This is a genomic window from Chloroflexota bacterium (genome assembly GCA_026710945.1).
In the GTDB taxonomy this organism is placed as follows: domain Bacteria; phylum Chloroflexota; class UBA11872; order VXOZ01; family VXOZ01; genus VXOZ01.
In genome coordinates, this window is the sequence record JAPOQA010000003.1 from 1 (window position 1) to 55345 (window position 55345).

Consider the following 55345-nt stretch of genomic DNA (forward strand, 5'->3'; position numbering starts at 1 on the left):
AAAGGGGAAAAGTCGGCGCCGCCCTGCAGCGAAAGCACCTTGGTGATCGCAGCAGTGAGCGTGGTCTTGCCATGATCGATATGGCCGATCGTGCCAATATTCACGTGCGGCTTCGTTCGTTCAAATCGCTCCTTCGCCATCGTTTCCTTCCTCAACCCTTATGAAACTTCACTCAATACATTACTTAACTGACAGCGGTCAGGGACTGTGCGCCTGCCTAATCTCTCAAAAATCTGCACTGGGATTAACTCACTCATTCCCCAGTGCGGGAGCTTCCCCCAACCGTATCTCCGCATTCTATGCGGGAGATTTCCGCAACCCTGCGGGAGCCCACAACCGGGATTGAACCGGTGACCTCGATCTTACCAAGATCGCGCTCTACCGACTGAGCTATGTGGGCAATGCGCTACTCGCAGACCTTGGACTTCTCTTAACTCTACCTCAGCGGTCAAGGCTCACCGGCATTTCCTGGGGCGGCACATCGGCTTTGCCCGCGCCGGACCGTCGGCGTGGCATCGCAATCTAGGCCTTGGAGATAGAGAAGGCACGGTAACAGTTTGCCGTGCCGTTTCCTGCCTTCCCCGCTTGTTTACCCTTATCCACGTTTGCAGCCTGTTCCCGCTTGCTCGCCGGCGCAGAAGTCGTTGCCAACATCTCTCCGGCACAGTCCTTGGCGGCTTGCAACCTGCTACGCGGATGGGACCTTACCGTAAACCCCACACCTCTCTAAGCCTAGTACTAGTCGCAAAGGCAACATCAATGATAACAGACCCCTGCTTGCCTGTCACGCATTTCATGGCAAAGAATCAATACCAGTACAACGGAAAGTGAGCTACAAAATACGGAAACGAGCGAGGCGAAACTCTCTGCTTTTCCTGCGAAAGCGAGAATCAATCTTCTCACCACGTGTACGAATCCCCATTCACCAGAGGAGACCTTTGCATGACCCCACTTTCAAGCAGGGGCACTCCCTCTCCCGTCGAGGGAGAGGGGACATCCGCGCTGTGGCGAGGGTTATGCAAAGGTCTCCAGAGGGAGAGCTCGCAGCCTGTTGCCGTATTCTGCCGCGCTAGGACAGTGTACCCATTCACGGGCCGACGGCCACGCTCTCAGTGTAGCTGGTTTGACGCGAGGCCCTCCTCCCGCCGCCGGACCGCAGCAAAAGGAGAGCCCAGCTACCATCCAATTGTGTCTACGAGAAGCAAGCGTTATCCAAGTTCACCGTCCACGATGGTATCCATTGCGGCCGTCGCCTCTTCCACGCTCGCCTCGCCTGACCAGATCTGGCCGAGGTAGGTGCCGTACGCCGGGCCGTAGATGGCAATCATGTTCGGATTCTTGGGCAAACCGCGCAGGTAGGTGAGGAAGTTCAGCACATTGTCGATGCCGTCGGGCTGGCCGTCCGCATTGCGGTATTCGTTTTCCGCAACCGGCGTGTACACCGGCACCGAGAGCGATACCGCCAACATGGCTAAGGCGCCCTGGCGGCCGGTAACGTGCCGGAGCAGCGCCCATGCCGCGTCTTTGGCGCTGCTGTCGCTGTAGACGGCTTGCGCGTAGCTGCCGGCAAAGGTCGTCCTGCCAGCCGGCCCCGCCGGAATGCCGACCACGTCCCACGCAAACGACACGCGGTCGCCGCGATAGCGGGACATAGCCGCGCCGGTGGTGACGATCAGGGGCGATACGCCGCCGCTGAAGAGGTCGTCCTGCACCTCGCCGGGCCGCGGCGTGACCTGGTGCACGTGGAAGAGGTCGGAGACCCACTGGAGGCCGGCCCGGGTCTCGGGTGACGACATGGTGGACTTGGTGGGATTCTCTTCGTCGTCGTACGTGCTGCCGCCTGCCATCCAGATCCACGGCGTGATGGGATTGAAGCCGCGGGGTATCGAGGCTAGGGCGAACTGCTTCTGCGAGCCGGCGCCGGTGGTCTGCCGGCGCACGAACGTCATGAAATCGTCCCACGTCCACGAATCCTGCGGGTACTCCTCGCCGAGCTTGTCCATCAGGTCCTTGTTATAGACGGCGATCAGGCTGTTTACGTAGTGGGGAATGGCGATGAGGTTACCTTGAAAGCGATGCGCTTCTATGGCCAGGGAAGCGTACTCGGTCATGTCCACCTGGTCGCGGGCGACCAGGCTGTCGAGTTCCGCCGCCAATCCGGCCTGACCGATGTTCCCCAGCCAGATCGGACTGCAGTTGAAGATGCCGATGTCCCGCTCGCCGGCCGCCAGGCCCGTACGCACTTTCTCGATGCAATCCTGCTGGTTGCCGGGCACGATGACGTATTCGGCCTGAAACTGTTCGTTCTGCTCGTTGAAGCTGTCTACGAGTCCCTGCTGCACGGGATCGAAGCTGCCGCCGCCGTAGGACGCGGTGAACCACTTCGCCACCTGGACTTCGGGCTCTTTGGGCTCTTCCTTAGCAGGTGCGGCCTTCTCTTCCATTTTGGCTTCCGTCTCTGCGGCGGGTGTGGCGACTGTGCCGCAAGCTGCCAGCGGCAGCAGGGCGCCGGCGCCAACCAACCCCGACAGGATGCGCCGTCGGCTGAGGGTAAGCGATATTGCTTTCATCCGAAGACTCCCTTCTGTGAATCAACAGTGGCGAAATGCATGTGACAGGAGCACTCGCCTGTCCTAGGTGCACTTGGGATGCCAGGCCGCGCGGGATCTCTAAAAGGATTAGGCCGATGGGGTAGGAGAGCCTGTGTCAGAACGACCGTGCAGGCGGGACGCTCTCCCTCTCGCGCAGCACAAGCATCGCAGCACAAACCAATGCAGTCATGCCTCCTTTCTGCGAGTATGCCGGATCGACTCCAATGTACTCACCAACTCGGAGAGGCAATACGATTGACTTGTAGTCTAACGCACGCTTGCTTTCTTGTCTAGATGTGTATCGCTACAATTTGGGACACGAAAGGTAACGTGGAATTACCCAGTGACGAAGCTGGGGTCTGCGTTACTCGCGCAGAGCTACCATTTCACTGGGCGTGAGGGCAGGTGTCATACCTGGATACAGAACTCCTACGTTGGCTTGGCGCAAGTCACCGGGTATAGTTTTCTTCAGCGGAGCTACGCGTACCAAGAGGAGCATGGCGGTGAGCGGCATGGCGGGCGTTGATCCCACGCAGAGCGGCGCGGAGTTTTCGGCGTGTGGGCGCTACCGCTACAAGCTCTGGCGGGTGTGGGACCACACGCACCCGGTGATCTTGTTTATCATGCTGAACCCGTCCACGGCTGATGCTACGAACGATGACCCCACCATACGACGCTGCATTGGCTTTGCCCGCGATTGGGGCTACGGCGGGGTGCGGGTGGGGAACCTGTTCGCGTGGCGCACGCCCTACCCGAGCGCGCTGCGCGTCGCCCCCGATCCCGTGGGACAAGATAACGATGGCGCCCTATTCAGTCTGGCCGAAGGAGCGGCGCTGATCGTCGCTGCATGGGGCATGCACGGCGCTGGGGGCGGGCGTGGGCAGGTCGTTCGCGAACGCTTTTCGGACTGCCTCCACGCGCTCGGCATGACGAAATCGGGGGAGCCGGCCCATCCGCTCCGTCTGCGGCGCACCTGCAGGCCCTTCCTGCTGGAGAACTGAGATTGCTTGGGGGCTGGGCGCTGTTGCACCTATAGGGGTGACCGGCTCTCTTCAGTGTCGATGCATGGGCGGAGCGAAACGGCGCAGCGTGTCGGCAGGGCTGGGTGAAAAATACGACGCAACTTGGCAAAAGCGAGCGGGCTCTGGCGAGAGTGCGGAGCGCGGTAGTGAGTACCCAATCGCGCTGTTTGGGCTTCGCGAAGTCCTTGTCAAAGCGCGGGAAGTATCTCAAGGAGCGCAAACAGAAGTGTATGAAACTCTCTAAACTCCTTCGCGCCATGCCGGAGGCGCGGATTGTCTCCGGTGCGCAAGACCCGGCCATCACTCAGCTCTGCCACGATTCTCGGGAGGCGGAGGCCGGTGCGCTCTTCATCGCGCTGCAGGGATTGCACCGGGATGGACACGACTACGCCGCGGCTGCCGTGGCGAATGGCGCGACCGCGGTGCTTGTCACACGACCACAGTCTCTGCCGGAGCACGTCACCCAGGTGCTGGTGCCCGACACGTGGGTGGCAATCGGGCAGGCGGCTGCGGTCTTCTGCGGCAACCCCTCCCAGGAACTCTGCGTCATCGGCGTCACCGGCACCGACGGCAAGAGCACGACAACCACCCTCATCGGTCACATCCTGCGGGCGTGCGGGCATCCGACGGGCGTCATCACCACGGTGGCCTTTCACGACAGCCGGCAGGAGTATCCCAACGAGACGCGCCTCACTACCCAGCACGCTTCCGACCTCCAGCGCATGCTGCGCACAGTCCGCAACCAAGGTGGCACGCATGCAGTCGTCGAAGCCAGTTCCCACGGGCTGGCACTGCACAAGCTGGACGCAATTGAGATTGATGCCGCCGTGTTGACGAACCTCAGTCATGAGCACCTGGACTTTCATAAGACTCTGGAAGCATACCGCGAGGCGAAGGGTCTGCTCTTCCAGCGGGTGAAGGCGCGGGCGTCAAAGCCGTTTCCCCAGGTGAGTGTGCTCAACGCCGACGATGCGCACTTTTCATATTTCGCCTCAATCAAACCGCCCGGCGTGCGGACGTATGGCCTCGCAAAGCACGCGGACGTGCGCGCCATAGACGTAACGCTCGGCGCAGACCACACCGCATTTACAGTGGTCACGCCGGAGGGACAAACGCCAGTGCATGCGCCGCTGGTCTGCCACTTCAACGTGGCCAACACGCTGGCAGCGTTGGCCCTCGTTAGCGGTCTGGGCGTGCCCCTCGATGCGGCTGCGGCGGCGGTTGGCTCGTTTCCGGGGGTGCCCGGTCGCATGCAGGTGATTAGTGCCGGCCAGCCGTTCGCCGTAATTGTTGACTACGCCCATACGCCCAATAGCCTGCGGCTCGTGCTCGATGCCTTGCGCAGCGTAACGCCGGGACGGCTGGTGGTCGTCTTTGGCAGCGCGGGCGAGCGCGACGTGGAGAAGCGGGCGCTCATGGGCGAGGTCGCGGCGGAACATGCCGACTACTTTGTAATCACCAGCGAGGACCCCCGCAGCGAGGACCCGGACGCTATCTGCCGACAAATCGAAGAAGGCGCCTTGGAGGCCGGCTGTGTCTACGGCCGCGACTACAGCATCAGCGTCGACCGCACCCAAGCCTTCCGCATTGCCTTCAAGCAGGCGCGGCCGGGCGATACCGTGCTCCTAGCTGGCAAAGGCCACGAGCACTCCATCATCTGGGGCGCAGAGTCACTGCCCTGGGACGAGGCCCGCATTGCCAGTGAGACCCTGGCGGATATGTTTGCCTAGCGCCGTTTTCACATAAACGAGCGTGGTCGCAGGCAACACGACTTCACCGATGACCTTGGACAGAGTGCAGCAATCTCCTGATGCCACCTATGGGGCGTACTTACTATTGCTTTATCCCCGTTTATGCTATTGCCAATATGTTCTGGTTAGAGTAGGATGATTGACATGATGCTGCTTCGTTAAGAGAGAGGAGGGTTGACAACTAGAGGTATTGCCTTTGTGTTGCGAATACCCAGTGTCGGCTGGATGGAGCCTTTTCATGCAGGCGAAGCGGCAGAACGCCGCGTCGCAAAGGAGAAGAAGTCATGCGTTTTCATACAACCAGACGTAGATTCCTCGGGGGCTCGGCAGCAACTTTCGGGGCCGTTGCCCTGGCCGCGTGCGGCCAGGTAGCGACGACGGGCGAAATGATGGAGGAAGCACCGGCTGAGGCGGAGGAAGAAGCAAAGGCCGAAGAGGCGCCCGTAGCCGAGCAAGTAACCATTCAATTCATGTGGCCGCCCTATTCACCGGCCAAGGAGCGCTGGTACGAGCGCTTGGTGGACGCCTACGAAGAGAAAAACCCCAATGTATCAATCTCCACCATTCTCGATACCGCGCTCAACGATCGCATCGGCACGAACGCCGCCGCCGGTGGCGGCTTGCTTGACGTGACCTGGCACGGCTGGGGTTGGGCCCGTTGGGGTGAAGAAGGCGTCTTCCTGCCGCTGGAGCCGTACGTCAAGGCGTCGGGCCTCAACCTTGACGACTATTATAAGGCCGCCATCGACGGTGTCACCTGGAACGGCACGCTGCATGCGCTGCCCCTGGGCATTCTGACGCCGGTGATGGCGCTTAATCTCGATGCGTTCGCGGCAGCGGGCATCGAGGTACCGTCTGACGACTGGACCTTCGGGGACATGATTGATATCGGCGCCAAGCTCACCGATGCCGCCAACGGCAAGTGGGGCGTGTCGACGCGGTTCTGGTACTGGTCGACCTGGTACGTCTCCTATGGCCGCGATCAGGGTTCCGTGAACAATGAGTGGCAGACCATGAGCTGGGACGCGGCAGTCCGCACCGAGCTGATTAGGACGCGGGGAGACCTGTTCCACAAGCACCAGATCGAAGCCTATGGCGACGATGCCAAAGAAGAGACGATCTTCGATCACTTCAAGAACCAGAAGGTTGCCATCTACTCGGGCTACAACTGGCTGGTGCCCAGCTTCCGTACCGACGCGCAGTTCAATTGGACGTTGCATCCCATCCCGTTTATCGATTTCGAGGGCGAACCGACGCGTAACGGCGCGCTCTACACCGAGGAAATCGCCCTCGTGGAAGGCAGCAAGGTGCTCGACCACGGGTGGGACTTCGCCTCGTGGATCTGCGGGCCGGAACAACTGGATACGGCAGCCCGCAACGGCGACACGACGCCGACGATCAAGTCTATAGCCGAGAGCGACGCGTTCATCAATCTGGACCTGCCGCCCGGAGAGAGAATCGTCGAGTATCTGCGGGCCATGGAAACCGCCATTCCGTTCTTGCTCCATCCAATTGGCGGCGATCTCGCCGGACCTCTGTGGAAGAACGCCGGCCTGGCGACGCAGGCGAATCCGGAGCTTACGCCGGAGGAGGCTTCCCGCACGGCCCAAGGCGAGGCCCAAGCCATCCTGGACGAGTACAACGCAAGCAGGCAGTAGGTAAGCCTTTCAGTGCGTAGGGGCACGACATGTCGTGCCCCTACGCGTGTTTCAGGGGGGAGTCGGCGCTCCGAACCATTGCCAGAGGGATCTTGCGGGACTGCGGCTCATATCCCCTCTCCCTGAGGAGACCGTTGCGTAACCCTTGCCGCAGCGAGGCAGTCCCCTGTCACTTGACGAGCGAGGCAGTCCCCTCTCACTTGACGAGCGGGGCAGTCCCCTCTCACTTGACGGGAGAGGGTTAGGGTGAGGGTGAATCTGCTCTGATCCCCAGTTGTCTTTGATCTAGTATATATTGACTGTACATGCCATACGATTAGAATAGCAAGGTATCCCCTCTCCCCAAGGAGAGGGTGCGCCTCCTTGCCATCGGGACCTAGCTATGCAAGGGTCTTCTTGACTGAGAGGGCTAGGGAGAGGGAAAAACATCGGGCAAGATCAACTTGAAAGGTTAGTAGCATGGGCACGCTCGGTGTAACACCCGACGATGCGGAGTCCATCCGCCAAGAGCAGGTAGCGGAAATTGACCGCTACTACGCCGCGCTGGTGTATGCGGCTGCGAATAGACGCGAGCGCGCGTGGCAGCGGGACTTTAGTTCGCCTGACGCCTATCGCCGCTCGATAGCGCCGAACCGTGCACGGTTTCTCCAGCTCATGGGCGGCGCGCCGCAAGGTGCCGCGCTGCTGGAGCCGCGGCAGCAAGACCTGCCGGAGCGTCCCGGCATTGCGGCAAGGCGCGTCTGGATTCCGGTTGATGCAGGCGTCCACGCGTACGGCGTTTTGCTGGTGCCCGCACAGCCGGCCGGACCGAAACCCGCCGTAATCGCCCAGCACGGCTTCTCCGGCTCACCGGAAGCCACCTGCGGCTACTACGAGTTGGAGGAGACTGCCTATCTGCGGTCCTTTGGGCTGCGGCTGGCCGAAAAGGGCTACGTTGTCTTCGCTCCGTTGGTGATGAACAATACGCCCGACCGGTCGCGCACAAACCGCAAGGCCACGCTCATTGCCCAACAGCTCTTGGGCCTGGAAGTGGGCAAGATGATGCGCGTGGTGGACTTTCTGCAGACCTTGCCGGAGGTGGACAACGACCGCATCGGCTACATGGGCATCTCCCAGGGCGGCATGATGGCGCTGTGGGCGGCGGCCGCCGACGAGCGGGTCGCCGCCTGCGTCTGCTCCGGCTACTTCACCAACCGTACACCCAAGATGATCGACCCTTCGCCCCACTACACGTCCTTCATCCAAACCGGCGATGACGACAAATTCTTCTGGGGCCAGTTGAACGAGTTTTCCGATTCCGACATCGCGTCGCTCATCTGCCCGCGACCCTTCTTCGTGGAGGCGGGCACGGAAGACCGCGTCTTCTGGCTGGAGCACGTGAAGGAAGAGTTTTCTCAAGTCCAGTCAATTTACGCGCAGCTAGGCATCCCGGAACGCGTCGAACTTGGCATCTTTGCAGGTCCCCACGTGATTCATGGGGTGGAGTCGTTCGCTTTCCTCGACCGCTGGCTGCAGAATTAATCCGCGAACTATGCGCCCCGTGAATATCGACGTGTGCTTCGAACAAGGGGAGACTTGCCGTTCGCACTGAGCCTGTCGAAGTGCCGTTACGGTTTTCACGGCAACCGTAACGTTTTGTGATTACTGGCGCGTGTTCGCAACACAGCGGTTGGGCAGAATTACCGTTCGCACTGAGCTTGTCGAAGTGCTCTTCGCGGGTAGGCACGCGGGCCGTGAATTGTCTCAGCGAATTGGCCCACTGCCCTGCCCACAAAGAAGTGTAAGCTACCTATTGGGGTAAGTTTGAAGTTGTATTCGGTAGCGCCCTTTACATCGTTGGCACTACCACAGAAGAGATGGACGTGATGGCAACCGCTTCCGCTACGCAAAAAAATGTCCTAAACGACGATCAAGTCGCCTTCTACCACCGCCACGGCTATCTCATACTTGAAAATGTGCTAGCGGCGGCTGAGCTACAGGAATTGCGGGCAGCAACGGAGGGCTTGCAGGAGGAGCGCATCCGCCGGGGCGGCAACGACAGCATTGTTGCTATCATGGACTTTGCCCTGCTCGATGACGCCTTCATGCGCGCCGCGCACCACCCGCACATGCTGGCCGCCGTGACGCAGCTCATTGGCGAAAACCTGCGCCTGCAACACTGCAAGCTGAACTGGAAGCCGCCCACCAAGGGCACCGGAGAAGTGGACTGGCATCAGGACTTTCCCTTCCTGCCCCACACCAACTACGATCTGCTGGCGTGCATGATCCTGATGGACGATTCTTCACCGAAAAACGGCTGCATGCGCGTGATTCCAGGCAGCCATCTGCGGGGGCCGGTGGACCATTTCACCGCGGACGGGACATTCGCGAGGCACTGCACCGATCCGGCAGATTATGCAGATGACCTCGCCCGAGGCAACGTGGTCGATCTGGTCGCCCCGGCCGGTTCGATTACGATCCATCACAGTTGCATCGTGCACGCTTCCTATCCGAACAACAGCGATACGCCCCGCCGGGGCCTGATCTACCAGATTGCCGCGGGTGACAGCGTCCAACTCGGCGGCCAACTCTACAAGGTCTGGCCGCTATGGCTGCAAGGCGAGGACCCGCTGCGCGCCCGCATGGAGGACGGCACGGTCTTTCGCCTCAGTAGACCCCTAACCAACGTCGGCGGCCTGGAACCGAGCGACCAATAGGCTGTGTGGTCTCTCCGTGTCATTCCTGTAAATGTCAGGTAATTCGTTGACAGATTTGAGAACAAAAGCAACCTTTCGCAGTGTTAGACATGACTAGTACACATGTCATTCCGAACGAAGCGCAGCGAAGAGTCGCTCTTAGCGCGGAATCTAGTGCGTAGATTCGGCTTGTTCTCCAAATGCTGAGCCAGAAGAGAGAAAGGGTGTTGCGAAAGCGCCTATCACCCGTTTGAGTTGGGTTCCGCTGATTCAGGAGAAGATGGATTCTCAACAGTCATTCCGGCGAACGCCGGAATCCAGGGTGCGCGCGACGAAGATAGATTCCGTGCCCCCGCGCGCGGCGAACTTTCGCGGGAATGACGGATGATGCGCCCCTCGTGTAACCCTGTTGCATTCCGCAATTGCCTGCTTCTTACAGCATACAAATGACGGAGGTTCGTCGTGCTATTTTCATGGTAGTGACGGAACCGGGACAAAGGCTTGTCACCCGCTCCTTGGGTCAAGCTGTAGCGTGGGGGCTTGTCCCCCGCTCTTGGTACGGTGGGCCCAAGGCACAGTGCGGCTCAATTCTCTCCCGAATTCGGATTCCGGCAAGCTGAGCTTGGTACTGCAAACTAGGATTTGGCCCTTTGCTGTCTGTGACACGCGGCACACCGTATTGAACGTGATACAGTATCAACACAATCTAACCCGGAAACCGCAAAGTCACCGATCGCTTCTATCAAAGAGATAAAAGGAGCAGAAGACCCATGGCGACGTCTCCCACAACCCAGGAAAAGATCCTCAGCGACGACCAGGTTGCCTTCTATCAACGGCATGGCTACCTAGTACTGGAAAACGTGCTCTCGGCGGCGGAATTGCAGGGGCTACAGGCCGCTTCGGAGCGTCTGCAAGAGGAGCGCGCCCGCCTGGCCGGCGACGACAGCTTGGCCGTCATTCAAAACGTGGCGCTCTTTGACGACGCCTTCATGATGGCCGCGAAGCATCCGACGATGCTGGGCGCGGTCACACAGCTCATCGGCGAGAACCTACGTCTGCAGCATTGCAAGCTCAACTGGAAGCCGCCCACCAAAGGCAAAGGCGAGGTGGGCTGGCACCAGGACTTCCCCTTCTTCCCCCACACAAACTACGACCTGCTCGCGTGCATGTTTCTCCTGGACGACGCCGTGCCGGAGAACGGCTGCATGCGCATGATTCCCGGCAGCCACCTGCGCGGTCCGGTGGACCACTACGACGCTGAGAGCGGCAGGTTTAGGGGCCGTTGCACCGAACCCAGCGAGTACCAGGACGACGTGGCGCGCGGCAACGTGGTTGATCTCGTCGTGCCGGCCGGTTCGATGACGATCCACCATTGCTGCATGCTGCACGCCTCCTATCCCAACCACAGCGACACGCCGCGCAGGGGCTTGGTCTACCAAATCGCCGCCGGCGATAGCATCCAACTCGGTGGCAACCTGCACAAGGTGTGGCCCATCTGGCTCCAGGGCGAAAACCCGCTGCAGGCCCGCATCGGCAACCACACCGTCTACCGGCTCAGCCAGCAGATTACCAACGTCGGCGGCCTGGAACCCAGCGCCGACTGGCAGAAGGTCACCCAGGACTAGACTGAATACTGACACCCCTTGTCTGCATTGGATATTGTAGAACAAGGTATTCATTCCCTCCCTATTTATTGGCATTGTCCAGCATTCCCACTAAGACCAAATCGCACTTCAGTAGTGTGTAAATCTTGCTAGATTTCACATGAAATTGGAGATTAGAATGGCTAAGAAAAACAATCGAACCGTATCTCGTCGCACTGATGGTACTTGGCAGAACAAGAAGAACGGCACCACAAGACCAAGCAGTGTTCATCCAACTCAGAAGGATGCTTTGGACGCGGCAAGAGAGATGCTGCATAATCAAGGCGGTGGAGAATTAATGACCATGGGCCTTGACGGAAAGATACGGAGTAAGGACACCATTGCCCAGTGATCCAAATCCACCGCGAGACACGGAGCACTAGATCGAGTTCCGAGTACACAAGGGAGACTTGGAAGTAGCGAGCTTCCTTGAATGTCAGATTTTAATGCCGGCTCTCTCTTGGAGCGAGTACATCTCTGTTGCTGCATTTGACATCGGTCAAACGTACCGATAAAATGAAATTGCGGCCACTCTAATTGCCGCACATCAAACTATCCCGTAATGGGACAAAGGGGGGTAAATTACCCCCCTGTTTTTTTTGATAAGCGAGAACGTCAATATGGCTCTTAGGACAGCCATCTTTATTGATGGCGCAAATTTCAGGGGCAATCTCCGGGACTTTGGGTTTACTTCTGAGCTCTCAAACGGGCGTGTCTATAGACTTGAAGAGCGTCATTTCAATTGGGATGAGTTCTTCTCTGGCGTACTTGATAAGTTCAATGCCGAGACTGGCTGGGAACACCAGCTAATTCGTGTTCATTGGTATTCCGCGGCGAGCATTTCGCCATGGCCGCGAAAGTATGAATTTTCACTGTCTCAGAAGGTCGTTACGGGACACTCTAGTATTAAGGGTCTTACCACGGACGTCGTTTTGGAAAAAGCTAGAGACTGGTATGCCAAAGAGAGGAGTTATTTTGAGCGCCTAAGGGAGGACACCTTCGAAAGAATACAACGTGAAATAAACTTTCTCGAGTTTAGATATGTAGGGCAATACAAGGTTCTCCCCTTGAAAGCATCTAGCATACAAGAAAGGTCTGGCGAGATACAGTATAGAGGAACACGAGTGGGCGAGAAGGGGGTGGACTTAGGAATAGCCGTGGACATGATTGCGAAAATGCCCTACTACGATGTTGCCATTCTTGTGAGTGGAGATGCAGACTTCCTACCGGTGGTCGGGTATTTGAAGGACCACCTCAAGTACGTATATCAATTCTCTATAGCGAAGGGGGTTCCCCCTTCAATTCGTTACCTTTCTCCCTATCTAAAGGGAAAAGTCGATTGCTTCGAATCCTACAATGAGCTGGAACTACTCGATAAGTTTCTCTTGCGAGAGAAAGGAATACCACACGACATATTGGTGGCAATCGACAATCGAATCACTCAACTTTCGGATGGAATTTATCAGCCAACCATGTTGGTGCCCGATCGTTGAGCCGGTCACATTCTCAACCCACCCACGCTCACCGCTCTGCCGTGTTTGGCAGTCCCATACGCCGCTTCTACCAACACTAAGGCCCGCGCGCCGTCTTCCCAGTGGCGCTCCGTGCGTGCTTGCTGGGAATCGGATAATCCGGCTAAGGCTGGAACAGCATTTGGCAAGCCGCAAGCGACGACCCCGCCGCGATGGGCCGCCCTAATGCTGCGGGTAAATGCTCCGCATCTGCCAGGCGTCGAGGGAGCGGAGATGGGCGGGGCTGCCCTGGGCGCGCAGGGAGACGCCGGTGCTGTCGCCCCGTCCGGGGTAGACGCGGACCGCCACACATTGCTTGCCGTTCGCGAAGACCTCTACCACGCTGCGGTCGACGAATACCCGCAGCCTGAGCGGTTCATCAGGGTCGAGCCGGATAAGCGCCGTTTCAGGAGCGCGGGAGAGTGCGCCCGGCAGGGTTGACGCGTAGGAAGAGTCGAGGGTCAGCAGGCTTTCGTAGCGATCGACCGGTCTCGGACTCTTGTAGCCGCGGATGGCAACCTGGCCGGTGTGGTGGACCGCGCCGGGTTGGACGGAAGGGTTCTGTACCTTGAAGCCGCGGTCCATGTAGAAGGCGATGCGCGTGTACTCCTCCCGGCCCGGGGAACGGAGGACGTTCAACTCGACCATCGGCGCCGCGCCGGGATCAAGCTCGATCGCCAGCTCCAGCGCGCTGCCCTCGATCCCCGCCAGCACCACTTCCTCGTTGGCGGGGAGCTCCGTCGGGCCGACGTGCCTGTGGTCATGCCTGAGGGACTCGATGTCGCCGGCGGGCTCGACACGCACGTCGTCGTCTCCCGCCAGGGTGAGACGCCGGGGGAGGGTCATGATCTGGTTCCAGCCCGCGGTGGGGTACCCGGGGTTCATGTTGAACAGCACGATGATGCCGCCCTGTCCGTCGGGCGTTGCGGATGGGGCGTGGACGCCTGACGGGACAGTCGCACCGAAATTGAAGAGGCCGTGGGAGGTGACGACCAGCTTATCGCGGTCCTCATCGTAGTCGCCGAGCAGGTACTGACCGCCGCTCATGTGGCTGAAGAAGAGGAGCATATGGCGGTCGCCGATGGGCCAAAAGTAGGGGCAGGCGCCGTCGTCGCCCGCCAACGTGAACCTGTCACCTTCGGTGAGGGGGTGCAGGTACTCCCAGGTCTCCAGGTCATGCGAGCGGAATAGAAAGTCGGCGGCAATGCGTTGGTCGCCGGGGCCGTCGGTCAGCGCGCCGCCGGAGAGGGAGTAGTAAACCCCGTCGCGCTGCCAGATACAGGGGTCGTAGACCGTGTACTCCCGGGGCGAGCCGTCGTGATCCGGAATGGGGATGACCGCCTGGCCCGTGACCTTCTCCCAGTTGAGGAGGAGCGGATCGCTGGAGACGGCGACCATGTTGCCGACCTGTGTCCCGTGGAAGATGGCTATGACCCGGTCGTCTTCGACAAGGGTCCCGCCGGAGAAGCAGCTCTCCTCCGGGTCGGGGTAGATGGCGTACGGCAGGTCGCGCCAGTGGATGAGGTCGTCGCTGACGGCGTGCCCCCAGTGGGGCCGGGGGTCTTCCGGTGGGTAGCCCTGGTAGAAGAGGTGCCAGCGTCCCTGCCAGAAGCAGAGCCCGTTGGGGTCGTTCAGTCTGTTCTCGGGACTGACGAAGTGATACAGCGGGCGGTGGGGGTCGCCCGCCAGCGCCTGGCGGGATGCAGCCATCCGCCGCACCAGCGGGTTGTCACGAAGCTGGGCTTCCTGAGCGTCGAGAGTGTCGGCGAAAGTGTACCTGGGAGCGCGGGATGCGCGGTCGGATGTAGTCATGGCGTTTCCTTGTGCTCGCTTGGAGCCAGGGTAGCTTCGAAACCCCAGAACCGACGGCGTTCATCTTCCTGAATTGAGGCCTGTCGCCAACCCAGCCGCCCTCTGCCTCGTCCATGTACACTCGGACCGCGGATTAGCCGCTGGCCTTCGCGTAGTCCTTAGAACGCCGTCAACTGGGCGGGCACAGACAGGCCCATGTTGTGCCAGTCGCTGGATACCCTGGGGAGTAGGGCCGCCGGTGTAAGCGGCTCTAGGTGCTTCTTCTTAATGCTGTCATCCTCTGCGATAGTTCGTCTCGCGGTCGTGTCGTCCGATGCTTCGTCGCCTTCAAACTGCGTCGTTTGCTCCAGGCCCAACCGCGGCCTGAAGTCTGAGTCCCAAGGCGCGCACCACCTTCAGCACGGTGGCGAATTCCGGGTTGCCGTTGGCTGAAAGAGATTTGTACAAGCTCTCCCTGCCCAGCCCCGTGTCCTGTGCCACTACCGCCATTCGCTGGGCGCGGGCGATGTCGCCAAGGGTCGCCATGATCAGGCTCAGATCACCATCTTCCAGCGCGACATTCAGATATGCCGCCATGTCCTCCTCGGTCTCCAGATGCTCCACCGGGTCCCACGGCCTTGTCTGCGTCTTTGCCATAGCTGCCTCCTAGAGTCCACTGGCGAGTTCCAGCGCCCTTCGTATGTCCCGTTCTTGGCTGTCCTTGTCCCCTCCGGCCAGAAGAACGACAAGGGCCTCACCTCTTTGCACAAAGTACACCCGGTAGCCGGGTCCGTAGTCGATCCGTATCTCGGAAACTCCCGCTCCCACCGGCCTTACGTCGCCGGAGTTGCCCAGGGACAGCCGCCGGATGCGGCTGTCGATTCTCGTTCTGGCTTGCCTATCCCTTAGCCGTCTGAACCAGTGGGCGTAGTCCTCGGTTTGGCGAATCTCCACCATCACCATATTGTAGGCCACAGGATACTAGCGACACAAGGTGCCTTCTGCAGGGTCATTGGCCACTACTCTGATCTGACACGAGCACTCACACGATCACTCTCCTGCCGTGCTCTGCGGACTCGTACGCCGCTTCCACCAGTTCCAACGCCCGCACGCCGTCTTCCCAATCGGGCTTGGCGGGCGCGCCCGCAACAATCCCTTCCAAGAACGCCCGCAACTGAATCTCAAACGGGTCGCCGCCCGCCAGGGCCACCGGCTCCCAGCCGGTCATGGGGTCGGCCTGGAGTTGGGTGGGATCGTAGCGGAAGCCGGGCGTGTCGGCCTGGAGCTGCTGGTGCATGGCGTTGAAGCTGAAGATCAGGCTGCCGTCTTCACCGTCGATCTCGAAATACGGCACCTCTTCGTGCTTGCGCCGCGCCCAGGAAACGAACACGTCGCCCAGCGCACCGTTGGCAAAGCGCATTTGCACCGTGGCCGCGTCTTCCACCTCTGCGGAAAAGCGCTCGCCGTCCGGCGTTTCGCGTTCCGCGTAGACCGTGGTCATATCGCACGACACGCGCTCGATAGGGCCGATCATCCACCCGAGCAGATCGAAGAAGTGCGCCATCATGTCGTGCACGATGCCGCCGCCGGCCTCGGCTCTCTGATAAAACCACGCGGGGCGGTTCTCCACCCGCTGCGGTACAAAGTAGCCGAAGACCCCGCGCACGTGGATGATGCGGCCGAGCGCGCCGGAGGCGATGATCTCCTTGGCTTTGGCCGGTCCACCTTGGAAGCGCATGTTCTGCACGATGCCGTGGCAGACGCCGGCCTGCCGCGCCGCGCGCAGGAGATAGCGGCCTTCTGCGGCTGTGTTTGTCAAGGGCTTATCAGTGTATACGTGCTTGCCGTTTTGAATGGCCTGCAAGAGCGGCGTGAAGTGCAAGCGGTTGACAAGGCAGTTGTCTATCACGGAGAGCTCAGGGTCGTCGATGAAGCTCTCCAAGTCGTTGCTCGTCTTGGCCGCGCCGCACGCCTCCGCGAGAGGCGCGACTTTCGCCGGATCCCGTCCGTAGAGGGCGACGGCAACGTTGTGCCGTTCGCCAGCGACGACGAGGCCCTTCTCTTGTATCGAACGCAGTGCCGTGCTGTGCAGTTGCGCCATGCGTCCGGTGCCGAGTACCCCGACAGTTAGGTCCATTGGTGTGTATGCCTCCGGTTTTCAGGGAAGACGGTGTTGCAGCTCGTCTTCCGTAACACGTTCTCTCGCGCGTGCTGCCCGCGTTTGCGTGACCTTAGTATAACGAAGATGTGCGCAGGCCTTAGCCAGCTACAATGCGCGCGGCTGCCGCAGCGCCAAGACAGGTTTGCTATAGTTGCAGAAGAGGTCGGGCGGTCGTCCGCTTGCTGCCGTGCGAGACGTTGGCGTGACCCGGTTCACGGATGGGCAGTCCTTTTCAGTTGAGGATCCCTGCCTATAAGGCTCGGGACATGAATTCGGCGCCTCGGTTTGGCGGCGACGACTCGGCGTTGCGACGACTTGATGTGGCGGTAGTCAGACACCCTTTCCCTTGATGGGAGCGGGTTGGAGCCTGCCCCGTACTTGATACGGGGGTGAGGTGATTCCAGCCGAAGTCAGCCCGCTGCCGCCTGCATGACGAGTTTCCCGGGGAGTTCCGCATTGAGAAGCACGAAACTCGCCGCCGGCACGAATACAAGACATTGAATCAACTAGTGTAGGAGCAGCTATGACGCTGTGGTTCTGGATTGGCGTAGCGTTTGTTTCTTGGGGTCTGGCGTCGTTCTTCGGTAAGATGGTTGCGCCGTATTTTGGCGCGCCCTATCTGGTCTGGGTGCGGAGCATTATCACCGTTTTCATGCTCTTGCCGCTGGTGTGGGCCCAGCGCCATAACTCGATCACGATTACGCCAACCTGGCAAACCTGGGTGCTCGTCGTCCTTGTCACGGGGTTTACGGCCAGCGCCGTCATCGGATTTTACAATGGCTTGCGCCTGGGCGACGCTTCGCTCGTGACGCCTGCCAGCGGCACGTATCCCGTGCTGACGGCGATACTGGCCGTGGTCTTCCTCGGCGAACAGCTTTCGGTCACGCGCGCGCTCGGCATCTTATTCGCTGTGATCGGTATTTTCTTCTTGACGCGTTAGCGCCATCACTAAGCAGATTATGATTACGCTTGGCCTCCGCGCCGGTTTCCTCTCCCTCAGGAGACCTTTGCATAGCCCCAATTTCAAGCAGGGGCACTCCCTCTCCTGGGGGAGAGGGTTGGGGTGAGGGGAAACGAAACGGCAGAGCGAAACCGTAGCGCGGGGGCTTGTCCCCCGCCTCTTGATGCAGAAGATAGTGGCAACCCAAGGCAATGTGCGTGGGCGCGGAGTGTTGGATGGCTAGTTAGTCCTCTTGGCCCGGTCCTGCGGGCAAGCCCGTAAGGGAAATGAGCGAAAGGCATTTCTGCCTGAAGTATAATCGTGGTCACGACACCAACCACTGTGCATAAGGGGAACGGAGTTCTATGAAGCTGGCAAATAAAGTAGCAGTCATCACCGGCGCCGGGTCCGGCATCGGGTACGAAATGGCAACGCTCTTCGCCCGGGAAGGCGCCACCATCATGGGCGCGGACGTGGACGCAGACGGCTTAGCCACCACCGCCGCAGCAGTTGAAACAATCGGCCGCCCCATGCGCACATTCGTGGCCGACGTGACCGATCCCACCGCCGTGGAACACCTGATGGCCGAGACCGTGGAAGCCTTCGGCAGCATCGATATCCTCTGCAACAACGCCGGCATCGGCCACGTGGGCAGCGTGCTGGAGGTCACCCCCGAGGAGTGGGACCGCGTGATGGCCGTGAACGTGCGCGGCGTCTGGCTGGGGTGCAAGTACGCCGTGCCCTACATGCTGGCCCAGGGCGGCGGCATCATCGTGAATACGGCGTCGGTGGCGGGGCAGGTCGGCCTGCCCAAGCGCGCCGTCTACAGCGCGTCCAAAGGCGCGGTGATCGCCCTGACGAAACAGGTCGCCATCGAGTACGTGGCTGAGAACATCCGCGTGAACTGCGTCTGCCCGGGCACCGTGGAAACGCCGTGGGTCCAACGCCTCCTGGCAATCGAGGACGATCCGGCCGCCGCGATGGAAAACCTGCGCCTGCGCCAACCCATGGGCCGCCTGGGCCAACCCGACGAGGTCGCCAAAGCCGCCCTCTACCTCGCCTCCGACGCCGCGGAGTTTATTACCGGCACGGAGTTAGTGATAGACGGCGGCCTCACGGCGCGGTAGCAACCTCGTGCGCTGGTCCCGAAAGAGAGGTTCCGTACGTTTGCCGGTTGAGTGTTACCTAAGTCGCTAAATCAAACGGCAAGTCGCTGATATCACGCAGCCTCCGACCGGTAACGAGTGTCCTCAATAGGTCCGCATCGGAATCATTGTCAGAGGCGGCAGCCGTCAATTCTCTTAGGGCAAAGTGGTAAACGCAGTCGATATCGCCTGTGCCATATGCCAGCGACGCGATGCGACTGGGTAGCGGTTCTCCCACTACAACGACAATGTGAGGCGTCTTGCCCTTACGGTTGCGAACGAGGTTCAAGCCTTCAGTGCGTGCATTCTGCGAGCGGTCGCTGCGAATTGTCCACTTACAGGAAACACTCGCATGCATAATATCTGCTTGGGAATTCGCTTGCCGTAGAGGAGTATGGCTTGCCGTTCCATCATCGTTCACCAAGACTTCCTTCTTGTTGATCTCAGAGTCGGCGACCGGCTTTCTGCAAACAACAATGTCAGGTGTAACGATATAGTCCCCAAAGATGATTCGCAGTTCCTCATGCTCATCGACTACACGTCGCACATCAGACAGATGCAAGTATTGCTCGTAGTCTCGTATGTTTCCTCCCAATGAGAAATCCCATTTGCCCGGACGCAAGTGAGAGAGTAGACCAAACGCATCACGCAAGAAGTCTTTTGTCGCCGCCTCGAACTGATGTCCCGCTGTCTGTCCTGCCAGCTTCTTCTTCCCAGTCCGCATGCCTATGTTCTTGACGATGCCCTTGCCAAGCCTGACGCTTGCAGCACTGCTGCTGTCGGCATTGTTGGGAGTGCCATCTGCTTTCTGTCGCAAAACGTCACGACAAATGCGACGATGGTAGCCTTGCCGAAGGTCTTCAATTCTACCAAGCATTACGACTTCACCAAGCCGATGACGTATTCGTCATGCATACGTGCCTCGATCTGCGAGCTTTGCTGGTTGCCCCAACGCGCCGGCATCATGCGCTTGTCGCGGTCGAGGCGGCGCACGCCGATACCCGCCAGATCAAAGCCGGCGCTTTCACCTATGGACGCCAATCCCTTGTGCGTTTGTACATCGATGCCTCTAAGATTTGAGGTGGCGACCACGATCACTGCCGCTCCACCCCGCTTCAGGACCCGTTTCATCTCGGCGATCACGGTAGCCATCTCGCCAAAATAGCGGCGCAGAGTCTGCGCTTTCCTGGCATCGCGCTCTGCGAGAGTTGCGATCGTCTCTTGGCATTGGTCGGGCAAGTTTTGGTACTCCTTATCGGACAACGCATCGTGTCCAAGGTATTGCGCCCGGATCCTGCTAAGTTCAGTGATATTCCAACCGAACCATACCAACGAGAATTTGTGCGCGCGCATGTAGTCGATCGCGTTGTTGGCGTATGGCGGCGAGGTAATAATCAAGTCTATGCTCTCCGGCGGCAGGCCGGTGTCTGCCGCACTGGCCGCGCGAACTTCCGCTTGACAGTTCCTCTCGCTCGAATCCATTGCGCCATTCACACTTAGATGAGACGACTCTTCGGTTTCATGGGGCATCCCGTTGCCTATAGCAGCTACATTGCGTTCCAGCCGTTTGGCGAACTCTACGAATGCCGAGGCCGGCGCCTTCTTCATGTCCCTGTGGGGACGCGTATGTGCCAGATCGCGCGCCAGGGAAACACCACCGGACTTGGCAATGATGGTCGAAGAGAACACCACGCTGAGAAAGTCTCGAATACTGCCTTGCGGCAACGCTTCAATGCGTTTCAGGAGGGAGAACAATTCAATCTGGTGCTGCGGCAGAAACCAGTAGTCGATGAAGTCCGCGGTCTTCCCGTCAAAGCGCAACTGAAAGTCCTGTCGCAGTCTATGACCGTCTTGCCAGCAGTCCCTCTGCGCCGCGCTCAAGACCGTCAGTCCCTCTTCCAAGGCCGCTGACGGGTCGATGGGTGTCAGCTTTGCCACCGCGATCATGCGAGCGAGTGGGTCTATATCGCAGCCGATAGCTCGTCTTCCTAGTCGCACGGCTTCTACAAGCGTGGTACCCGAGCCGAGCATGGGATCGAGAATCACATCTCCTGGGGCCGAGAGTTGTTCGATGAGGAATCTGGGCAACTGAGGTGGAAACTTCGCTGGAAAAGGATGCCAGGCGTGAGGACCATAGCTCCCGTTGGTGCCGTGAAAGTCCAAATCGGCACGCAACGCTGCCCGCAATGCATCAAAGCAAGTACTAGTACTCATGTTTTGTCTGCCGAGCATCCTTGCCATCCGAGAAGACGCAGGCAAAGTTTGAAACTGGCGTTAGTCAGCACAGTCCACTCCAACGAATACAGACAACCTATGTGTCCCTCTTGAGAGGGTATGTGACAAATAGTTGCGGAGGGAGTGGATGCGCCTTGGCCAAGGCTATATCCCTACCAGGGACACTGCTTTACGCAAGAGTTTCCACAAGTCCGACCAATTATGGCGTCTTCACTATAGAAAGGAAGACAGGCGCCGGTCAAGTGCGGTTCACCTATGGCTCCAGCATAGGATGTTATGGAATTCAGCTGTCAACACTATCCGCTATCAGATGAATTTGCGGCAGTTAAGACTTTCGCCGCCACATTCATCACCGGCATCGAACTCGTCATCGACGGCGGCCTCACGGCAAGGTAGCGATGCCGCTCAGCTTCCCACTATGCAAAGCCCCTTGGGGTGCCTTTTTGGAAGGAAGTTCTATCTATCATTTCTACAAAAGCGCAATAACTAGGTTATTCAGCTTGTGGAAATAACTCGGTGTAGTGCGTATGGCTGTACCTACTGTCAATTTTCCCGATCCGCATCTGGGCTAGAATCGATGAATTGTTAGATACATCAAGAATTGCCGCAATTTGCTTACGCTTTCGGGATGGAAACTGTGCCTAAAGCCTTATGCCATGCCTTAGTGTTGTTTCGCCCCAAGACCTTGATCGCCAAGAGTACATTTACCACTCCCAAATGAACACGACCGCTCATCACTTTGAATAGTCCAGAACGAGCCCTCACGATCTCCTCCGACTCTCGAGATAGGCCGATGCCATTATGCAAGAGTTCACTGCCAATCTTGTTGAGATCTACGCTGATTTGTAGGAGACAGTCCTTCCCATTGGAGCCCACTTCCCACCGGCGAATTGTTCCTCGGGCACTCTCCACCAAGTTTCTTGACTTTCCAGTGAAGCTTTTCCCAATCTGAGACTCCATGTACTTAATGTATTTTGCCGAGAATTCAGAATCGATTGCAGCAGCTAGTGCGAATTCTGACCGTTCTTGAAGGGGCCTCATAAGTGAGGCAGCCGCAGTCCAACGTCCTGCTGCGGCCTCTTCGCGGATTGCGAGACCGAACTCATGGACATCTCGCGTCACGTAATCAAGAAATTCACCCTGTCTCGACTCTGGCCAAGTGGTGGCGCGAATGAGCTGGCAAAGTGCTTCAAGAAGCTGATCGATGTACGCAAAGTCTGTGCTTGCAGACCCTGGCGACAGTTTCGATTCTGGAAACTGAATGTTCAATTTGAATGAGTAATCAAAGACTTTATCCATAGGGCATTCCTGTGGCTATTCCCACGATGTTTCGTCCAAACCTTCATGGGTTTATATGTAGATTGACCTTATCTTGAAAAACAAACGTCAAGAGACTAAAGTAATTCCCTTTTGAACGACTCTACCCATCTGCGCTGGTGGTGGGGCAGGCCGTTGAGGCGGACTGCCAAATCTATGGCGACGTGGATGGCGTCGTGGGTGCTGCGGACATTGGCGGCGGTGTCGATGTTGATCGCGCCGTCGGAGCGGGTGATGGTGCGGAAGTGCTGACCGATGGCGGTGGTATTGGCGGGATTGCGGTTGTTGGCCCAGACCTCCAGGCGCGACTCCGTCTTGACCGTCATGTCTGCGCTGGCCTTGACCTCATTCATGAGATGAAGCCGCAGGCCGGTGCGATCGCGCATGACGTCGCGGGTGATTTCCCAGGGCACGGCGCGGGGCGATACCGCCGGATACGTGCGCGGCGCGGCGGACGGCTCGTACGCCATCTCGTCGGGCGGCAACGCGCCGGCGGGGGCCTGCCGCGTGGGCACCACCGGCAGTTCCAGATGCGATTCGCGTCCACTGTTCCGATAGACGCGGTTCGTGCCGTTATAGGGCGTCGGCCACAGGTTGGGAAAGTCCGCGCTGCTGACGGAAAGCCGGATGCGGTGCCCCCGCTCGAAACGCCAGGCCGTGGCGTCCAGGTCCACGTGCAGTTCATAGACTGCGCCCGGCTCCATGGGCTCCGGGTCGGTGTGCGAATTGCGCCGCGTCCCGTTCAGCACGCCCATCGTCACCTGCGCGCTGGCGCCGTCCGGCGCCACGTCCGAGAGCCGAACCACGAACGCCATCACCGGCGCGGTGGAACTGACGTGGAGCACGGCCTTGCCCATGCCGATGATCTCTAGCGGTTCTTCCAAAGGCGCGGAGGTGTAGTTGGCGGAATAGACCTCGTCCACGCGCTGGTCGCCGGGCAGGCCGAACGGCACCCCCGCGCTCCACAGACCGCTCGCAAGGCCCACTGACGGCCGATATTCGTATTCGTCATAACCGTCGCGGGTCATATAGGAATTGTCCGGCATCAGATCGCTGCCGAGCGCGAGCCGTCGCGTGCGCCCACTGGTAATGGGAAACTCCGGCTCGCAGCGCCAGTAGCCGGTGGTGTGGGTGCGGGCGGGATCCGGCACGTCGAACGTCTGCATGTACACATTGATCGCCGGCTCGTCCATGATGCCGTTGTCAATGCCTTTGAGCCAGTAGTCGCACCAGCGCACGGTCAGATGCTCCCGCGCCAGCGAGGGGCCGGGCGTTTCGCAGTCCGGGCCGGAGTGGTTCCACGGCCCGATGAGCACCTTACTCGGCGCGGTCATGTGCTGGGAGGTGCGTAGCGGCGCATTGCAGTAGCCGTCGCGCCAGCCGCCGATGAGGAGCGCCGACGCCTTGATCTCGTGATAGCGTCCCCGAATGCTGCCGGGCCGCCAGTATTTCCCATCCGTCTGATTCGCCAGCCACGTGAGCAAGTACGGAGAGTTTTGCTCCAGGCGTTGCTCCCACAGTTCCGCCCAGCGCGCGCCGCTGTATTCGGGATAGGGCGGCATGGCATTCATGCCTACCATTGCGCTGCCGTACGAACCGATGTCGTAGTAGCAGCGCCAGGCCCCGCCGCGGTAGTGGCAGTCGTCTGTGTAGCGGTCGTCCGTGTAGTTCCAGGGAATGATGGTAATGAGATGCGGCGGTGCCAGGGCCGCGACCTGCACGCTGGTGAACCCGCCGTACGAGCCGCCGGTCATGGCCACCTTGCCGTCGCACCAGTCCTGCGCGGCGATCCATTCCACCACGTCGTAGCCGTCGCGGATTTCCACGGGACGGTACTCATCGTCGTTCATGCCTTCGCTGGAGCCGGTGCCCCGGCAATCCACGCGCGCGCCCACGTAACCATGCTCCGCCCAGTGGTGCTGCATGCCGGTGAGCGGCGCTTGGTCGTCCTTGCGGTACGGGATGTACGTCAGAATAACCGGCCACGGGCCCTCCCCGGCCGGGACGTGCAAATCCATGGCAAGCTTCGTGCCGTCACGGGTCGATACCATGATGTTCTTATAGAAGCGAATGCCCGCCGCGTCGACTGCCATGGACAAAACGCCTGATAAGACCTTGTCAGACATGTACATGTTTACTAGCCAATTGAATCTTCATATTGGAATACTTCTCAGGGGTGCGTATAGCGAGTCTATGTGACTGCGTTACCCGTGCTGGAACGAATTACACAATTGGATGTCTTAGCTGTGATGTTCTTTTGGTGCCATGATGCGGAATCTCCGCACCACTTGAACTGGGGTCTAGAGTTCGGAGAGACGCTGTCGCAGTCTTTCCGCATCGAATGGCAGTGGTGGCTGCTCTGTTCCTAGGAGAGATTCTGGCACGAGGTGTTTGAGTACGCGCTGTGCCTCTGAATAAACAAACCACCCTTCACGGTCGTCATCGTCATAGGCTGGGGCTGGATATTGGCTGGCAAATGTGCTGCAAGCGTAGTTGTGATAGTTGGCAGCCCACGTGAATTTTGTAAGGACACGTGGATCTGACTCATGCTCCCGCAGGCGCTTACGCAATTCTTTGCTGTGATTCTCGATGATTCGAAAGTGAATTTGGAGGTCCGGGAAACTGTCAAACGCCGCGCCGAGGTAATCTACGAATAATCTCCCGTCAGCTGGGTCTTCAAGCAGGTGCAAGCGGTGTGGTGCCCTGCCACTCATGTACCGAGACAGGTGCTTGGCTATCAGGGACTCCAATGACGACCCGATTACCAACCTTGGTGGAGTCCCCGATTTGTCCAGATCATAGGCTTCAAGTAGAGCTTTTCCGAAAGCTGTGTCTTGATCTTGATAGTGCTGGCCTACAGTGATTCCTCCCCGCAGGAAAAAACCGGCTGCTGCTAGACCTGACTGCACCTGCGCGAGAAGTCCAAACAATCTCCTTAGCTCAGATTCGCCAAGATCCCTGCTCGGGTTTTGTAGTGGATAAGCAATGACAATATTGTCGGTAAAGACCTTCATATCGAAGTCGGGGGGTTCGGCCCCAGTGGAAGTTGCGACTTTTCGTATATAGCCGTAGGCATCAGCAAGGGAACTCTTGAACTGCCGAAGGAAATTCAATTCATCACCTGATTTAAAGGCATGGTCTGTCCTTCCGCGAAACCCTAGAATGTCCGCGAAGCACAGAATCGTAGGAAGAAGGGTTGGCGAAGTCGGGCTCCAAGATTTAATTTTCAATTGATTCTGGCTCCTTACACTTGCCTAACAATTTGCTCGCGAGTTTGGCCAAGAGATAAGGGGTTAGACGAACACTTGCCGGCAGGTCAGATACGACACACTTAATCTTAGACCTGTGTACTCTCCGCATTCCTTCCCTTCGTGCGCTTGGCAGAGCGGGCAGAGGCTGGGGGTGCTGATGGGCGTCCTCGCGGACGATAGGGTTTTGATAGGTTCGATAGCTTGGCGCAGACGGCAGCAGCGTTCGCAGGCTCGCGACCGAATCGAGGAAACAGTGCCCAGTCAACATGCGCATGTGACTCCGGTTTCCGTGCAGGCCGCCTCGCCGTGGGTTGCGTAGCCATCACGTTTCCACCAATCGAGCCCGCCGATCAGTTCGCGCACCTGGAAGCCAAGCTCCAGGAGTTTCAGCGCCGTCTTGGTGGAAGCATTGCAGCCAATCCCGTCACAGTAGCAGACATAGGTTTGTGACTTGTCGAGCGCCGCGGTTGATTCGGAGCTGATTTGCCGGTGGGGAAGGCTGATTGCGCCGGGGATATGCTCGGTGGCATAGGCACTGGCAGCGCGGCCGTCCACAACAACGATGCGATCGTCTCGTCCCATAGCCTCGTAGAGGTCCGCCGAGTCCATTTCGTAGGCGAGTTTGGCCTGGTAGTATGCGATCTGACTGATTCCCATCTCGTTCTTCCCGGGTGATGCGGCGCTTATCTACTTACCGGATTGCTGCGTGCTCTCCGCCTGGCATAGCGGGCAAGCTCCCGGTTCGCTCAACCGGGTGCCACACTGCTCGCAGCGGTGAAGACCCCCCTCCTCCGTTGCTTCCAAGCGGGCGACGGCTTGTTGGCGCACGGCAGGGTCTGCGATGAGCTCGATGGCCTGGCGCAGGCGGCGTTGGCGGTCGGTGTCGTCGTCCGTGGCGGCGGGCGGGCGCGGCGTTTTTCTATTCGGCTGGGGAAGTGAACCCGGCGTAGCGCGGGGGGCAGGCCGTTGGCCGCGCACGCGGAATTCGAGTTTGCTCACGAGCGGTCGGCCCATGCTCTTGTTCAGATCGCGCATGAGCTGGGGCGTGCGCATGTGCAGTTCGTGGATGGCGGCCGAAGAAGGGGCTTCCACGACCAGGACGCCGCGTAGGAAGCGGACGGGACGCGCAGCACGGGCATGAAGGGGTAATTCCGCCGCCACAGCACGCCAGGCGGCGAACGCCGCGGCGCGCTTGAGCTGCTCGGAGATGCCAAGCTCTTCGATGGTGCCGGGCAGGATGTCCTTCAGCGACTTAAACACACGCAGTCCTTCCTCCCACATAAGCCTAGCATAGTCTCGAGTGAGCTTTGACGGGCTCTCCCATTGGCGTTAGAGTTCCCATCTTTTGAGGAGACCTCTGCACAACCCTTGCCGCAGCGAGGAAGTCCCTTCGCCGTCCTCGGCGTAGCGATGCGGCAAGGCATGGCTAGTGGGCGGCGAAATGCCAAAACATCGACACAACGCGCGTATGTTCGCGTCCGGTAGCCGCGCCAGAGCGACGAATTCACGCGTAGCATCCGCAGCAGTCCTCTCCTTTCCAGGCATGAGGCGCCACCTTCTTTACTCAAGAAGAGTGCCCTAATGTGTAAAGTATGTCTGCGCACACCCGTTAAGTATCTCCCAGGTTTATACAAGAGGACCGGGGTGAGGGGGAATCTTCCGCGGATTCCGCCCAATTCCCTTGTGGCCGTCAGAGCGACGAACGTGTCCCCTCTGGATTCTGCGACGGCACTAATGGGACGAGTATTGACCATCCAGTCCGTAATTCGACACTTCGGTTATCCTGCACTGTGCTAGCTAATTTGCTCAACACAGGCAGGCCCAACACGTACGGCTGCACCGCCACGTCCGTTACACTGAAGTGAGACTCTCCATGGCACAGCAGAGGAGACGGCGCCTGTGAGGATCCCGATTACGATGTCGCACGGCACCGATCAAATCCCAGGCCAGCGCAACCCGCTGGCCAAAGAACATTTCGCGCAGCTCGTTGCTATCGCCCACGAACTGGGATTCCAATCCATCAGCTACGATGACCTGGCAGCATGGCTGTGGCACGGCGGCACTTTGCCGGAGCGTCCCATTATGTTCGACTTCGACCATCCGATGAAGTCCATGCGCCATGAGGTGTTCCCGGTGCTGGACGAATATGGATACACGGCAAACCTCTTCATCAACACCGGTCTGATGGACGACATGTACCAAGCAGGCGTGCCGGACGGTGCCGAGCGGCGATACTTACTCTGGGAAGAGGCCGGCGAACTGGCCGAGGCCGGCTGGCAGATCGGCGCGCACACGGTTACGCATCCAAATTTGTCTGAGCTCAGTCTGTTAGATCCCACCGGCGAGAAGCTGAGCGCCGAGCTGGAAAAGTGCGACGCGACGATTGAAAAACACCTCGGCATCACGCCGCAGGACTTTGCATTTACCGGCACGAGTTGGAGCAGCAGCGCGGAACGTGAAGTGAAGGCGCGCTATCGCTTTGGTCGCTTGTGGATTGTCGGAGCGGAGTACCAGGTGGACGGCAAGAAGACCCGTTACGCGGACCTGGCCGGTGTGCCCGGAGCAGACGAGCCTGACGGCGGCCCGCCCCACGCCGCGCGCTACATCACGCGCCATGCCGATCCCTACCGCCTACCGTCTATGGAGATCAACGCGCTCATTTTCGCGCCCGCAGCCTTTCGCCGCTATTTGGAGGGTGCTTGGGAAGCCTAGCAGGCGTTGTCAGCAACGTGTTGCACCAGCGCAGTCACCGACTGCGCTTCGGCTATACGCTCCTGCCCCGCCGTACGCCCCTATATGGTCTGACGACATCAAGTAGCAGGAGTGCGGGAAAGGAGAGAGCTACTTCACAGTGTGCCGTTAGCCTGCGCGGTGCACCGGCGCTTGCGTATTTGAGAGTTTCTCCAGCAACCTTGCGCCGGTTTGGCCTGCATCGTATTGCTGCAACGTGCGGGCGAGCACCGCAGCCTTCTTGTGCACATCTGCTGATCTCAGCGTCGTCTCGATCGCCCCGCGCAGCGCCGCGCTCGAGGCACGTGCAGGGTCAACCGCAGTACCGACCCCGAGCCACTGGACGCGCTGGGCATTGTCGGGCTGGTCGTCCGCAAAAGGCACAACCACCGCCGGCTTGCCGTGCAGCAGCGCACCCATAGTCGAGCTCAAGCCGCCGTGGTGCACCACGACCTGCGCTTTCGGAATGATGATGCTGTTCGGCACGAACCGTTCAACGCGTACGTTGCCCGGCGGTGTGGGTAGGTCGGAGAGATTGCCGCCGGTGGTCACCACCACGTCGGCATCAAGTCCCCCCGCTGCTTCAAAGAGCGTAGCGAAGAACGCTGACTGGTAGATGCTCTGCACTGTGCCGATGGTGGCGTACACAAGCGGTCGCTCGCCGGGCAAGGCCTCCAGCCACGCCGGCACTGCATAGTCGCGCGGGCGGTCCCAGAGAGACGGACCGACAAAGTGCACCGTGGGCGGCCAGTCCTGCCGAGGGTATTCGAACTCCCACGGCATTAATGCGAGCACTACGTACGGCGAAATGGTGCTCTTAAGGTAGCTGTCGCGGACGGGCGGCAAGCCGAATTCGGCGCGAATTTCGTTGAACTGGCGGTCGTGCCGACGCGCCACGATGCGGAAGAGCGACCAGAACAGCGGCGTCGCGCAGCGCTGGAGCAGGTTGGGAGGGTAGGGTAGCCGGATTCCGTAGGGATGCGCGCCTTCGCCCTCAAGCAGCCCGGGCGCCACCGTCGTCGTAGCCCACGGCAGGCCGGTGATGTCTGCCACGATGCCGGCGAGATGCGTGAAGCCATCGAAGACAAGCACGTCCGGTTGCCACGACGTTACGGCGTCCAATACTTCACGGGCAGCGGTGGCGGCAAACGAGTAGAAGACCTCGCGAATCATGTAGTCTAAGCGTCGCTTGCCGCGCAGCCGTCCCAGCTCCGGCCAGCGCCTGAGCGCTTCTTCCGCTGTAATTGCCGGCCCCACCGGGAAGAACTGAGTTGCCAATGGCGCTACCGTCCCCTCCATGCTCGGACCGGTAGCGTAGCCTACCGCGTGCCCGCGTTCACGCAACGCTTGCACAATGGGGAGCGTGGGATTTATGTGCCCGGAAGCCGGTATGGCGGCAAACAGAAAGCGAGCCACTCTATTTCAATTCACGTCTACAGCAGTCGCGTGGGCGGCTGCAACGAAACTCTCGCGGATAGCGGGACGAAACGACCATAGTACAATGGTAGCAAAGGCGTCGGTTGGCAGGGCCGGTTTACCGATCATACTCGGGTCAACGGCAGCGAGAGGTGTGCAGGACCCAGATGGCGCGCGGGCTGCAAGCCGTTTCTACGTGACCTCACTCACGGCATACGGGCCCGTCTGCGGTGATCGTGACAGCATTCTGCTGTTTATGTGTGAGTAGCATGAATCCCACTATCCAGAACGATAGAACACGCGGCGGCAGAGAAGACCTCTCCGGCTGTCGGGTCGTGGTCATGGGCCTCGGTCTGCATGGCGGCGGTGTTGGCGTCGTGCAATATCTGGCGGCACAGGGAGCTGCGGTAACGGTTACAGACTTACGGGACGCGGAGACGTTACGTCCCTCGTTGGCGGAGTTGGAGGGTCTGTCGCTTCGCTACGTCCTGGGACGTCACGAGGAGGATGACTTCCAGCGCGCCGACCTGGTCATTCGCAATCCCGCCGTACCGCTGGATTCACCATACCTGGCCGTGGCGCGCAAGGCCGGTGCGCGGATCGAGATGGAGAGCAGTCTTTTCATACGCGCATGTCCCAGCCCGCACATTGCGGGCATTACCGGCACCAAGGGCAAGACCACGACTACGGTGCTGCTCTCCCAGATGCTGGCCGCGGCCGGATGTCACGTGGTTACGGCCGGCAATCTGCGCGTCTCGATGCTGAGCCAACTTGCGGACATTAGCGAGGAAACGCGAGTGGTGCTGGAGCTATCCAGTTGGCAGTTGGAAGCCTTCGTGCCCCATGCGTACAGTCCGCCGCTGGCCGTGGTGACAAACGTACTGCCCGACCACCTGAATCGCTATGCGGGTATGGACGACTATGCGGCTGCCAAAGAGATCAATGTCCAATTTCAACACGCGGATGACACCGCCGTCCTCAATCTTCGCAATGCCTACACGCGGCAGATGGGCGAGCGGGCGCCTGGACGCGTGACGTGGTTTACCGCCCAAGATTCCATACCGGGTGAAGCAGATTCCCCGCTGTGGGGCGCACACTTGCGGGAAAACCTGGCTGCGGCATCGGCTGCCGCGCGGGTATGGGGTGTGGACGATACCGCGATCGCGGCGGCGGTGCAGCGCTTTACCGGTGTGCCGCATCGGCAGGAATTGGTGCGAGAGTGGCGCGGCATCCGCTTTATAAACGACACCACCGCCACCATGCCCACCGCTACGGTTGCGTGCATCGAGACCATTCCCGGCCCGAAGGTACTCCTGCTGGGCGGCGCGGACAAACAGCTCGACTTTGCGGGGCTGGCGCAGTCGCTGCATGCCCATAGAGAGATGATCCGGGGTATTGTGCTCTTGGAAGGCAGCGCCACGGACCGATTGGTGGCGGAGTTGCCACTGCCTGTCGCAGGCCGTTATACAGACATGGATGAAGCGCTTACACAGGCCGTCGCGCTGGCCCGCGCCGGAGACGCGGTGATCCTCTCACCGGGCTGCGCCTCATTCGGCATGTTCCAGCACGAATTCGAACGCGGCGAGGCTTTCCGTAGGTGGGTCGCCGCTTTGCCCAAATAATCCTCAGTGGGGAACTATATACCTCACTAGCCACACGTATAAAGGGTACTGGGTCATTAGCCTAACGATAGAAGCAGACCGGACAATTTAACCCACTAGGGACAAAAAAGGTGTCCATATAACGGGTGGTTTTTGGTACTTGGAGAGAAAATGGAGGTCGGCAAGGGAGATACAACCTGGGACGTGATGTGACAGGAGTAGGTGATGAAGAAAGTAATGGTTGAGGCATTTGAGTGCTTGATAGGAACAACGCGGTCAAGTGTCCGGTGGCAGTGTCAAGTTGGAATAGACTATGAAACAGGGAGGGTTAGTTCAAGAGAAGAGCGGGATGCTGCCATTCGGGAGGCTGCGAGGGTAGCAAGTGTCAATGGTGGGGAGACACGCACCGACGCTTTGGCAAGGATAGTGGGGATACTCATTCTTGAAAGAGAAGAGTAAGATTCAAGTCTAAGGAGTAGGGCAATGGCGAAAGAGCAAGGCCAGGAACATATAAATCGGGCGCCGTCTCAGTGGCTCATCTGAACGATGTCCAGCGGTTTTCCGCGCACGTTAAAGAGGCTGCCTGACGCAAGGTCGCCGTGCGTTTCGCAGCGGTTCGCCCTAAAGAATGGTCGCTATTGAGCAAAGAATGCGAAGCTCCCGTAAGATCGTTCCAAGACGACGCAGGCACCCGCATACGTCAAAGTGGCATGGTTCGTGCACAATTCATGGAGGCGAGGGCCAACGCAGTGGTGTCGTGAAGGAACATCGGGCTAACCCTGATTGGCAGGAGCATCCCCGTCTATTATGATAAGAATCGAATAATCCTCGATAGGAGAAAGGTGCTGCGCATGGGCAAGAAAGAAAATAGCTCCGCGCTCAAGCTTCATGCTGACGGAAACGGTGGCATCTACTTCGACCCGGAAGACATACTAAACGACCCCGAAATCCAGCGGAAAGCAGAGGAATTTTCTGCCATTCTGCGAGAGATGTCACGTGAGAAGGCCTCCAACACAGATTCTGCCAAGGAAACTGATGAGTAAGTGATCTGGGGCATAGCTCTCTATCCTACCGTTATTGGATATCTCTTTCTGCGGCAATGGAACTATACTCGATTCGAGATTCCACACGACTCCGGCTACCACGTGCTCTTCAAGTCCATCACTGCTGGAATGATCCTATTTCCAGTTCCCTATCTGATCGCAACGAGTTGCGCCCACTTCTTTCCCTCGTTTTATCCGCTCGTGGTCTGGAACACGTTCGTGCCTTTCGATTACGTGGGAACACTCGTAATGGTTTTCTTCTTGGCATTCGCAGGTACCAGGTTCTTGAATAGAACCCCGTGGTTCAACGCAAACACATGCCTGCGCAGGACGATACGAGAAAGAGGGGATCTCATCGGCAATCTAATGGTGGATACTGCAGCGTCCAAGGAATTCGTTGAGATTTCGCTAAAGAACAGGAAGTCATACATTGGCATTCCGATCTATTGGAACAACGCAGCAGGTAAGCACATTGAACTCATGCCGTACTGGAGTGGCTATCGGCAAGAAGACACGCAGCAACTCAGAATAACGACAGACTACTTTCCCGCGGTCACGGAACACAAAGAAAGGGACATTCGATTGGTCATTCCTTCATCCGAGATAGTTTCTGCCAGACCCTTTAACCACGGTCTTTACAGGAGGTTCCAGCAGGCAGCCACCCTAGAGTGAGCCATTAGGGGATTGGGGCTTGTAACATTTCACGCTCCCTTCTCCTGAGGCTGCGATTCTTACCTGCCTAGTCTTACCACGCGGGAAATGAGGAAACCATGACCGTCATCACCGGCTATGATCACTTTGGCGGTATCCACCCGGAAACTGCCACTATTGCTAACTGCCTGGGCTGTCTCGGCGTGGAGAATCCGGCCACCGGCAAACCGTTCAGCGAGGCTATGCTCTTTGGCATCGCGGGGGGCTTGGGGGCATGCTACATCCTGTGGGAGTTCAAAGAGTACAATCGCCCGGTCGTCGTGTTCGGATTTCAAAACACATTCAACTACCCGGTCCGGTATGTGACAAAGCTCTGCGAGCGGCTCAATGTCACGCCTGAGTTTCATGAGACCGGCGGGATGAAGAAGGCGAGAGCAACTCTCGATGACGCTCTGGCAGCCAATCGACCCGCGATTCTTTGGTTGGAACGGGAGCTGCTCGACTACTACAACCGCGACCCCGGCGACACCGGCTGGTTTAGCTGGGTTGTGACCGCCTGCGGCTACGATCCGAGCGCCGACGTGTACACGATAGACGATACGGGTGCGCGGCCGTTTACGGTGCCAAGCGCTTCCCTCACCGCCTCCCGCCAGCGCATTCCATCGTTTAAGAATCGCCTCTTGCTTCTTTCGCCAATGGAATCAATGGACCTACCGGCGGCCATTAGAGAAGGTATTCAAGGGAATATAGAATACCTGGGTTCGAAGTCAACCTCGTTTGCGCTGCCAACGCTGCGCAAGTGGGCGCGCATGCTCACGGATACCAAGAACGCGAAGGGCTGGCCCACCGTATTTGCGGAAGGCAAGTGTCTCTTCTCCGGTCTGGCCTCGGTCTACGAGGGGATCATGCATGAAGGCAGCGACGGCACCGCCCTGCGCGGCATGTACGCCGACTTTCTCGCAGAAGCCGCGGTGATTTTGGAGTCTCCGGCGCTCGATGAGGCTGCATCCGCATACCGTGCGCTAGGCGCAAAGTGGGAGGCGCTGGCGGAGATGACGCTCGACCCGGCAGTAGAGCCCTTTGCTGCCGCCCGCGCGATTCTCGATGGGCGTGAAACTGCCATTAAGACAGGCGGCGACGACCAGGCCGATGCAATTGTCGGACTCGGTAAGGAGTTTGAAGCTATGCGCCCTGCCCTGGACGCCGACTTTCCACGTGACGAGGCCTGGATCGGCGACCTCTTTGCGCGCATGCAGAGTCAACTTAACGACATCTATGCTCATGAGATGGCCGCACTAGACTTACTGCGGTCCTCATTGGACGGGTGACCCGCGCGTTAACCTTCTCAACCAGGCAGACCCTTGCATCGCATTGGCCTCGGCGCGAGGGTTGCACTCTCCCTGAGGAGACCCTTGCGAAACCTAAGGGGAAGCAATAGCGTTCCCTCTCCCGCGCCGGGAGTGGGCGAGAGCCTGCCCCGTACGTGATACGGGGGTGAGGGTGGATCTCCTGAAATCTCTCTATATAGGCACAGCGATTCTGCCCTGATACATCTTGACACTACTCAGCGTAAAGGGCCATTGTAGCAAAAAGACCCCCTCACCCCGACCCTCTCCCCCCGGAGAGGGAGTGCCCCTGTTTGAAGTGAGGTTATGCAAAGGTCTCCAGGAGAGGGAGTGCCCCTGCTTGAAAGTGGGCTTATGCAAGGGTCTCCGAGAGAGAGTCGGTGTGGGTAGTCTTGGACAGTTCAACTCCCTCCTCGGCGTGGGAACTGCAATGTTCTCCACCCGGGAGCAGCATCCCGAAGTTTCCCAGCATCGCTTACGGCTGCGACGCCGATCCTTCCAGCACGCGCCGGGCGGCTTGGGCTTTCACCAGTGTCTCTTCATACTCCGCTTGCGGATCGGAATCGGCCACCACCGCGCCGCCCACTTGCAGGTAGAGGCGGTCGCGCGTAAGAACCACCGTACGGATGACGATGCTCGTGTCCATCGTGCCGTCGAACCCAAGATAGCCGATGGCGCCGCAGTAAATGCCGCGCCGCACGGGTTCAAGCTCTTCGATGATTTCCATCGCCCGTATCTTGGGACAGCCGGTTACTGACCCGCCGGGGAAGGCCGCCTCAAGCACCGCCACGGCATCGGCTTCCGGGCGCAATTCTCCTGTAACCGCGCTGACGAGCTGCCAGACATTGCTGTAGCCTTCAACATGCCAGAGCGTGGGCACGTGTACGGAGCCAAGCCGGCAGACTTTCCCCAAATCGTTGCGCAGCAGGTCGACGATCATGAGGTTCTCGGCGCGGTCCTTCTCGCTGGTGCGCAACTCCTCCCCCAGCGCGGCATCCAAAGTTGGCGTGCCCCCGCGCGGGCGCGTGCCTTTGATCGGCCGTGATTCCACGGCCTTATCGCGCACGTGGAGGAACCGTTCCGGAGAGGCGGACACGACCCAGCTATCGCCAAGGTCGAGGAAGGCAGCAAACGGTACCGGGCTCTCCCGCTGCAAGCGCTCGTAGAGTGTCCACGGCGATCCTTCCCAGCCTGCCGCAAACCGCTGCGAGAGGTTTACCTGGTAAATGTCGCCGGCTGCGATATATTCCTGTGCCCGCTGCACCATTGCCAGGTACTGCTCGCGGGTCGTATTCGCTTGCAAGGGTGTGGTGAGACGGAAGCTTCCGGCGGCGTTTTCCCGCTCCTCGCGGGGCGTCTGGCAATTCGCAAGAATGTCTAATATCTGCGCCTGCCGCGCCAAAGCGGCATCATCCGTGCCTTGCGGCAGGCCGGTAGTCACCAGCCAGGACGTATCCGTTTGGTGGTCGTGGGCAAGCACCCAGTCGTAGCAGCCCAGGCTCATCTCAGGGGTAGGCACGTCCTTGCGGGCCTGCGACGGTAGTTCTTCAAGCTGACGACCTACGTCATAGGCGAATGCGCCCACCGCACCGCCTTGAAACGGCGGGCCGTGGGGCGCAGATGGGACGGCATACTCTGCCAGCAACTCGCGCAGCGCCGCGAACGGCTGCCCGTGGAACACGGTGGAGCGCAGAGGCTGCTGAGGCCACTCGACGGAGATGCGGTCGCCGGTGCTCTCCATGCGCACAAATGGGTCCGCAGTGAGGTAGGAATACCGTCCCAGCACGCCCTGCTGACTGCTATCGAGCAGCGCCAAGCCCGGCAAATGGCCGAATGCCGGCGCGACCGCGCGAGGCACTATGGCCTCAGGTAACTGCCGTACCTGTACCGCAAGTGTGCTGGCGGTCACCGTGCTTAGCATACGCCTTGGCCCCTTATCCTGATGGAGACCTTTGCGTAGCCGCATTAGACCGGCGGCGCTGGGGCCGAATCTCTTGGATCTTTCCCCTCACCCCGACCCTCTCCCCCAGGGAGAGGGAGTACTACTGGCGCCAGCGGCCGAAGTGTTGTTCAGGTCTCTTAAAGAGACTATGCCACAGGCAGGAGTGCTGCGGCATGTTAAGGGGGCACAGCTCCGAACACCTAGAGACCTATTCGCTACGGAGTAAGGCCAATATTAATGGGCCGGCGCAGGGGAGTCTTCCCTTCACCAATTGGTCGGTACAGGGAAGTCTGCGCTTTTCCCCGGCCCTCTCCCCAGGAGGCCGCCTCACAAATGCATCGCTCCGTGTAGACTTGCCCTTCGACCCTTCGACAGGCTCAGGGCGAACGAAACCGGCAACAGTCCGTTCGTGCCGAGTGCTGCGTAAAGCCTGCTGCGCGCAGCCTGCTTTCCCCAGGAGGCCGTCTCACAAGTGCATCGCTCCGTGTAGACTTGCCCTTCGACAAGCTCAGCACAGGCTTGCCGAAAGGTCGAAGCACGATTTGGCTCATCTAGTCGGATCATGAGACACCCTCTCTCGGGGGAGAGGGCCGAGGTGAGGGGAAATCTTCACCACTCCAGCCCAATTCCCGGCGTTCGTCAGAGTTACGCAGAAGACTCTGAGAAGGGAGAAGATCGCCTCTTCCTCCTAGCGACTCCATGTTGGAAGAGCCCCATACGATGTGTTCAACTGCCCAGAGATACCGCTACAGGGTGCTTACAACGCAACGTGCGGCTCGCTTCCGGGATGCGTTGCCACGTCGCAAGGGCTGACTTCCTGTCTCCCGCCAGCACCTGGGCGTGGGCCAGGTTTGCCAGCACGTCCCAGCGGTTGTAGGGCTGCCAGAGGGCGATTGCTTGTTGGTCTGAAGAGGAGGGCACGGGCGTCGCAGTGAGTTCCACGACCCGATAGAGCCGTCGTCCAAACACCGTGAAGGGCCTGCCCCCGCACACCGCCAAGACGGCAGAACCGTCAGCCGCTTTCACGACGCCGAGAAAGCGTCCGGTCGTCCAGATTGCGCTGCCGACCAAGCTAGCGTAGAGAACGAGAGCGCCACCCACCGGCACCACGTGAAACGTCGGAAAGGCGGCGACCACAATACCGCTGACGGCCGCCAGGGCGCAGAACGTCCAGAGGAGCCACACCACGCGCAAGCGGCCGATCCCCAGCATCTCGAAGTGGTGGTGCAGCGGCGTAGCCGTAAACGGAATTGGAAACTCCGTATGGGGCACAAAGTGCGGTGTCCCGGCATAGCGTCCCAGGCGCACACAGTGGCGAAAGAACGGCGTGACGACTTTGGCTTGCAGAAACCCGGATCCGCCGTCCAGCAAGAAGACTCCGCCGATGAAGAGCCAAATCGCATCCGCGCCGGCAAATAGCGCCAGCGCGGCAAAGGCGCCGCCGAGACCCAGCGCGCCGCTATCGCCGAGATAGATGCGGGCGCGTCGTTTCACCGTCCCCGTCGACGACCAATCGGAAGGCTGATTGCAGAGCAGCAGCCCGATGCACACACCCAGCAGCGCCGCCGCAAAGGCGATAAGCTCGCCGTCTGCCTCGCGTATGATGAGCGAGAGCAACATCCCGCCGCCGGCTATAGTCGCCATGCCGGCAGTCAGACCGTCAATACCGTCGCTCACGGCGACCGAAAACGCCGACCCAAGCGTGAGCGCAAAGAGCCAGACCAGCGTGAGCCCGAGCCCGACGATGCCAACGACGTTGAGGGCCTGCAGCACTCTGCCGCCCTGTGCGGCGGCCTGCGTAAAGTCTCCCGACCACCAAAACAGCGCGGCTACCGCAATAAGCGCCGCAATCGCGTGGGCAAACAGGTAGGCGCTGTCGCCGAAGCCGGTGCCGTGCCGCCACTTTAGCCAGTCATCGATGAAACCGATGCCAAAGAAGAGCGATGTCAGAAGAATGAGCAAGAGCAGGAGATCGCCGGTTTCGGGCCAGACGATTCGCCAAACGCCGCCCACGCACCAAAGCGTAATGAACAGCGCGATGCCGCCGACGTTGGGCAAGCGCAGGCTGGGCAGGTCTTCATGGTCTTTGCTCTGCACTACCGGCTTGACCTGGCCGGACGTGAAGCGCGGGAACAAGCGGCGCAACACGGCGCTCAGGAGCAAGGTCAGCCCCGTTGCACCGCCCAGCACCAGTACGGTCGTGAGTACGTCCATTCAACTCAACTGCTTATATTTTTCACACTAACTCATCGCAATGATTAGATGCTGCCCTTCGACAAGCTCAGGGCGAACGGAATCGACAAGCTCGGAGCGAACGCAATCAAAAAGCTCGGGTCGAACGAATTTGACAGGCTCAGGGCGAACGGAATCGAAATGCTCAGGGCGAACGGAATCGAAAAGCTCAGGGCGAACGCTATCGAAACGCTCAAGATAAACGCTATCGACAAGCTCGGGGCGATCGGACTCAACAAGCTCAGAGTCTGCTCCGTACCTGATACAGCGAATCGACACGAAACGGGGGTGAATGGAAGAGCGGGGAATCCGTTCGTGCTGAGCCTGCCTGTCCTGAGCTCGTCGAAGGGGCGAAGCACGGATTGGCACATGAGAGCCGAACTATGAGATGCCTTCAAGTAGTCCAACACGATTGTATTGATCGGTAGCGTAGTCCCTTCGACAGAGCCTGTACTGAGCCTGCCGAAGTGCTCTGGACACGTTTGCAACCCCGTATCACGCACGGGGCAGGCTCTGCGCCATCTTGCCGTATCGTGGAGCGAGCGCACCAGTCCGGGGGCAGAGCACAGGTTACAAACCTGTGCTACCGGAACGCTTACTGTGCTACCAGAGCTCTTACCTATCTACCGGCGCTCCCGTTCGTGCTGAGCCTGCCTGTCCTGAGCACTTCGACTAGCTCAGCACAGGCTTGTCGAAGGGTCGAAGCACGGTTTGGCGCATGAGAGCCGAACTATGAGATGCTTTCTAATTCAACTCTTGCCAAATCCGGCGCACGAAAGCAATGGCCTCGCGGGTCTCCCCTACGCGATTCTCCCCGGCCTCGCGCTCGATGCAGTGGTAACCCGTGAACCCGATGTCTTGATACGACTTCAGGTAGCGCGGCCACTCGATCCAGCCCTGGCCCAATGGAGTCTCATGGCGGCCGGAGTCGTCCTCCACGGCGGAATCCTTGATGTGGGTATGGATGATATGGTCCCGCAGGATGTAGACTGCTTCGTGGGGGTCGGATTCGGCAAAGGCCTCCGCGCGATCGTACGGGCGACCCTCTTGTTTGGCAATGCGCGCCGCCCACGTGATGAAGTTTGCCGGGTCGAGGTTAATCTTTATTCCATCGGTATCGATTGAGTTAATGAGATCCAGCAGCACGGATGGCGGCTCAGGGCCGGTCTCGATACCGAAGTACATGCCCGTCTGCTCCGCATGCGTGCCGATTGCTTCCATAGCTTCGCGAAAGACCTGCCGCCGCGGGGCGTTGGCGTCTTTGGGCACGATGCCGATGTGGCTGGTGAGCGCCGGGGCGCCGAGAGCGCGGGTGTGGTCGAGCAGGCGCCTGGTTTGGTCCACCCGCTCAGCCATCGTGTCGGCATCTCCAAAGTCGTCCAGGCCGCCGTCCGTGGCGGAAATTACCATGCCCAAGTCCTGCACACGCTGCTGCACTTCCTTGATTCCTGCCGCATTGAGCTCCTCGGGACCGTATTCGCCGTGCCCTACCGTCAACTGCACGCTCTCAGCACCGATCTGCGCCGCTGTTTCGAGGCCTTCCGGCCCCGGCGTGCGCAGGCAAATGAGTCGAACCCCAACCTTGATGTCTGCCATAGAACTACCTTTCTTCCAAGACTATCCGCCATCACCATCGTCACGAGACTAGCAGGCCGACGCGTTACTGCCCCAAAGGGCCGACCTAACAAGTGCCCGGCAAGCCGACCCGTTCTGAACAGGGAAGTCCTGTCCGTCATTCTCGCGAAAGCGGGAATCCATCTCTTTCGCACTGCGCTAGGAACGTATCGCGCGAAACACAACCCTTGCACTTCTGCAAGACCGCGTTATTCCGAGGAACATGATGACGAGGGTTTGACGACGTGGGGCACGAGATTCCTCGCTCCGCTCGGAATGACAATGCGCGCCAACACCGCTTTGCACAAAGCCGCCACTGCGCTGCCATCATACCACGCCTGTTGCGGTGTCACGCCAGCACGTCACGAACCTGCTGTTCCATGTACTCAAGCGCCCGTGGCAGCATCACCTGACCGCGAATAGCCGCTTGCAGCGTCTCTGCGCAGACTTCCTCCACCTGCGGATAGGCGGCAAACATTGGAAACGTCAACATGTGGTTCTGAATGGTCTCCTCCAACAATTCCAGACGCCTTGCATGCACCGTGCCGGACGGCGTCTCGCTGCGGACGCGCGCCATCACCGCGTCTCTCGGCACAATTGCGCCGGCCCGGGTCTCCAGGTACTGGCTCTCCGCGGAGGTCAGAAAGCGCACGAGCGCCAGCGCGCCTTCCATGTCCCGCACCGATGCGGGAATAGCGAACGAGTGGCCGCCCGCATAGACGGCACGCGTGCCCGCCGGCCCTAACGGATAGGACGCCACGCCAAACGCATTGGCTACGGCGCTGGTCTGCGGGTCGGTGAGCAGGCTGTAGTAGGCGGGCCAGTCCGCGGTCAACGCGCAACTGCCGTCACGAAAGAGCTGCGATACTTCATCGAAGTAGGTCGCGGTGAGATCACGCGGGGTGAGGCCCTGCTGGTAGAGGTCGGCCAGGAAGCCCAATGCCCAGCGGCCGGCAGACGTATCAAATGACGGGTTAAGCTGCGTATCGAATAGTGTCCCGCCCGCCATGGCGACCAACTCGAAGAACGTACCAAACAAACCCGAGGAATGTCCGGGAAAGGCAAAGCCAAAGAGGTCGGGAGGCCGCGTGAAATACGTTGCCACGTCCCGCACCTCATCCCATGTCCGCGGCACGCGCAGCGGACGGCCGTACTGCCGTTGAAACCGTGCGTGCTCCTCAGCATCTTCCAGCAGATCGCTGCGGTAGAAGAGAATGCGGGCGTCCACGTTGCGGGGAATCTGCACAAGCGCGCCATCAACCCGCGCAAGTTTGAGCAAAGCAGGTGAGAAGTCCGCCAATTCCGCATCAGAGAAGTGTGCATCCAACGGGAGCAGCCACGCCTGCTGAGCCGGCGCGTATTTGACGTGGGTTGAGATGACGTCGTAAGCTGCTGTGCCGGCTGCAATCACCTCGTCGATGTGGGCATTCAGCGCGGGATGCGGCAGGCGCACGTGGACATTGACCGCGTAGCCGGTCTCCTGCTCGAATTGGGGTAAGCGACTGTAGAGCGCGTCATACTGCGGCCCGCTGATGAAGGCGACGTTGAGGTGTTGCTGCGGCAAGAGTGGCAGTACTCCTCGGCACGATGCTGTAAGTATATGGAATGCGGCCTGTTTTGTTCGGCTACCGAAGCCATTGCACAGATTCGTCATCCCGGCGAAACCCGGAATTTAGAAGGAGGTGATGTCCAAGCACTCGCCGGCTGACCGCATGCAAAGTCTTCCCGACCTTCCCTCGGAGTCAGGCGAGGGGCGATTGAGCGCCTTCAAGTCAGGCGGGGGACAAGCCCCCGCGCTACAAGGAGAATGGGCCGCTCTAATCTTCCGTCCCGCTTACCGCCATCAGCTACTTCTCGTAGGCTCCAGCAACAACTCCCTCATCAAGAGAAAGTGTTCTCTTGCGTAACTTACTCTACAGCATGCCGAAAAGCGGCTGGCCCTTTACACCGATATCGAGGCGGTAAACTGCGCCGGTCTCGGTTTCCGTGACGTAGAGTGAGTCATCCCAGAAGGCCACGTTCGTGGGATTCTTGCCTGACACCGGCAACTCCTCAATCACTTCGCCGGTGGGCGCAATCACGGCCACTGCGCCCTTGCCGTAATGAGCCACGTAGAGGTTGCCGTCTGCGCCAAAGTCCATGCCGTCCGGCCCGACGCCGCCTTCCATCTGGGCGTACAAGCTGCGGTTGTTGGCGCTGCCGTCGGAGTTCAGGGTAAAGGCATGAATGCGCCGGGTAAAGGTCTCCGCCACGTAGAGCGTCCCCTCGTCCGCGGACAGACAGATTCCGTTTGGGAACGCCAGACCCACGGCAAAGACTGAGATCGCGCCATCTGCCCCCACACGGAACACGCGTCCCACCGGGTTTTCCAGCGTAGACCCCTTAGGATCCGTGAAGTAGCAGTTGCCGTGACTATCGAGAATGAGGTCGTTCGGGCCCCGGAACGGCTTCTTGTTAAACGACTCCGCCACCACCGACCACGTCCCGTCGGGCGAAAAGTCAAGGATCTGCGCCAAGCCGTTTTCCGCGACGATCAGATGACCGTTTTGGTGCAGGCGCGAGCCGCACGGCACGCCGCCGGTCTCCGCAAAGACTTCCATGTGTCCATCCTGCGTTACCTTGCTGATACGTCCGGCATCACACTCCATGACGTAGAAGTTGCCTGCGCGATCGAAGGCAGGACCTTCGGGAAAGCCAAAGCCGTCGGCAACCAGAATAGGATCAGCGTCGGTCTTCATGCGCAAGCTTCCTTTCTCTTAGGTAACGGTGTGCGCTTCCGCGCACACGCCCTGGCGCGCCGTTCCGCACAAGCTAGAAATGATTGCTACTGCGTTGCAGCGTCTTTGTCGCGTTTCTGCGCCGCCGGACCCAACGGACGTGAGAGATCGTACTCCAAGAGCTCGGGATGACGTTGCAGGAACTCCTGCACACGCGTTCCGCCCAGACCCTTGAAGCCAAGCAGGAACCCGCCATCTATAAGCAACGTGTGTCCCGTAACAAAGCGCGCGTCTGTCGAACAGAGATAGAGCGCCCCTTGGGCGATGTCCTCGGCGCGACCAACGGTGGGAAGAACATTCCAGAGGATATTCCGTTCGTGCCAGATCGGATCGTTGGCGTTTTCTTCTTTCATCTCATCCGACGGAATGGCGCCCGGCGCAATCGCGTTGACGCGGATGCCGTCGTTGCCCAATTCGAGGGCCATTTGCTTTGTGAGCTGGATGAGCGCGGCCTTGGCCGTCTCGTAGGTAGGGTAGCCGGGGCTGACCTGGAAGCCGTGCACCGAGCTGAGGTTGAGGATCGCGCCGCCGCCGGCTGCGCGCATGTGCGGCACGGCAAACTTGCTCGCCAAGAAAGGCGCTCTGAGCAAGACGTCAAAACTCGCGTCCCAATCCTCCGCGCTCAGCTCTTCTATCGAACCGCGCCGCTCCCAATGAGCATTGTTAACGAGAATTGTCACCCCGCCGTAGCGTTCCACCGCAGCGGCCACCATGTCGCGGTTGCCGGCTTCGGTGCCAACGTCCGCATGGAAGAACGACGCTTCGCCGTCGTCGCCGCGTATAGCCTCCGCCACGGCTTCGCCCGCCTCGTCCTGGATGTCGGCGATGAGGATTTTTGCCCCCTCTGCCGCGAAGCGACGCGCAATCGCACGCCCGATGTTGTTGGCGGCGCCCGTGACGATGGCTATGTGATTCTGCAAGCGCATAATGCACGAGGGTCCTGTGTGCAGTCGATGTCGAATGGAGTCTATGGCGTTTCAATCAAAGTCGCAAATCGCCCGGCGTCTTCATCCGTAATCGGGGAGGGCCGCGCGGCGTCCGCCGGACTTGGGGTAGCGTGTTCGTCTCTTTACATGCGAAGGCTTGTACCTATTTGAACAAATGAGCAGCGATTTGTCTACCTTTATAGGGACAGTGGACAATTCTCTATTGGGACGCAAGCCAGGCGCTCGACCTCCCAACGGTATTACGCTTGCCAAATTGGCGAATCGGGCTAACCGCATGCGTACCTTCTCTTTGTAGCGCGGGGGCTTGTCCCCCGCCAGAGCACCAGAAGACGTAGCGCGGGGGCTTGTCCCCCGCCAGTGCGCCAGAAAACGTGAGCCGCAAGAGTCCGGCCTCAATCTGGCTTCCGACGTGCGCCGGATTGACGTATGCAAGCTTGCCGCCTGCGGGCATGGACGACTATTCTGCAACAGTGCCGTTTCACAGGAGTTTTCTTAGTCGCAATGCCGTTTATCCGTGTAGTCCTGGCGCTGATTGCCTCTGTGGCGATCATCAGCAGCGCCTCAATACTGATAAAGCTTGCCGACGCGCCGGTGCTCATCATCGCAGCCTACAGGTTGGGAATTGCCGCGCTGGTGCTGGCGCCGGTCACGCTCGCTGTGCGCAGGGAACATCTGCGGGCACTGAGTCGTCGCGACTGGCTGATTGGAGCGGTGGCGGGCAGCTTCCTTGGTCTGCACTTCATCGCCTGGATTGCTTCGCTGGAGTATACGTCCGTTGCCAGTTCCGTCGTGCTCGTTACGATCAATCCCATCTTCGTCGGTCTCGGCATGGTCATAATCTTCCGCGAGCGGCTTCACCCGCTGCTGGTGTGGGGTATCGCGCTTTCGGTGACGGGTGGCATCCTGATCGGCTACAGCGACTTCCAAGTGGAGGGCCAAGCCATCTACGGCGACGCGCTGGCGCTGCTCGGGGCGGTGTTTCACTCCGGCTACTTGCTGCTGGGACAACGTCTGCGCCGGCGTCTCGACCTGCTGCCGTACATCACGGTGGTCTACGGCATGGCCGCGCTGCTGGTGCTCGTCGCGGCGCTGGTGACACAACAGACGTTCACCGGCTACGCGCCCGCGACCTTTCTCGTAATGATCCTCTTGGCGCTCGGACCCCAACTCTTGGGCCACACGGCGTACAACTGGACTTTGCGCTACGTTTCCGCCGCGGTGGTCGCCGTGGCAATCCTGGGCGAGCCGGTGGGCGCGAGTATTCTCGCGTACTTCATCCTGGACGAGCACCTGACGCTGCTGCAGATCGGCGGCGGAGCGTTGGTGTTGATAGGGATTTACCTCGCCCTGCGCACGCAAAGGCGTGTGTAAGAGATTATCAATGCTCGTCTCCCTGCTGCCATCCTTGGTAAGACGGCAAAGAGCGAGCCGTGCGCTGCCTCAACCTAACCAAGCAAACACAGCGGAGCTTCTCTCACCCGCTTCAAGCCTATGCCGCTGCTGCGGGGGAGACGAGTGCGCCTGGCGCGCGCAACAATTAAGTGTGCTCCAGGTGTACGGAGTTCAACTAGACCTATGCCCACGTCGAGAGGCGCAGTGTAGCACTGGAAGTCCGGCACATGAATACGTCCAAACGGTTCATCCGCAGCGGTCGCTCGACGCCGTTCGCGTCCCCGTAAGAGTTTAGCTACCGAGTAGTCTCATCCCACCAATGAGGACAGCAGCCCACACTGCCATGCCCCCAACCATCCACTTGATCAGGCGAACCTCCATCGCGCGGATTTCAGACGTTAGTTCGCCCTTCAGATCGGCCATGTCGGCTTTCAGTTCACCCCTCAGGGCAGCCACGTCGGCTTTCAGTTCGCCCCTCAGGGTGGCCAAGTCATCCTTAGTTGCCAAGTGTTCATAGACCCCTTCAAGACGGCTGAGTCGTTCCTCTGTCGTCAGGGCAGCCATGATGGTGTCCCCCTTGCCACAACGTTCGTCTGCTCAAAGTATACCAAACGCTGCCGGTATGCTACGCGATATACTATAGTGGACTGGCCGCACGCCCACGGAATACGCGAAGGAGCAGAGCCTTAAGTCGAAGCGCGAGCCGCCTCGCCCATACCTGACTATTGGAAGAAGGATTAGCCCCGTGAATTGCATCGTCATCTGTCTCGACACCTTTCGCGCCGATTGTATCCGGCATCTCGGCGCAGAAAATATGCAAACGCCAACCCTCGACGCCATGGCGCGGGACGGGGTCTGGTTCGAGAATGCCTTTGCCGAGGCGCTGCCGACCGTGCCGGCGCGTCGCTCGCTCTTTACCGGCATACGCGGCTTCCCGTGGCGCTGGACGATTGACACCACCGGCTCCTCACCGGGCGCGCCGGGCATGCCCGGCTGGCATGGCGTGCCGCCCCATCAGCAAACGCTGGCCGAGCGGCTCTCGCGGGCCGGCTATGCGACGGGCCTCGTGGCCGATACCTACCACCTCTTCAAGCCGACCATGAACTTCACCCGCGGTTTCATGAACTGGGAGTTCTTTCGCGGCCAGGAGGCCGATCCCTACCGTCTCGGGACCGAGGAGGAACTCCAGGCCGAGCGCTACACCTACAATCCCGACAACGTGCCATTCGGGCTGCGCCAGTGGCTGTGGAACGTGAAGGACCGCCACACGGAAGAGGACTTTACTTTCGCCAAGTGCATGCGCCGGGCCATTCAATTCATCGAGGACAGCCGCGACCAGCACCCGTTCTTTCTCTGGGTCGACTCGTTTGAAGCCCACGAGCCGTGGCATCCGCCGTTCAGCTATGCCGACGCCTACATGGATGCGCCCTGGCAGGGCATCGAACCCATTCAGCCGCGCGGCGAGCCGCTGTCCGCGGCGGAAGAGGAGCGCGTCAAGGCGCTCTACTACGGCTCGATCACATTCATCGACAAGTGGATGGGTGTGCTCCTCAACCACCTGGCAGACAGCGGTTTGCTGGACGAGACCATCATCGTCTTTACCTCCGACCACGGCACGCAGATGAACGAGCATGGCGAATTCGGCAAGAGCCAGCGCCACATGAACGCCTACAACACCCGCGTGAACATGCTCGTGCGCCATCCGGAAGGGCCGCGTGACTCCGTAGTCACGCCCTTTGTACAGCACATCGACGTGGCGCCTACGGTCCTGAACTGGCTCGGCGTGCCCCACAACCGTCTGGACGGCGCGGACATGTGGCCGCTCGCCACCGGCAAGCGGGACGAACTGCGCGATTGGTCGCTCACCGTCTGGAGCTACGAGGCGAGCGTGCGTGACCACACCTGGAACGCGGTGGTGAACATCCAGGAATCCGATCCGCAGTGGAAGCTCTACCGCATCGATGATGACCGCGATAGCTTTGACGACGTGGCCGCCCAACATCCGGATGTGGTCGCCCGGCAACGCGCCCGCCTGGAAGGTTACTTAGGCGAACCCCTGCCGGCCCGCCTGCCGGGTCAACATCCGGGCAGCCCGTATCCGCTGATGGATTTCAACGCGGCACGCGCGCGAAAAGAGTGACTTTCATACTGTCAGTCAAGATGTCCATAGTTTAATGAAACGTTCATTGCAGTTGGAAACGACGATTTTATTAAAGAAAATGCCGATTTTCTTTAATAAGTGACAATTCAAGTTGGTACATTCAAGTCAATTCAAGCTAATATATCGAATGAGCGTTCAATTGCGATACGGTGATCGTCTGCCATCTCATGTTCCAATGGGCAGTTTGAGCCCGCTAGAATCGACAATTCCGACAGTTGCTCCGAGGGCAATTCGAGAGTAGGCCAAGCAAACAAGAAGGGAAGTCAGTGTGCGAAGATTCATACTGATAGCTGTCCTTATACTCACAGGTTGTAGTGTGCAACCTCCGCCAGCAGGGGTGCCAGCAACTGATTCTTCAACCTCTCCAGTGCCTACAATCGCACCCACAATTGCGCCAACCGAGGCGCCAACTGCAGACGCACCCCAGGTGATAGACCCCACACTGAGCTTTGCCCTGCAAGTGTTGAGAACCACTCCTACGGGCGAAATCCTATATAGTTGGTTTCTTGAAGTAGCCCCCAGTCTTACATTTGGCGTGACTGGGCTCCCTGAGAATTGGTCGGGTATCTATAACGAAGCTCCTCGAAACGAAATTGTCATTAATGAAATGCTGGACAATGAGTCCCCGGAGGTTCTCGCAGCACTGATAACATGGCAAATAGTAATGGCATTCAATGCTTCTAAGGATGGCCCGAGGGAGACTCGCTGGTTATCAGTAGAAGACTGCCTTATAGAGGCCGTTGTAGCAGAACAGTACATGGTGCGCTGGTGGAACGAGAAGTTCGGTGATCTTGGCAAGCGGTCTGCAACAAACCTCTGGGAAAGATCTCTCAATGAGCGAGTAGGTTATCATCGCGGCGGTACTCTTGAATCCCGGACAAGGTCCTCACCAGGCTACCAAGACTTTTGCGCACGGATGGTGATTCTTCGCACACCGCAGGACGTATCGCTACCGCGCGACATACTTCTTCTGTATTTTGCTGATAGACTCAAACAAAGCACCGACAGCGCTGATGTACAAAACTTGACGAACTTTCACGAATATCTGACTGCGACTGCGTCAATTGTCTTGTCCATGTACCTCGATTCCGGATACATATTCAAGGTATCAGACGAATTGTTGTTTTATGGCAGCTATCTATTGGTTCCCGATTGTATTGTCCAGCACCTTCTGTCTGTTGCAGATGACGAAACAGCTAAACAATACAAGGATCTCGCTGACTCTATGCAGCAAAAGTGGCCAGGTGTAGAGCCATACGCCTTGAATGGGGTTCTCACTACCGCGGCAGAACGAGAAGAAGGCTGCATAGTATTTACTGCCTGGATAAACGAAATCAGCTTAGCACGATGAGGTCGGTTTCCGGTGCTGTACGATTCGAATTCAAATCGGACTTAGCCGATCCTCTACCATTCTGTGGCCGACACTCACCTAAGCTGAGAATTCGCCGAATTGTTCCGATTCAAAGTAGCATTGCCTTTTTTTGACGCCATAGGCCGAGACTAAGTTCCTATCCCCAAATAGAGGTGCTGCCGAATGTCACAACGAACACCTATGGGTGTGAAGTACGCTCTAGCCCAACTCGCAGCGAATGCAAATCCAACGTGGAGCTACCAACCTGGTTGGTCACTTGATGAATTTATTGAACAAAACCCCTGGGTTACAGAAGAGTTATACGACGACTTGGCGCATGAACGTAGAATGGCGGGTTATCAATCTATCGGTAGCAGGATAAGTTTCGCTCAACGTGTGATGAACGAGATTGCAAGGCGCCAAATCAGAGAGACTGAGGGCGAAGATGACGACCCGAATTAATCCATCTCGGGCGATTACATCTTATACTGGTCGAACGGGATTTCGCTGACACTTGTTGCCGCTCGCATTAGTTGGAAGATCCATTGGTCGCTAGGTCACACTATTCAATCAGCCGCTTCGTTCTCCACGCCCGGTAAGCGAAGAGCACTGGCAGACCCAGCACGAAGAGCCGCCCGATTAGCCCCCAAAGGAATTGGCGGTGGTAGGCGTACGCTATCTCATCGCGCACGGTGGTGAGATTCTCTCCGCTCTGTATAAAGGTATGCCGGTGGACCCAGTGCGCGAACGGGCCGCTAAGCTGTCTATCGGCAAAGCCAGCGTCGCTCACGGCTTCGATAGTGGCATGCCAGCGGATGGGAAACGGGCCGAGCCAGAGCGTAAACCGGAGTTCGTCACCGGTTGACAGCACTTCCGGTCCCGCCTGAATCCGCACGATGATGGGCGGCGGCGTGATGGCGGCGAGACTCCGCCTTGCGCGGTGGAACTGAAGAACGCGTTCCCGCGGCGCGGCAATCGTGAATTCGTGCCTGAACGCCATCAGCGACCTGGCGCAAACGGCTGCAACGCGGCGAGATAGGACTCAACGTCCGAACTGTCGTTGTAGAGGTGGAGAGACGCACGCACGCGCCCATCGCCGCCCCATGTGTGGACGTTTCTATCGATGAGTGCATCGCGCACGGCCACGGCGTCATCCACAGCGATGGCAATATTCCCGGCGCGGCGAACTCTCTCCTGCGGCGTCATGATCGTCCAACCTTGATCCCGCAAGCCGCCAATGAGCTCATCGCCCAGCGCTTCCACATGCGCGCCGATGCAGTCGGTGCCGAACTGCTGCAGGTAGCCAACGCCGTTCTCCAGGGCGTAGATCGCTGCGTATGAGGGCATGCCGAGCTCGAAGCGCTCGGCAGTCGGCTTCCAGGTGATTCTCTCGAAGCGATCGTCACTGAGAAAGTCACTCACGGAGAACCAGCCCACCGCTCCCGGGGCGAAGTCCGGCAACCGCGCGCGGTTCCAGTAGAGCACGCCGCCGCCGTGGATGCCGAGCAGCCACTTATACGTGCTGGCGACCGCAAAGTCGTAATCACTCACGTCCACGGGCACGACGCCTAACGACTGTGTTACGTCCGCCAGCAGCAACGCGCCATGGGCGTGGGCGGCCTCGGCAATAGGGTCAAGATCGAGCCGCAGTCCCGAAAGGTAGCTCACGTGGCTGACCGCCACCAGACGCGTGCGCTCGTCAATGTGCGCAATGACGTCTTCCGGCGTGAACTGCCAGTTCTCACTACGCGCCAGGCGCACCTCGATGCCGTGCTCTTTCATCTGTATCCACGGCAGCACGGTGCTGGGAAACTCCAGGTCATTAGTGACGATGTTGTCGCCGGGCGTGAAGTCTATGCCGCTGGCAATCAAGATGATGGCTTCCGAGGCACTGCCGACCAAGCCGACATCGTCCGCCGTACAGCCCATGAGGCTCGCGAGTTGCTGCTTGCACCGCTGTTCGGTGGCTATATGCTCCGCCCGCCCGGCCTCGGCACGCGGGCGCTCTTGGAGATAGCGCTCCAGCGCCTGCGTCTGCGACTTCAGCGGCGCCGACTCCGCGCCGGTATAGAGATACGACGAGTCTTCCATACCTATGAAGTCTTGCTGCGGTGCGAGCGATTGCATGTGTCAATTCCTTTCTCTAGACCCAATTGGAAACTGTTTCAAGTATGTCCCCGTTTACGGAGACTTACTCGTACCTTTGACGTCTGCGACGATTGGTAAGACAAGTGAACAGTTTCCTCGCTGCGGCCCCCACGATCAGGCAGAGGTCGCGCTTATTGGCCGCTGGCCCCACTTACGCAAGGATCCGGGGGTGAGTGCGCGCACGTCTGGAATGTAGGGGCACGATACATCGTGACCCTACGGGACTACCACCGCTTTCGGCGCTAGAAAGTCGGACACTTCGCCATTTACACCCTAAACGAACGTACGCGAGTGAGGCCCTACCCGCCAAACCGAAACGACGGGACACCCTGGTACGGCTTCTTGAGGGAGAAGACCCCGCCGGCGAGCGGCTCCCGCTCCAGCGCCGCGGCATCGAGTTCCTGGGCCGCGGAGGTTATGTAGAGCGTATCAAGCTCCGGACCGCCGAAGGCGCACGCCGTGACCTGAGTAACCGGTAGGTCGATCTTCTCCAGCATTTCGCCGGAGTTTGGATCCCACCGGCTCACACACGAGCCGCCGTAATGGGCCACCCAGAGCATGCCGTCGCTATCGATGGCCATCCCGTCCGGCATCCCGGCGTCTTCCGGCCAGTCAATGATCACCCGTTCGTTGCTAATGTCACCGGTCGCGTTGGCGTAGTCAAACGCGCGCACATTCATGCGCAGGGTATCGATATAGTACATCGTCGTGTGGTCGAGGCTCCAGATGATGCCGTTCGAGATGGCCACGCCGCCGAATATCTCGTGGACACTCATATCGGTATCGAGACGGTAGAGGCTGCCGGAGTCCTTGGGATTCGCGTAGGCCATGCTGCCCGCCCAGAAGCGGCCTCCCGGATCGCACTTGCCGTCGTTGAAGCGATTGCCGGGAATGTGCGCTTCCGGCGTGGCAACCAGCGTGAGCTCTTGGCTCTCCAGGTCGAAAGACGCAAAGCCCTCCGGCACCGCCAGCATCAGCCCGCCTGACGCGCGCGTCACCACGGTACCTACGTGCTGTCCCACCTCAATGGAGTGATTTTCGCCCGTGGCCGGATCGTAGATGAAGAGTTTGGAGCTGAGTATATCCACCCAGTAGAGCACCTGCTCTTCCTCATCCCACAGCGGCCCTTCGCCCACCAGAGCGTGTGCATCCACCAAGAGTTCTAGAGCGGCATCCACGATTCCATCTCTCCCTTGCATTCCTCAAGCATTGCTTAGCCGGCATTCACCTCTGATGATAGACTCTTTGCCTCTGCTGTGGCGAACGCCGACCCTGTCGCAATCATCACTGATTCACATCGGCCTCGCATTTGGCGTAGGGGCACGATATATCGTGCCCCTACGTGGGCGGCCAATGGATGTGCGCCACATCCTGCATGGTTTGTGCACTGTTGTTGCCGCGGCAATCGCTTGTGTTTCGCCGATACGGCTTCTATCATGGTGCGAAAGCAGCACCTGACGAAACCAGCCACATTGGAGGACTTGATGTCTGCCTCGAACAAAGTACGCATCTGCATGATCGGCGCGGGCAGTCTCGCCAACGTCATGCACTATCCGTCGTTGACGGAGATGGAAGACGTGGAGATTGCCGGCACGTGCGATCTCGACGCCGAGCGGCTGCAAAGTACGGCGGCCCGTTTCAACATCGCCAACACCTACTCCGACTATCGCGAGATGCTCGACAAGGAAAAGCCGGACGGGGTCTACTGCCTCATGCCGCCCCACCATCTTTACGACATCTCGATAAACGTCCTGCAGCGCGGCCACCATCTCTTCGTGGAGAAGCCGCCGGGACTCAACGCGTTCCAGACCAGCAGCATGGCCAAGACCGCCGCCAAGTACGGTGCGCTCACTATGACGGCCTTCAATCGCCGCTTCATCCCGCTCATGCGCGAAGTGCGGGCCCAGGTGGAAGCTCGCGGGCCGATCATCCAATTCCAGTCGGTCTTTCTCAAGCACCAGTTCACGACGCCGGGCGACCTCCCTTACTACGGCGGCGCGACTGACATTCTCAGTTGTGACGCAGTCCACGCGGTAGACGTATGCCGCTGGCTGGGCGGGAGCGACGTAGCGGCGGTGGCCAGCGACGTGCGTGAGGTGTATGCCGATTACCCCAACGTCTTCAACGCACTCATCAAGTTCGACAACGGCTGCGCCGGTTTCCTGCAGGCAAATTGGGTTGCCGGGACGCGGCGGCACATCTTCGAGATTCACGGCAAGGGCATTACGGCCTACATCGACCCGGACGATACGGCCAGAGTCTATACGGACGGCAACGACGAGCCGGCGGTGTTGGACGTCAACACGGTCGCGGGCAGCGAGGCGCGCCACCGTGCTTATGGCTTCTTTGGCGAGAGCCGCCACTTCATCGACTGCATCAAGACCGGCCGCCAGCCTGACACTAACTTCAGTGACGCCACGAAGACCATGGAACTTGTAGACTCCATTTATCACTCGGTGCTGGAGTAACGCTTCCGAAGGGCTGCAGGTACGTCACGCCGTAGTCTAGCGATTGCGGATCGATGGGTAGCGCAGGTTGGCACGGGACGTGCGCGTAACCTGTGCCGCCGGTGACACTTACCCATGATTGCAATGTTGTTGGACTACTCGCAGTCCGACACATTTGCCTTGATGTGTAGGAGCGTGGGTGCGCACGTCCCGTGCGCGCAACCTGCGCGGTCTTGTTGTGTTGCCGGGCAACGTCCTATGCGCAACTGCCAAAACGGAGTGAAAGAGACACGCATGTCCAAGAACTTCCTTAAGTGGGCGGCGGCGCTGCTGATCGTCATGTGGCTGGCGGTCGGCTGTGGAAACGGCGATGGCGCCGCTACAACCGCCTCAAGTCCGGAAGCAGCTGCCCCGGAAAAGTCCTCCGGCCAGACCACCACGTCAGAATTCAAAGCTGAGGTGTGGGCAGACAATTGGTTTGCGCTCTACGTCAACGGGGAACTGGTCGGCGAAGATTCGGTATCCATCACCACGGAGCGGTCCTTCAACGCCGAGACTATCACTTTCACCGCCGCGTATCCCCTGACCATCGCCATCGAAGCCAAGGACTTCAAGGAGACCGATTCTGGCCTCGAATACATCGGGGAACGCAACCAGCAGATGGGCGACGGCGGCATCATCGCGCAAATCACCGACCTGAGCACCGGCAAGATTGTGGCCGTGACCAATAGCGGCTGGAAAGTGCTAGTTATCCATCGCGCTCCCCTGAACCCCGAGTGCGAGAAAGCCGCTGATCCGAACACCACATGCCGCTTTGAGAAGTCAGAAGCCCCTCCCGGCTGGACCAGCACCGACTTTGCCGCCGACCAGTGGGATTCCGCCACCGAGTGGACCGAAGCCGCCGTGCGCCCCCGGGACGGCTACAACCGGATCCAATGGGACGAATCCGCCCGCCTCATCTGGGGCAGCGACCTGGAAATAGACAACACCATCCTCCTACGCCTGACCGTGGCTGCTCCTTCATGACGGTCCGGCCGGTATGGCTAGGTGAATTCACAGAGAAAGTCCTCGGGTAACGATTCTTGATATCACGTCTTCTCGATAAGTTGCCTAAAGACCGGCCTAAGACTGACCGACCACTCTCATGTCTGAACCGCCCTGAGACGGATCAATTACCAAATTGGAGGACTATGCAAAGCCCAGGCTTGCAGGCGAGGAGACTCCCTCTCCTCGGATGTATAGACCGGGTTGATGGGTAACACTTGTTCGGGTTGATAGGTTACACCTATAGGCATGGAGAATCTTGCAGCGGGAGGATGACCATGTCGTGGAAGGTGGAAACGCTTATGTCTGCCCGGGAAGAGTTTATTGCTCTGGCCAATAGTGGCGCAGTGAGTATGAGCGAATTGTGTGGCAGGTTCAACATCAGCCGCAAGACCGGCTACAAGTGGTTGCGGCGGTACGCGTCGGGGGGAGCGCAGAGCCTGCATGACCGTTCGCACCGCACGCACACGTGTCCGCACCGCACGCGCCCGGCGATGGAGGAACGCATCATCGCGCTGCGTCTGGCGCATCCTACGAAGGGCGCGCATGTGCTGCGCAGAATGCTGCAGAACCAGGGGGTCACCGACGTGCCGGCCAAGAGCACGATCCACGCTGTGCTCACACGCCATGGGCTCATCGACCCGGCCCAGAGCGCCAAGCATACACCCCAGATCAGGTTTGAGCATCCCCAGCCCAACGCGCTGTGGCAGATGGACTTCAAGGGACATTTCGTCATGCAGCAGAACCGCTGTCATCCCCTCACTCTCCTGGACGATCATGCCCGCTTCAACCTCGCCTTGCAAGCCTGTGCC

At 59.3% G+C, this 55345-nt stretch carries 48 protein-coding genes, 1 tRNA gene and 1 pseudogene; 24 read left to right on the plus strand and 26 right to left on the minus strand.

Features of this window, described 5'->3' with window-relative positions; genetic code table 11:
* The 3 genes from OXE05_00480 to OXE05_00490 form a co-directional block, all read right to left on the minus strand.
* A partial coding sequence (locus OXE05_00480; protein MCY4435793.1) for a GTP-binding protein occupies positions 1 to 140 on the minus strand: 140 nt, incomplete at its 3' end.
* Between the two features lie 187 nt (positions 141 to 327).
* Positions 328 to 400 (minus strand) — tRNA-Thr (locus OXE05_00485).
* Positions 401 to 1208: 808 nt separating this feature from the next.
* A complete protein-coding gene (locus tag OXE05_00490) occupies positions 1209 to 2570 on the minus strand; it encodes an extracellular solute-binding protein (GenBank protein ID MCY4435794.1) in 1362 nt (453 codons plus the stop codon).
* Positions 2571 to 3103: 533 nt separating this feature from the next.
* Between OXE05_00490 and OXE05_00495 the strand changes: the two genes are divergently transcribed.
* From OXE05_00495 to OXE05_00530, 8 genes and pseudogenes are all read left to right on the plus strand, one after another.
* A complete protein-coding gene (locus OXE05_00495; GenBank protein MCY4435795.1) occupies positions 3104 to 3592 on the plus strand; it encodes a DUF1643 domain-containing protein in 489 nt (162 codons plus the stop codon).
* Positions 3593 to 3843: 251 nt separating this feature from the next.
* Positions 3844 to 5343 (plus strand): UDP-N-acetylmuramoyl-L-alanyl-D-glutamate--2,6-diaminopimelate ligase, encoded by a 1500-nt coding sequence (locus tag OXE05_00500; GenBank protein MCY4435796.1) that lies wholly within the window; start codon positions 3844 to 3846, stop codon positions 5341 to 5343.
* Positions 5344 to 5648: 305 nt separating this feature from the next.
* A complete protein-coding gene (locus OXE05_00505; GenBank protein MCY4435797.1) occupies positions 5649 to 7022 on the plus strand; it encodes an extracellular solute-binding protein in 1374 nt (457 codons plus the stop codon).
* 459 nt (positions 7023 to 7481) lie between these two features.
* Entirely contained in the window at positions 7482 to 8543 is a 1062-nt protein-coding gene (locus OXE05_00510) for a dienelactone hydrolase family protein (GenBank protein ID MCY4435798.1), read from the plus strand.
* 344 nt (positions 8544 to 8887) lie between these two features.
* A complete protein-coding gene (locus OXE05_00515) occupies positions 8888 to 9718 on the plus strand; it encodes a phytanoyl-CoA dioxygenase family protein (GenBank protein MCY4435799.1) in 831 nt (276 codons plus the stop codon).
* 749 nt (positions 9719 to 10467) lie between these two features.
* Positions 10468 to 11322, plus strand: a complete 855-nt coding sequence (locus OXE05_00520) for a phytanoyl-CoA dioxygenase family protein (GenBank protein ID MCY4435800.1) — start codon at positions 10468 to 10470, stop codon at positions 11320 to 11322.
* Between the two features lie 157 nt (positions 11323 to 11479).
* A pseudogene (locus tag OXE05_00525) lies at positions 11480 to 11723 on the plus strand (DUF2188 domain-containing protein).
* 237 nt (positions 11724 to 11960) lie between these two features.
* Entirely contained in the window at positions 11961 to 12833 is an 873-nt protein-coding gene (locus OXE05_00530; protein MCY4435801.1) for an NYN domain-containing protein, read from the plus strand.
* A gap of 201 nt (positions 12834 to 13034) precedes the next feature.
* Here the strand turns inward: OXE05_00530 and OXE05_00535 are convergent, their stop codons facing one another.
* From OXE05_00535 to OXE05_00550, 4 genes are all read right to left on the minus strand, one after another.
* Positions 13035 to 14663 (minus strand): glycoside hydrolase family 32 protein, encoded by a 1629-nt coding sequence (locus tag OXE05_00535; GenBank protein MCY4435802.1) that lies wholly within the window; start codon positions 14661 to 14663, stop codon positions 13035 to 13037.
* A 327-nt stretch (positions 14664 to 14990) separates the two neighbouring features.
* Positions 14991 to 15299, minus strand: a complete 309-nt coding sequence (locus OXE05_00540) for a putative addiction module antidote protein (protein MCY4435803.1) — start codon at positions 15297 to 15299, stop codon at positions 14991 to 14993.
* A gap of 9 nt (positions 15300 to 15308) precedes the next feature.
* A complete protein-coding gene (locus OXE05_00545) occupies positions 15309 to 15599 on the minus strand; it encodes a type II toxin-antitoxin system RelE/ParE family toxin (protein MCY4435804.1) in 291 nt (96 codons plus the stop codon).
* An 85-nt stretch (positions 15600 to 15684) separates the two neighbouring features.
* Positions 15685 to 16779 (minus strand): Gfo/Idh/MocA family oxidoreductase, encoded by a 1095-nt coding sequence (locus OXE05_00550; protein ID MCY4435805.1) that lies wholly within the window; start codon positions 16777 to 16779, stop codon positions 15685 to 15687.
* Positions 16780 to 17326: 547 nt separating this feature from the next.
* Here OXE05_00550 and OXE05_00555 point away from each other — a divergent pair.
* Positions 17327 to 17743, plus strand: a complete 417-nt coding sequence (locus OXE05_00555) for an EamA family transporter (GenBank protein ID MCY4435806.1) — start codon at positions 17327 to 17329, stop codon at positions 17741 to 17743.
* Positions 17744 to 18108: 365 nt separating this feature from the next.
* A complete protein-coding gene (locus OXE05_00560; GenBank protein ID MCY4435807.1) occupies positions 18109 to 18870 on the plus strand; it encodes a glucose 1-dehydrogenase in 762 nt (253 codons plus the stop codon).
* 58 nt (positions 18871 to 18928) lie between these two features.
* Here the strand turns inward: OXE05_00560 and OXE05_00565 are convergent, their stop codons facing one another.
* The 7 genes from OXE05_00565 to OXE05_00595 form a co-directional block, all read right to left on the minus strand.
* On the minus strand, positions 18929 to 19765 hold the full coding sequence (locus OXE05_00565) for a restriction endonuclease (protein ID MCY4435808.1): 837 nt from the start codon (positions 19763 to 19765) through the stop codon (positions 18929 to 18931).
* Positions 19765 to 21102, minus strand: coding sequence for a site-specific DNA-methyltransferase (locus OXE05_00570; GenBank protein MCY4435809.1), 1338 nt, complete (start codon positions 21100 to 21102; stop codon positions 19765 to 19767). The genes OXE05_00565 and OXE05_00570 overlap by 1 nt, the downstream gene beginning before the upstream one ends.
* A 636-nt stretch (positions 21103 to 21738) precedes the next feature.
* On the minus strand, positions 21739 to 22422 hold the full coding sequence (locus OXE05_00575; GenBank protein MCY4435810.1) for a hypothetical protein: 684 nt from the start codon (positions 22420 to 22422) through the stop codon (positions 21739 to 21741).
* A gap of 95 nt (positions 22423 to 22517) precedes the next feature.
* Positions 22518 to 24533, minus strand: coding sequence for a CocE/NonD family hydrolase (locus OXE05_00580; GenBank protein ID MCY4435811.1), 2016 nt, complete (start codon positions 24531 to 24533; stop codon positions 22518 to 22520).
* Between the two features lie 207 nt (positions 24534 to 24740).
* The gene (locus OXE05_00585; protein MCY4435812.1) at positions 24741 to 25670 is read right to left on the minus strand and encodes a hypothetical protein; all 930 of its coding nucleotides are present in this window, start codon (positions 25668 to 25670) and stop codon (positions 24741 to 24743) included.
* A gap of 282 nt (positions 25671 to 25952) precedes the next feature.
* On the minus strand, positions 25953 to 26348 hold the full coding sequence (locus tag OXE05_00590; GenBank protein MCY4435813.1) for a rhodanese-like domain-containing protein: 396 nt from the start codon (positions 26346 to 26348) through the stop codon (positions 25953 to 25955).
* A 30-nt stretch (positions 26349 to 26378) separates the two neighbouring features.
* Positions 26379 to 26951, minus strand: a complete 573-nt coding sequence (locus OXE05_00595; GenBank protein MCY4435814.1) for a DUF721 domain-containing protein — start codon at positions 26949 to 26951, stop codon at positions 26379 to 26381.
* A gap of 639 nt (positions 26952 to 27590) precedes the next feature.
* Between OXE05_00595 and OXE05_00600 the strand changes: the two genes are divergently transcribed.
* Positions 27591 to 28403, plus strand: a complete 813-nt coding sequence (locus tag OXE05_00600) for a polysaccharide deacetylase family protein (protein MCY4435815.1) — start codon at positions 27591 to 27593, stop codon at positions 28401 to 28403.
* Between the two features lie 147 nt (positions 28404 to 28550).
* Here OXE05_00600 and OXE05_00605 read toward each other — a convergent pair whose 3' ends face one another.
* Positions 28551 to 29837: a glycosyltransferase gene (locus OXE05_00605; protein MCY4435816.1), complete on the minus strand. Its 1287-nt coding sequence runs from the start codon at positions 29835 to 29837 to the stop codon at positions 28551 to 28553.
* Between the two features lie 6 nt (positions 29838 to 29843).
* Positions 29844 to 29966, minus strand: a complete 123-nt coding sequence (locus tag OXE05_00610; GenBank protein MCY4435817.1) for a hypothetical protein — start codon at positions 29964 to 29966, stop codon at positions 29844 to 29846.
* 140 nt (positions 29967 to 30106) lie between these two features.
* Between OXE05_00610 and murD the strand changes: the two genes are divergently transcribed.
* The 5 genes from murD (at position 30107) to OXE05_00635 (ending at position 34460) form a co-directional block, all read left to right on the plus strand.
* A complete protein-coding gene (murD, locus tag OXE05_00615) occupies positions 30107 to 31459 on the plus strand; it encodes a UDP-N-acetylmuramoyl-L-alanine--D-glutamate ligase (GenBank protein MCY4435818.1) in 1353 nt (450 codons plus the stop codon).
* Positions 31460 to 31663: 204 nt separating this feature from the next.
* Positions 31664 to 31897 carry a hypothetical protein gene (locus OXE05_00620; GenBank protein MCY4435819.1) on the plus strand — a complete coding sequence of 78 codons (234 nt, stop codon included), beginning with the start codon at positions 31664 to 31666 and terminating at the stop codon, positions 31895 to 31897.
* Positions 31898 to 32289: 392 nt separating this feature from the next.
* Positions 32290 to 32481, plus strand: a complete 192-nt coding sequence (locus tag OXE05_00625) for a hypothetical protein (GenBank protein ID MCY4435820.1) — start codon at positions 32290 to 32292, stop codon at positions 32479 to 32481.
* Entirely contained in the window at positions 32482 to 33153 is a 672-nt protein-coding gene (locus OXE05_00630) for a hypothetical protein (GenBank protein MCY4435821.1), read from the plus strand.
* 98 nt (positions 33154 to 33251) lie between these two features.
* On the plus strand, positions 33252 to 34460 hold the full coding sequence (locus tag OXE05_00635) for a DUF4872 domain-containing protein (protein MCY4435822.1): 1209 nt from the start codon (positions 33252 to 33254) through the stop codon (positions 34458 to 34460).
* Between the two features lie 493 nt (positions 34461 to 34953).
* Here the strand turns inward: OXE05_00635 and pabB are convergent, their stop codons facing one another.
* Together pabB and OXE05_00645 are read right to left on the minus strand one after the other, a co-directional pair.
* Positions 34954 to 36399 carry an aminodeoxychorismate synthase component I gene (gene pabB / locus OXE05_00640; GenBank protein MCY4435823.1) on the minus strand — a complete coding sequence of 482 codons (1446 nt, stop codon included), beginning with the start codon at positions 36397 to 36399 and terminating at the stop codon, positions 34954 to 34956.
* Positions 36400 to 37146: 747 nt separating this feature from the next.
* A complete protein-coding gene (locus tag OXE05_00645; protein MCY4435824.1) occupies positions 37147 to 38634 on the minus strand; it encodes a hypothetical protein in 1488 nt (495 codons plus the stop codon).
* 48 nt (positions 38635 to 38682) lie between these two features.
* Between OXE05_00645 and OXE05_00650 the strand changes: the two genes are divergently transcribed.
* Positions 38683 to 39039, plus strand: coding sequence for a hypothetical protein (locus OXE05_00650; protein ID MCY4435825.1), 357 nt, complete (start codon positions 38683 to 38685; stop codon positions 39037 to 39039).
* 357 nt (positions 39040 to 39396) lie between these two features.
* Here OXE05_00650 and OXE05_00655 read toward each other — a convergent pair whose 3' ends face one another.
* The 4 genes from OXE05_00655 to OXE05_00670 form a co-directional block, all read right to left on the minus strand.
* A complete protein-coding gene (locus OXE05_00655; protein MCY4435826.1) occupies positions 39397 to 40248 on the minus strand; it encodes a sugar phosphate isomerase/epimerase in 852 nt (283 codons plus the stop codon).
* Positions 40249 to 40615: 367 nt separating this feature from the next.
* Complete coding sequence (locus OXE05_00660) at positions 40616 to 41830, minus strand: extracellular solute-binding protein (GenBank protein MCY4435827.1); 1215 nt, start codon at positions 41828 to 41830, stop codon at positions 40616 to 40618.
* A gap of 349 nt (positions 41831 to 42179) precedes the next feature.
* The gene (locus OXE05_00665) at positions 42180 to 43004 is read right to left on the minus strand and encodes an SMP-30/gluconolactonase/LRE family protein (protein MCY4435828.1); all 825 of its coding nucleotides are present in this window, start codon (positions 43002 to 43004) and stop codon (positions 42180 to 42182) included.
* An 86-nt stretch (positions 43005 to 43090) separates the two neighbouring features.
* A complete protein-coding gene (locus OXE05_00670) occupies positions 43091 to 43969 on the minus strand; it encodes an SDR family oxidoreductase (GenBank protein ID MCY4435829.1) in 879 nt (292 codons plus the stop codon).
* A 522-nt stretch (positions 43970 to 44491) separates the two neighbouring features.
* Between OXE05_00670 and OXE05_00675 the strand changes: the two genes are divergently transcribed.
* Entirely contained in the window at positions 44492 to 45361 is an 870-nt protein-coding gene (locus tag OXE05_00675; protein ID MCY4435830.1) for a DMT family transporter, read from the plus strand.
* 312 nt (positions 45362 to 45673) lie between these two features.
* Here OXE05_00675 and OXE05_00680 read toward each other — a convergent pair whose 3' ends face one another.
* Positions 45674 to 45946: a hypothetical protein gene (locus tag OXE05_00680; protein MCY4435831.1), complete on the minus strand. Its 273-nt coding sequence runs from the start codon at positions 45944 to 45946 to the stop codon at positions 45674 to 45676.
* A gap of 181 nt (positions 45947 to 46127) precedes the next feature.
* Between OXE05_00680 and OXE05_00685 the strand changes: the two genes are divergently transcribed.
* The 3 genes from OXE05_00685 to OXE05_00695 all read left to right on the plus strand — a co-directional run bounded on the left by OXE05_00685 (position 46128) and on the right by OXE05_00695 (position 49356).
* Entirely contained in the window at positions 46128 to 47522 is a 1395-nt protein-coding gene (locus OXE05_00685) for a sulfatase (protein ID MCY4435832.1), read from the plus strand.
* A 448-nt stretch (positions 47523 to 47970) separates the two neighbouring features.
* Positions 47971 to 48894, plus strand: a complete 924-nt coding sequence (locus OXE05_00690; GenBank protein MCY4435833.1) for a hypothetical protein — start codon at positions 47971 to 47973, stop codon at positions 48892 to 48894.
* A 183-nt stretch (positions 48895 to 49077) separates the two neighbouring features.
* Positions 49078 to 49356 (plus strand): hypothetical protein, encoded by a 279-nt coding sequence (locus OXE05_00695; protein MCY4435834.1) that lies wholly within the window; start codon positions 49078 to 49080, stop codon positions 49354 to 49356.
* A 100-nt stretch (positions 49357 to 49456) separates the two neighbouring features.
* Here OXE05_00695 and OXE05_00700 read toward each other — a convergent pair whose 3' ends face one another.
* The 3 genes from OXE05_00700 to OXE05_00710 all read right to left on the minus strand — a co-directional run bounded on the left by OXE05_00700 (position 49457) and on the right by OXE05_00710 (position 52220).
* Positions 49457 to 49894, minus strand: coding sequence for a cyclase (locus tag OXE05_00700; protein MCY4435835.1), 438 nt, complete (start codon positions 49892 to 49894; stop codon positions 49457 to 49459).
* The gene (locus tag OXE05_00705) at positions 49894 to 51021 is read right to left on the minus strand and encodes an aminotransferase class V-fold PLP-dependent enzyme (GenBank protein ID MCY4435836.1); all 1128 of its coding nucleotides are present in this window, start codon (positions 51019 to 51021) and stop codon (positions 49894 to 49896) included. The genes OXE05_00700 and OXE05_00705 overlap by 1 nt, the downstream gene beginning before the upstream one ends.
* A gap of 320 nt (positions 51022 to 51341) precedes the next feature.
* Positions 51342 to 52220 (minus strand): SMP-30/gluconolactonase/LRE family protein, encoded by an 879-nt coding sequence (locus tag OXE05_00710; protein ID MCY4435837.1) that lies wholly within the window; start codon positions 52218 to 52220, stop codon positions 51342 to 51344.
* Between the two features lie 306 nt (positions 52221 to 52526).
* Between OXE05_00710 and OXE05_00715 the strand changes: the two genes are divergently transcribed.
* The 3 genes from OXE05_00715 to OXE05_00725 form a co-directional block, all read left to right on the plus strand.
* Positions 52527 to 53510 carry a Gfo/Idh/MocA family oxidoreductase gene (locus OXE05_00715; protein ID MCY4435838.1) on the plus strand — a complete coding sequence of 328 codons (984 nt, stop codon included), beginning with the start codon at positions 52527 to 52529 and terminating at the stop codon, positions 53508 to 53510.
* A 273-nt stretch (positions 53511 to 53783) separates the two neighbouring features.
* Positions 53784 to 54515 carry a PEBP family protein gene (locus tag OXE05_00720; GenBank protein ID MCY4435839.1) on the plus strand — a complete coding sequence of 244 codons (732 nt, stop codon included), beginning with the start codon at positions 53784 to 53786 and terminating at the stop codon, positions 54513 to 54515.
* A gap of 296 nt (positions 54516 to 54811) precedes the next feature.
* A partial coding sequence (locus OXE05_00725) for a helix-turn-helix domain-containing protein (protein ID MCY4435840.1) occupies positions 54812 to 55345 on the plus strand: 534 nt, incomplete at its 3' end.

What these genes read in the sequence shown, in the direction of transcription:
- OXE05_00655 (MCY4435826.1), bottom strand. Translation starts at nt 40,248, where the DNA reads ATGGCAGACATCAAGGTTGGGGTTCGACTCATTTGCCTGCGCACGCCG.
- OXE05_00645 (MCY4435824.1), bottom strand. Translation starts at nt 38,634, where the DNA reads ATGGACGTACTCACGACCGTACTGGTGCTGGGCGGTGCAACGGGGCTG.
- OXE05_00670 (MCY4435829.1), bottom strand. Translation starts at nt 43,969, where the DNA reads ATGCGCTTGCAGAATCACATAGCCATCGTCACGGGCGCCGCCAACAAC.
- OXE05_00550 (MCY4435805.1), bottom strand. Translation starts at nt 16,779, where the DNA reads ATGGACCTAACTGTCGGGGTACTCGGCACCGGACGCATGGCGCAACTG.
- OXE05_00540 (MCY4435803.1), bottom strand. Translation starts at nt 15,299, where the DNA reads ATGGCAAAGACGCAGACAAGGCCGTGGGACCCGGTGGAGCATCTGGAG.
- OXE05_00510 (MCY4435798.1), top strand. Translation starts at nt 7,482, where the DNA reads ATGGGCACGCTCGGTGTAACACCCGACGATGCGGAGTCCATCCGCCAA.
- OXE05_00515 (MCY4435799.1), top strand. Translation starts at nt 8,888, where the DNA reads ATGGCAACCGCTTCCGCTACGCAAAAAAATGTCCTAAACGACGATCAA.
- OXE05_00675 (MCY4435830.1), top strand. Translation starts at nt 44,492, where the DNA reads ATGCCGTTTATCCGTGTAGTCCTGGCGCTGATTGCCTCTGTGGCGATC.
- OXE05_00610 (MCY4435817.1), bottom strand. Translation starts at nt 29,966, where the DNA reads ATGATCGGTAAACCGGCCCTGCCAACCGACGCCTTTGCTACCATTGTA.
- OXE05_00635 (MCY4435822.1), top strand. Translation starts at nt 33,252, where the DNA reads ATGACCGTCATCACCGGCTATGATCACTTTGGCGGTATCCACCCGGAA.
- OXE05_00620 (MCY4435819.1), top strand. Translation starts at nt 31,664, where the DNA reads ATGAAGAAAGTAATGGTTGAGGCATTTGAGTGCTTGATAGGAACAACG.
- pabB (MCY4435823.1), bottom strand. Translation starts at nt 36,399, where the DNA reads ATGCTAAGCACGGTGACCGCCAGCACACTTGCGGTACAGGTACGGCAG.
- OXE05_00715 (MCY4435838.1), top strand. Translation starts at nt 52,527, where the DNA reads ATGTCTGCCTCGAACAAAGTACGCATCTGCATGATCGGCGCGGGCAGT.
- OXE05_00580 (MCY4435811.1), bottom strand. Translation starts at nt 24,533, where the DNA reads ATGGCAGTCGACGCGGCGGGCATTCGCTTCTATAAGAACATCATGGTA.
- OXE05_00680 (MCY4435831.1), bottom strand. Translation starts at nt 45,946, where the DNA reads ATGGCTGCCCTGACGACAGAGGAACGACTCAGCCGTCTTGAAGGGGTC.
- OXE05_00535 (MCY4435802.1), bottom strand. Translation starts at nt 14,663, where the DNA reads ATGACTACATCCGACCGCGCATCCCGCGCTCCCAGGTACACTTTCGCC.
- OXE05_00505 (MCY4435797.1), top strand. Translation starts at nt 5,649, where the DNA reads ATGCGTTTTCATACAACCAGACGTAGATTCCTCGGGGGCTCGGCAGCA.
- OXE05_00705 (MCY4435836.1), bottom strand. Translation starts at nt 51,021, where the DNA reads ATGCAATCGCTCGCACCGCAGCAAGACTTCATAGGTATGGAAGACTCG.
- OXE05_00650 (MCY4435825.1), top strand. Translation starts at nt 38,683, where the DNA reads ATGCTGCCCTTCGACAAGCTCAGGGCGAACGGAATCGACAAGCTCGGA.
- OXE05_00720 (MCY4435839.1), top strand. Translation starts at nt 53,784, where the DNA reads ATGTCCAAGAACTTCCTTAAGTGGGCGGCGGCGCTGCTGATCGTCATG.
- OXE05_00495 (MCY4435795.1), top strand. Translation starts at nt 3,104, where the DNA reads ATGGCGGGCGTTGATCCCACGCAGAGCGGCGCGGAGTTTTCGGCGTGT.
- OXE05_00575 (MCY4435810.1), bottom strand. Translation starts at nt 22,422, where the DNA reads ATGGATAAAGTCTTTGATTACTCATTCAAATTGAACATTCAGTTTCCA.
- OXE05_00700 (MCY4435835.1), bottom strand. Translation starts at nt 49,894, where the DNA reads ATGGCGTTCAGGCACGAATTCACGATTGCCGCGCCGCGGGAACGCGTT.
- OXE05_00530 (MCY4435801.1), top strand. Translation starts at nt 11,961, where the DNA reads ATGGCTCTTAGGACAGCCATCTTTATTGATGGCGCAAATTTCAGGGGC.
- OXE05_00665 (MCY4435828.1), bottom strand. Translation starts at nt 43,004, where the DNA reads ATGAAGACCGACGCTGATCCTATTCTGGTTGCCGACGGCTTTGGCTTT.
- OXE05_00695 (MCY4435834.1), top strand. Translation starts at nt 49,078, where the DNA reads ATGTCACAACGAACACCTATGGGTGTGAAGTACGCTCTAGCCCAACTC.
- OXE05_00570 (MCY4435809.1), bottom strand. Translation starts at nt 21,102, where the DNA reads ATGAGTACTAGTACTTGCTTTGATGCATTGCGGGCAGCGTTGCGTGCC.
- OXE05_00545 (MCY4435804.1), bottom strand. Translation starts at nt 15,599, where the DNA reads ATGGTGGAGATTCGCCAAACCGAGGACTACGCCCACTGGTTCAGACGG.
- OXE05_00625 (MCY4435820.1), top strand. Translation starts at nt 32,290, where the DNA reads ATGGGCAAGAAAGAAAATAGCTCCGCGCTCAAGCTTCATGCTGACGGA.
- OXE05_00500 (MCY4435796.1), top strand. Translation starts at nt 3,844, where the DNA reads ATGAAACTCTCTAAACTCCTTCGCGCCATGCCGGAGGCGCGGATTGTC.
- OXE05_00555 (MCY4435806.1), top strand. Translation starts at nt 17,327, where the DNA reads ATGACGCTGTGGTTCTGGATTGGCGTAGCGTTTGTTTCTTGGGGTCTG.
- murD (MCY4435818.1), top strand. Translation starts at nt 30,107, where the DNA reads ATGAATCCCACTATCCAGAACGATAGAACACGCGGCGGCAGAGAAGAC.
- OXE05_00560 (MCY4435807.1), top strand. Translation starts at nt 18,109, where the DNA reads ATGAAGCTGGCAAATAAAGTAGCAGTCATCACCGGCGCCGGGTCCGGC.
- OXE05_00520 (MCY4435800.1), top strand. Translation starts at nt 10,468, where the DNA reads ATGGCGACGTCTCCCACAACCCAGGAAAAGATCCTCAGCGACGACCAG.
- OXE05_00490 (MCY4435794.1), bottom strand. Translation starts at nt 2,570, where the DNA reads ATGAAAGCAATATCGCTTACCCTCAGCCGACGGCGCATCCTGTCGGGG.
- OXE05_00590 (MCY4435813.1), bottom strand. Translation starts at nt 26,348, where the DNA reads ATGGGAATCAGTCAGATCGCATACTACCAGGCCAAACTCGCCTACGAA.
- OXE05_00565 (MCY4435808.1), bottom strand. Translation starts at nt 19,765, where the DNA reads ATGCTTGGTAGAATTGAAGACCTTCGGCAAGGCTACCATCGTCGCATT.